This is a genomic window from Chryseobacterium sp. II3a, assembly GCF_057815135.1.
Genome location: NZ_JBYPZJ010000003.1, coordinates 519,043 through 576,713, shown reverse-complemented (window position 1 = coordinate 576,713; position 57,671 = coordinate 519,043). Strand labels below are relative to the sequence as shown.

Genomic DNA, 57,671 nt, shown 5'->3' with positions numbered 1-57,671 from the left:
GTTTCTAATTGATCAAGCTCAAACAGTTCACTACTTTCTTTCAGGAAATCTTTATAAAGGTTTCTGAACATGGCACCACCTGTTCCAGCTTTCTCCATCATCATCGCAGAAAGTCCAAATTCGCCTTCAATATCTTTACTGGTCTTAAACCATTTAACAATTTCATTGCTTGTTTTCAAAATACCTTTATATGAAATATTGGTGATAGGTGGATGCAGATATTCAGTAGCATTGTTTTTGATAGCTGTTAAAATTGCTTTTTTTAGATCAAATGGCTGATCCTTTTTCTTTAAAATATAATACATATTTTTAGAAGCCATAGGCCCTTTTTCAGCTCTTGCCAAAGACAAACTTTCCAGAGAGGTTTGTACTAGACTGCCTTGCTGCTGAGTATCTACAAGGAATGCATTTTGTGTATCATAACCATATATAGCAGCATAATGCCCTGCAAAATGAAAAGGATTAGAAAAATATTCGAGATGATAGCAATCCATTTTTAATCCAACGGCATGCCCATTGTCAATAAGTTCTTTTACAGAGGTCCATGCCTTTTGCGTGGAAGAAGTTTCCTTAGCCGTTAGCTCCAGATTAAGATTTCTGGCTATATTCTGGGTTAGTATATCCGGTTTTACTCTTCCACCCATGAATGGAAAGTCCATGGTCTTCATATTCCAATAGATAAAACCCAGTCCTTCACCCAATCCAAAAAGCATAGGTTCGGAAAGCTCAATTCCAAGCTGTAATAATAAAGTTCCTGTTGCAGTAGTTTCACAATGTTGTCCTTTGAATGGTTTTAAATTCTCTATTATCATTTCTATGTGGGGCAATAATTTATTTAGATCAAGAAAATTACATAAATAACCTGAAATACAGAAATTATGAGTTTGATATTCAGGGATATTTGATAAAGGATATTATTTTTAATCTATGTTAAATTTTTTTAAAAACCGATTTCAATTTGCATATATGTATTTAACTACGTAGTTTTATACTTTAAAAATCAACCACTATGAAATTGCAGATTCAACCCATAGGAAATGCTTACTCGGAACGACTTATTGATCTGATCCTGACTATTCAGCAAAAAGAGTTTAATATTCCCATTACAGTAGAAGATCAGCCAGATCTGAAGCAGATAGACAGTTTTTATCATGATGCAGGTGGAAACTTTTGGGGCGCTTTTATAGATGGCAAGCTGGTAGGTTCAATTGCTTTGGTAAAATTTGATGAAAGAGCGGGAGCAATAAGAAAGATGTTTGTAAAAAAAGATTTCAGAGGCAGAGAGTTGAATATTGCTCAGATCCTGCTCGAAATTTTAATTGCTTTCTGCCGTGAAAATAAAATTGATGACCTATATTTGGGAACAATAAAGGTATTAAAGGCAGCTCAACGTTTTTATGAAAGAAATGATTTTGAGAAGATAAAAAAGGAGACCCTTCCGGAACGTTTCCCATTAATGAGTGCTGACGATATTTTTTATCACTTACATATTAACTGAATATGAATGTTATCAACGAAGCAGGAATTCTTGCGATATCCACAAGACTCCATCGCCTCAGTGAACAGCTGAGAAAAGATGGAGCACTTATCTATAAAGCCTTTGGGATTGATTTTGAACTCAAATGGTTCCCTGTCATTTATACTATTTACCAAAAGGAATTGGCCAGTGTTGTAGAAATTGCCAATGAAATAGGATATACCCATCCATCCACCATTACACTTCTCAAAGAATTGGAAAAACAGGAGCTGATAGAATGGAAAAAAGACAACCAGGATGAACGTAAAAGACTATTTAATCTTACTTCCAAAGGAAAAGAGCTTATTGAAAAGATGAAACCGGTATGGGAACTGATGTCACAAATATTAGGAGAAATTTCTGATAATCAGAATAACTTGTTGGCAGCTATTGATGAAGCAGAAGAAAAAATTGCCAATCAGTCTTTTTATCAAAGAGCATTGCAACTTAAAAATTCAAAGTAAAGCGAAGGATATTTTCTGAACTTTTTATAGAGATTTTTAACTAAAATTTAACATCCATGTTACTGATAATCTGATGGTAACATGGGTATTTTTGTTTAGCAGTTATTGCAAAGCCCTGCTGAAAAGGCATTGCAAAATTCAATGTCGTAGTTCTACTACAATTTTTTAAATAAACGGTAATTCATTTTGATGTGAATATTTAAGGTTATATATTGCATTACCAAAATCACTAAAAAATCTTATGAAAAAATACCGAAATCAACCCATTTTTAAAGTATTCCTAACTTAAAGTGGAATTTATTTTCTGAAAAATTCCAACTGCACCCATCTCAGATCAATCATAAAAAAGCTTGTTCAAGAGGCCGTTGCAAGCAACAGATTGATTCTTTGAACTGAAGGGTCTCACCTGTAAAGGTTGAATATCCAATTAAGTCATACACCAAAAAAAATATGTCATGTTTCAGGAACAGAATGATCTTCCCAAGCAGGAAATAGATTCAGACAAGACAGGGTTTGTAAACAAAATCCAAGACAATAAAAAGATCAAAGAAGTAAAGAAAGCTGCTTCAAAAGTAAATAATGCAGCCAATGTGATGAATACAGGGAAACAATTCCTGAATCAGCCATTATTACCCAATGAACCTTCCATTATTAAAGAAAAGCTTTGGGCAAAACAGCCTACTTCCAAAATATTTAATGCAGACAGTATTCCGGAAAGTGCTATCGCAGGAATCAACCGAGTCGTAAAGCTTGATATCCATGTGGAAGGTAAACCTATTAAATATTTCAAACACTTTAAACTTACTCAAAGTGCTACTAAGCATCATGAGTTTGAGCTTATTCTTGCCCACGATACTTTAGGAAGTGCAGAAAATCATAACCTTGAAGAAGTGCAAAATTTTCTGGGAAAAAGAATTACTATTGTTTTCAAATATAAAGATGTTGAAGGGGGAGCTGAACGAAACTTTGTAGGAGTGATTACGGAAGTCGGATTTAGCCAGGAAAAAGGAAGTTTGGGCAATCTTATTTTATCAGGTTTCAGTCCAACGATTTTGTTAGATGCAGCTCCTCACATCCAAAGTTTTGGCGGGGGAAAACCTATCAGTTTAAATAGTATTGCCAATGAAGTCATTAAAGAAGGATTGGGGCAGGGAAAATTTGATTTCAGGGTAGATGCCCGCCACGGCAATGTATCTTACAGTTCTCAATATGGAGAAACACATTATAACTATTTGGCAAGAATGGCTGAAGCCTACGGGGAACAATTTTTCTATGATGGAGAAGTTTTACATTTCGGACAGCTGCCACCACAAGAAAAACCTGTCTTGCTGACCTATGGCAGTAATCTGACCGATGTTAAAATTAAAATGAAAGCTCAGCATGTGAATCCGTCATTCTATGGATATAACAGTAGTAAAAATGAAAAGTTTAAAGGCGGCAGTTCAAAAATAACCCATACTTCAGATATTGCTAAAAGAGCTTATGAAATTTCTGAAAAAACTTTTCAAACCCCATCTTTAAGAGTAGCTCCCATCAAAGCTTCATCTTTTATGGATATTGACGCTTCTCAGAAAGGGACAGCAGGAAGCAATGCTTCACAAGTTTTCATTACTTCCGGAAATACGACAGTTCCATTTCTTTATCCGGGATGTATTGCGGACATTCAAATGCGTAAAACAGATACCAACGATACTTCTTATTTTACAAAATTAATGCTCATAGAGGTAACCCATCAAGTAGATGCCCGCGGGTATTATGACGGATCTTTCCAGGCGATAGCTTCTGATACCGGATATATTCCAAGACCGGAATTTATTGTTCCTGTGGCAGAACCTCAGTTTGGAAAAGTAATTTCCAATACCGATCCTGATAATCAAGGCCGTGTACAGGTTCAGCTTGACTGGCAGAATGGACAGGACACTACCGAGTTTATCCGTGTCATGTCTCCGGATGCCGGAAGCAGTGATAAAGTAGGTAAAAATCGTGGTTTTATGTCTATTCCTGAAGTAGGAGATCAGGTCATTGTCAATTTTGTTCACCTTCATCCGGATCGTCCTTTTGTGATGGGCGGAATGTATCATGGCGGGATAGGAGCCGGTGGTGGAGCTGGTAATAATGTCATGAGCTTTAGTGGGCGAAGTGGTGCAGAACTGAAATATGATAATGGGGCTGGATCTATGAATCTTAAAGATCAAGGGGGGGCCAATATGTTCTTTGATGGAGCAGGAAATGCAACTACAAATGCCAATAAGAATAAGGAAGTAAACGTAGGGAATGATAATACTGTAAGAGCAGGAAATACCAATATGATCAACGTAGCTGATGCTTCGGTTCTTCAGATGGATAAAACAGGAAAAGTATCTCTTACGGCCAATACAGAATTTAAAATTGTGGTGGGAGCCAGTACTGTTATTATTGATAAAGAGGGGAAAATCACCATCAACGGAAAAGAAATTAAAGTAGATGCCAAAGAAAGTCTGGATCTTTCAGGAAAAGACAGCACTAAAATAGGGGGTAAAAATGTAGTGATGACAGGAGGGGATGAAGTACAAGTTAACAGTAAAAAAGTAAATATTAATAAGTAGAAGAATGGAGATTGGAAAAGAATACCTCTACAATACTGCTATTACCGGAAAAACCAAAGTACACAGTCTGGACAGCAATTATAAGATCAATATCAAAACATCAGTAATTTATAAAGGAAAAGATCTGGATGAAGATTATCATATTTTTGAAATCACAGAGACAGATTATGCCTTAGAAATGTATGAAGATCCGTTAATTGTTCAGATTACTGAAATGACCAATAAAGTATGCAGCATCTACAATACACTGGAAGTCGGGATCAATAAAAAAGGAGAAATTGCTAAAATCTATAACGGTGACATGATCCGTGATAAGTGGAAAGAGGTAAAAGAATGGCTCACGAATGCTCATCCTATTGAAGCTTATGAAATTATCAGGGCTAAGGAATATGAATTAACTAATGAAGAAATGGAAATAAAAAGCATACGCTACATCCATTTTATCTATCAGTTCTTTTATATTTTTGGGAAAGAGCCCATGCAGGAAGGGTCTAAAAGTTATCTTAAAAGAGAAGATATGGACCGGTTTGGCGCTGGCATTGTAATCCCTATTAATCTTTCCGTATCGGAAAGACAGACGGAGCAAGGTTTCGATGAATGGAACGCAGAAGGAAAGATGATCCGTGACGAAAAAATGATCCGAAGGTTACGGGAATTTGCAAAAGACAATTTTATGCATCCCGAATATCAAGTAAAAGGAAAATACCTGTATGATAACCGGATATTGTTAAAATCTGATTTTACCATTACCGAAAAGTTGGGTGAATTTTTCTATTATCATTGTTATATGGATACTCATTTAGAATTGTAACATTATGGAAGATGAACAGTATCTTACCGAAAAACATTATCTGGTTTGCGATAAAGGAGTAGCCCCGAAGCAAATGAAAGTTACCAGTCAGGATTTTGTAACCTTCAGTGGAGACAAAGCCGCTACAGAGCTGGATACCCTGAAAGGCAATAACTTTGTCTGCCTTGGAAGTGTTGCTTTTATGGCAGGAGCCGTAGCTGGAATTGCTGTGGGGATTTGTGCCATGATTCCTGGACCCGGCTGGCTGGTTGCCGCCATTATTGCCGCTGCTATTTTGGCTGCAGTTGCTATCGGACTCATAAAATGTAAAGCTGCAGCTTCCCAAAGAGTCTGGACTAATACCTCTCAAAAATTTGCTATACAGGATCATAAAACACTTACCCTTTCATCCATTATGGTTTGTCCGGCAGAAGGTGGAACTATAACAGCCAAAGAAACCGTTTGGGAAGCGTGGGGGAGTGCTGCCCTTACCAACCTGGGACATGTTGCCAACTTTGCTTTTGGATTTCTTGCCGGGAGAGGAGCTACAGGAATGGTTACCGGAGCGGGTTCGGCGGCAGCTGGAGCTACCACTTTAAGGGAAGGAGCCTCCAGATTTGCGACAGCCTTTGGACAGCAGTTTATGAATACAGCACGAAAAGAATTAATAGAACAGTTTACTTTTAAAGGATTTAAAAATGCTTCACTATTTTGTAAAACCATGCGTGGACTGGGAATTGGCGGAGCTTATTACGACCAGTATAATATCTGGAGCAGTGATAAAGACGTCCTTGAAAAACTGAAAGACAGTGGTGTAAGCCTTGTATTGGGAATTTTTGCTGCCCATGGAGCTACCCTGGTGTGTTTTCCGGAAGGAACCAAAGTTCACACCCCAGATGGAACGCAGAATATCGAAGATCTTTATGAAGATGACCTCGTCTTAACGTATAACGAAATAACAAAACAACAAGAATATAAACCTATCCTTATAAAGCATGAAAGATTTACCCAGCAAATGCTTTCTTTGGAATTACCCACTGGAGAATTTGTACGGGTAACTCCTGAACATAGGTTTTTCTGTAATGATGAATGGATAGAAGCCGGAAGTCTGAAAGCAGGAGATTTATTACATTTAAAAGGTGGAGATTATACAACAGTTATCAGCGTGGAAGTCTTGCCACATTACGAAAAAGTTTATAATTTTGATATTGAAGATAATGAAAACTATTATGTAACTGAGGATGGAATTCTGGTGCATAATGGGTATAAACCAGAAGCAGGAAGTCCTGAGCATAGAGCTCAAGCGTGGGAGGATTACCAAGAACGAGGAGGAGAATGGAGTAAAGATAGATGGGACAAAACTTATGATGCCAATATGCAAAATGCAAACAAAGGGAATGCAGCAGCAGATAGTTATCATAATGAATTAGGTTGGGGAGCTCGAGAACAAACCGTTAAAGTGAAAATTGATGGAGAAGAAGTTAATAGAAGGTTAGATATTGCAGACGTAGACGCCAAAATGGGAGTTGAAGTAAAATCAGGAAACTATTTTTCCAGAACAGATGATATTAAATACGAAATATTAAGAGATAAACAGCTCGTTAAGGATGGCTGGGATATTGAATGGAGAATAGAAGGAGGAGCTAGCCAACCATTGATAGACGAATTAAAGGCTGCAGGAATCAAAGTTACACACATTAAATAATTATATAACTTATGTCATATACACAAGAAAACTTTCAGGAATGGATTTTTTTCATTGGTGAAAAAATGGATTCATTTACAGAAGGGTTTGCACAAGAAAATAATCTTAATCTGGATTACAGCATCAAATCATTAGATGAATTAGAGAAATGGATTATCAATAACTATCCATCGATTAATAATTTAAAAGAAGATACTAAAATGTTAGACCTTCTTACCATTTATATTGGAGAAACATTTCGAAAACATTTAGGAGGCAAATGGGTGATGGATACGGAGGATCAGGAAAATGCTTATTATATGATGCCGGTTCTTACAAGTCCTGATTATAAAGGTGAAGTATATAAAGCTCCAAGAACTTTCGCAACAGCTTCCATCCCAAGAAAAAAAGGAAATTATATCAGCACAATTTTAAAGAATAATATGGAAGATATGGCAATTCCTATTAATGAATAAAGGATGCTCTGAAATCTAAAACTAATAGTTAATTATAACAAAAAGGAAGTGTTTTAAACATTTCCTTTTTATATTCAATAGGGGTATAATTTTGATATTACAGCCTCAAAAGCCATAAATTATGCCTGGGAAATATAGATGATAGGACTAAGAGAGGATTTCTGTTTTAAATACAGTTTATCATCTTCCGTGAGTTCCTTGGTTTCAAGTCCAATCCCATTCCATGGTTTTCCGTTATTCTTTCTGTTAGCGAATTCCACTGATTCAATTTTAATTTTTTTATGAAGTCCGAATACCGTTAAATCCATCCATTGTCCTGGATGGATTTCCCCTTCTATGATTTCCCCAAGCAGATAAAAACCTCTTCCTGTAAGCTGAAACATATTGTCAACCTTAAACTTAGCAGTAATATGATGCCAGTTGTATCCACAATATCTGCATTGTTTTGCATAAGGAGTACGAGCCAGCTTATGACATTGAGGACAATTTTTTTCTGATGATTCGGTCATTATCCGTTGTGCTACATTGAGCTCAAATTCATCATAACCATTTTTGAGAAAAGCAGCAATTTCAGGATTAGAACTTATCCACCCTTTCTCTGTCAGTATTCTTCTCATTTCAGGATTATTGGATGTTTTATAGGTGTACATATGATAGTTCAATGCTAATTTTTCATCCTTAGTCATCAGGTTTCTGAAATAGGTGATGATATAATTTTTCGTCTCTTTGTCCATTACACTGTAGAAATGATTTTTAGTTTTGTCTAATTTATTATTTTTCCCAAGAAAATATCTGATAATAATGATAGTAATGATTTTTAATTCAGATGGAAAGCAATAAGATAAGATTAATTTTTCATAATAAATCTATAATAAGTGATTTTTATTATTAATTATTCTTATATTAGTGAAATATTATTTTTTGAATAATATTTAATTATTAATACCAAATTAACAAAATTATGAACACAAAAAAAACAATGCTAAAAAATGCAAAAAGACTAGGAAAAATTCAGTTAAAAACAATTAAAGGAGGGGCGGCTGACTGTGACAGATACCTATGCTTTGTTTTAGGTATAAAAGAGGATGGTACTATAGGACAAATTGTTACTGAAATATCAGCTGCGGAAATACCAGCTTGTCAAGCTAAAAAAGGATATAGAGGGCATGTATCTCTTTGCAATCCTGGAATATAATTTTAAAAGTATTGATAGTTTAGAGCTTAAATCAGAGCAGAAAACTAAAAACCCGCCAAAATCCGGCGGGTTTAAATCTATTTTTATCTGAGTCTATTGTATTAGAATCTGAAAGTAGCCGCCACGGACCAAGTTCTTCCGAACCCTAAGAAACCTGTATTGGCATCAGCAATACCTTGATACACTCTACCTGCTTGCTGATACGTTTTTCCAGCATCAGGACCAGTAGCAATTTTATCTGTAGCATGAATATTAGAACTTAGTTCAGAAATATAGTATTTGTTGAATAAGTTATAAACATTCGCTCTTAGTGTTAAAGATTTTTTCTGACCGATTTCGAATTTGTAACTAGCTCCTATATCAAATAGGTTATAGCTGGGTAATTTTACAATTCCTCTTTCTCTGTCAGCCTCTGTAAGGAAGTTGATAGGATTGAACTGGGCATATAATTTGTCATAATATTCCCAGTTAGCATCAATACTGAAAGCTTTGGTAATGTTATAATCAATACCTAAACTTGCTGTTGTTTGTGCAGCATCACCAACTTTCAGATCCTTGATGTTGATCATCCCTGTAGCTCCGGAAATTTCCTGGTTGCTTTGAACATCCAAAATGTTGAAATTTGCGTTTCCTTTGTACTTCCAATTACCCAATGAAACCATCCCTCTCACTCTAAGATTAGCAAAAGGTCTTGCTTTAGCTTCCAATTCTATCCCTTGGTGAATTTGTCCCACATTTAGAGCATTATAGAAGTAAGCATTTCCAAGTTTCAATTGAGAGAATTTCGCAACATCTGCAGCGCCTGCATTGAATGTTCTTGAAATGAATCTATCATCCCATTGCGTTCTGTAAGCATTGATGTTAACATCTATATAGCGTGACTTGAAACCATATCCTAATTCCAGAGAGAAAATTCTTTCATTTTTTGCATCATTGTAGATATTCTGATTTGAAGGGAATAATGCATTGAATAAAGGCTGTCTTGAAATTACTCCTGCATTGAAAAATACATTGTGATGCTCATCAATATTGTAATTAGCTCCACCTTTTACAATATAACCTGTTTTGTGATACCATTTGGTCTCTTGGTTTCCAGGGGTATACAGCATATAGTCTCTTCTCTTGTAATACTGTTCAGAAACTGATGCCTGAACTGATGCACTTAGTTTTTCAGAACTATATTCCACCATTCCATAAATACCAGCCCATTTTACAAGACCTTCATTGTGTATTGATATTTTTTGAGCATTTCCGGTCTTTGTCAGTGGTTCTGGTTTTACCGTACGATCGATATAGTACCCGTTTGGAGCGTTCACTGTACTTTTAACAAATAGAGCATCTGATCCTAATAGATCAGTAGTAATATCATAAAGAGCTCCTTTGTAAGTTTTAAGGTCAACCCCTCCGTTAAAAGTCCAGTTATTCTTTTTATAGTTAAGGTCTGCAATAACACCATACCAGTCATGAGCATTAATACTTTGCTTTCTTACAATACCACTAGTTCCGTTTAAAGTAGCTACATTTTGTCCATTATAATCAGTAGGGGAGCCTGCAGGAGCTGCAAAAGGAGATTTCTGGAAGGTATTTCCATTATAATCTGTTACAGCACTTCCTCTGTTATAACGATAGATCATATCCCAATTGATGGTACCATCACCACCATAATTCATGAAATTCATGGTTTGGTCTTTGGCATTTTTAATAGAACCGTTAAGTCCGGTTCCACCACCGCCACGTCCCCAAGAACCATAAACAACTGTAGATAATTTCAGGTTGTCATTAATATTCCAATCCCAGTTTAATGAAGCGATTGGCTTGTGGTAGAAGTTAGGTGCTAAGTTGAACTGAGAACCATTCAACATTCCTGTTTGTGGATTGTATCTTCTTCCATAAGTTTCAAACTGCTGCAAGGTGGCTACATTCGCTCCGGTTGCAGAAGATCTTCTGGTGTCGTGCACTTGTGGAGCACCCGTTGCAATTAAATTGAATGCATGTTTCTCATTCGGTTTAAATCCTGTAGAGAAAAACCAAGAATATCCTTCACCTTTAGTTCCATTGATATAACCATCACCTTGCCAACGGGAAAGCAATACTGTAGTTCCCCATTTGTTTTTCAAACCGGAAGAGTACATGGCTGAGAGTCTGGAGTAGTTGTCATTACCCGCTTCTGCTTTGATCATTGCTTTTTGCTCAGAGTCAGTAGCTTTTGTAACAATATTGATGGTCCCTCCTACAGAAGGAACTACAAATTTAGAAGCTCCCAAACCTCTCTGGATCTGAATAGAGCTGGCAATATCTGCCAATCCAGTCCAGTTAGACCAGTAAACAGTACCTCCCTGCATATCATTAACAGGCTGTCCGTTGATGATTACTGCAATATTGGCTCCATCAAAACCTCTCATGTTAATTCTACTGTCACCAAATCCACCACCTACTTTGGTAACGTATACTGATGGGGTAGACTTCATAATTTCAGGAAATTCTCTGTTTCCTAATTTCTCCTGGATTTCAGCTGCCTTAATGTTGGAAACTGCAACAGGTGTTTTTCTCTCTTTGGCGGTTTGGGAAAGGTTTCTTCCCACCAACATCACCTCATCAATAGATTTAGATTTTTCTAAAGAATCCTTCGTACTCTGCCCATAATACAAGGCGGCCGTTGGTAATACAAGCGCTATAAGTAAGCGCTTTTTCAAAATAATGCTCATGAAATAAACTAGCGTGTTTGATTTTAAGGCTGCAAAGATGAAAATTTATTTTTTAATTAAGTATTAAATGTTTTTTAAGCGATTTTGTAAATGTCGAAGAATGAGTATGATCACTGGTTGTTTTATGATATATTAACTTTATTTAACAGTTTAATTTGTAGATTGTTATATCAATAATTTTAACCAAAATGAGTTTGTTTTGATGTTAATATAAACATTTATTGGATAAAAAATATTGAGAAATATCATCATTTTTATACAAAAAATAAATTTTACTAATATTAAATCTAAATAAAGGGAATTATTGTATTTGATATTTTATAATGGATATGTAAAGAGTATATTATCAATGAGTTTTATAGGAGGTTATACTTAAATAATTGTGGAGCGAAAAAAGAGAAAAACTGATCGTTTTGGTTATGAATATAATTTCGTAACATAGATTTATCTTTGCTATATATTCATGAAAATAAATATTTTGATTATTAAATTCTATAAAAGTGTATGGAGGATTTTAAAATTGAACCTTTTTTGCATAGTGAGAATAGTTCTCATTTTATCACAACAAAAGAGATATCTGATCTTTTATTAACTAGACCCACCCAACTTTTTCAGCCCCATAAAATATTATTTAACTGTATTCATCTTTTTTGTGAAGATGAAGGAACTATTAATATTGATTTTAAAACAATACATATTAAGGAAAGGCACATTTTATTTGCTTCACCCAATCAAATCTGCCAGTTTAATAGGCCTGTTAATTATAAAAGCAGGATAATGATTTTTACCGAAGATTTTCTTTGCCAAAACAGTGCACAAACTCAATTTTATAGTGAAACCAGTTTGTTTAATGATCCTTTGAATATACGATATTTCAATTTAGAAGATAGGTTTGAAGAAGTATTAGCTTTATTCGATTATATAAAAAATGAATTGGCCAGGCCATACAGAGATGTACAGAGTACTATATTAAATAACTATTTGTTTAATATACTTCTGATTGCTGAGGAGGTATCCATACATTCTAAAATTAACCTGGATTTTTGTGGAGATAAGCTTTTAGTTGCTAGATTTAAATCTTTGGTAAACAAATATCTAAATCAACATTTAAGTCTTGACTACTATTGTGAAGAATTGAATATAACGCTTCGCGCACTACAGAAAACTTTTCTTAAAATAGAAAAGAAGACGCCCAAACAATGGCTAATTAATAGAATGATATTGGAGATTAAAAGAAATCTGATGTATAATACATTAAGTGTAAGTGAAATTGCCTACGATTTAGGGTTTAAGGAGGTAACCAATTTCACTAAATTTTTTAAGATAAAAACAGGGATGACTCCAACCCAATTTAGGAAATCTATACAAAGATAGTTTCTATTAAAATGAACTATCTGTTTAGCTGCATATTATTTTAACATCCGATCAATTGTGATTTCTTACTAAGTATAGAAATTGTTGTGTGCCATTTATTATCATTTTTTTACGCTTTTGTATCATAATGTGTATGATAATATGTATAGTTTTACAATTCGAAATAATTTTTTTTCATCATTTGTGTTTTTATCTCCGGTTCTGCCGGAGATTTTGTTTTTTTTAATAGCAAAAGAATGCAATATTTGGTGGAATTCTTTGCAGATTCCTTATCAATAAAATGATTAGTCTAATACTGCAAATTATAACTAATCGAAAAAGATCAAACTGGATAGAAGAGGTACAGGTTGAGTGAAGGAGAATAAGAACTCTTATCAATATTTCAAATACTATCTTGGATAGTCTGGAAAATTAGTTATAAAACGATTGTAAGTTCTTATTTACAAATAGAACCGATTTATCAAATCTCTTTATGATTTTTTTATTCAAAAAAAATCCTACAAAAATGAATTTTGTAGGATTAATAAACTTTTAGCATATTTTGAATTCTTTTTTCAAGTACACTCAGTGGAGAATACGGGATTCGAACCCGTGACCTTTTGACTGCCAGTCAAACGCGCTAGCCAACTGCGCCAATCCCCCATTTTGAAGCGGTACAAAAGTAAGTATTTAAATCATATTTACAAATATTTGTAAGAATATTTTTTAAATCTAATAACGTATCTCTACAAAAATTATATAATGAAATCATTTACCTATAAGGTCGAAATATGAAAAAGCACCTCAAAAACAGAGTATGGGAAAGAAATTTAATCAAATATAATAAGAGCATCATTAAGCATATTAGACAAAAAAATCCCTCAATTGAGGGAGTATTTCTAGAAATCAGGGCAATCTAAAATATCTTGATCCCAATAACATTGTGGATTTTCGGAGCCTGGACAATGCATTTCATGCATTCCTTTTGGACATGTTTTTTGCCCTCCATTAACACTCTTTAGTTTTTCTCTTGAAACTTTCTTTAAATTTTTCATAATTTTTATTTTAGTTTTATTGTATGACGAATATAATGAATATTCTCTAAATAGAGATTTAACATAAAAAAATTAGTAATTAAAAGTATAACTGCATTATGACCTTCATGAGTTGTTTATTTTACAGATAAGTTTGAAGTTGATAAAATAACAGCTATAATTTTTTGGAAGCATATATTATAAAATATAAATCAATAAGGAAAGAGTAAAATAAAATACTAAATTCTTTTTATAATTGTGATAGGCTTTGTTGAAGTCAATTTTTTACTTTATCCCTAGTTTAGAAGTTTTTTACTAGAATACTTCAGGAGTAACTTTATCCACTATTGCAATAAAGCTATTTTTCAAAAGGTCTGATGGATAGATAAACTGTTCTCCATTGTCATTTCGAACAACTATAGCGGCCTGTTCATTATTTAAACATCTGTCAATTTGTTCCTGCATCTCATTAAGCCTGCCTGGCAATATATTCAATGTATATTTTCCTGTAGAATGGGTAATCTGAACGACTTTTTCTTTCATGATTAAAAATTTAATTCTGTCAAAGATAATTTTTTTCCCTTAAGTGGGAAGATCTGTATTTAGAAAATCATATATACAGAAATTTGCAATGTCGACTAATAAACAATTTTCTTAATAGTAAAATAGATTAGCTCAATATGATTAATCATCTGTTTTTTCTAGTTTTGGTCCAAATAAAACCAAAATTTCCCATGACTAAACAAATCAAAGCGACAACCATCGGATTTTGTGCTATTTTATTATGGTCCACTATTGTTGGATTGATCAAAGAAGTAAGCCATTCTTTTGGAGCAACAGCGGGTGCAGCTTTAATATATACTGTAGCTTCTATATTCTTGCTTTTCACTATGAAATGGGTCCCTTTGTCAAAATTTCCAAGGAAATATTTGATATTTGGTGGGTTGCTTATGGTTACTTATGAGCTTTGTTTGGCACTTTCTATAGGATATTCTACCAACAGCCGCCAGGCGATTGAAGTAGGGATGGTTAATTATCTCTGGCCTACCTTTACAATGGTGGGCACCATTCTTTTTACCCATAAAAAAGCAAACTGGCTGATTGTTCCAGGAATCATTCTTTCCATGCTGGGGATTATTTGGGTATTGGGGGGAGAGCAGGGGCTTGATATTTCTCAGATGATTGCCAATATTAAAACTAACCCTTTAAGCTATGGATTGGCTTTTATTGGAGCACTATTGTGGGCTGCTTATTGCATAGTTACGGTTCGTATAGCTAATGGGGTGAACGGAATCACCTTATTTTTCATGATGGTAGCTGCTGCCTTATGGATACAATATCTAATGATTGGTGATACAGGCATTATGGTGATCAGCTTTTCTTCCATTGTCTATCTTTTGCTTGCAGCATCTGCCATGGGATTTGGATATGCGGCATGGAATATCGGAATTTTGGATGGAAATGTTACGATTTTAACAGGTGCATCTTATTTTATTCCTGTTTTGTCATCCGCATTGTCATCCGTTCTTTTATCTACAGCATTAGGATTGTCTTTCTGGCAGGGAGCTGTGATGGTTTGTGCAGGTTCAATACTCTGCTGGCTGGCGACCAGAGAACGAAAAATTAGGCAATAATATTAATCCTGAATAGCTGAGTAGTGATTAGTGTATTTATTAGTAAGAAAATAAAATAATTAACGTATTTTTATTTTCTTATTAATAAACTAATAAATATGATGAAGCATAAGCTAGCTCTACTCAGCACTGTTATTGTTTCCTGTCTGAGTGCGCAGCAAAAGAATACCCAATTACACCAGATCTTTGACCAATATTATAAAGAGTCAAACGTACTAAGTCCATTGAGCGCAACCTTTAACGGAATTGATGGTTATAACGATCAGCTTCCTGCTGATGATGAAAATCAACTTAAAAAAATCCATGATTTCTATGTAAAATATACCAATCTTCTGAAACCTTTTGGAAATCAGGATTTGAATAAAGAAGATCGTATCTCACTGGCAATTTTGGAGAATGATCTGCAAATTGCTCTGAAAACGGAAAAATACCATCAGGAATACATGCCTGTCAATCAGATGGGAAGTATTCCCACTTATATGGCATTGTTGGGTTCAGGGAGTTCAGCACAGCCTTTCAAAACGGCAAAAGATTATGAGAACTGGATGAAACGCTGCCAGGCTTTCTCAAGATGGACAGATGTCGCTATACAGAATATGCAGAAAGGCATCAAAACAGGAGTTGTTTTACCCAAAGCTTTAGTACTGAAAATCATTCCGCAATTACAGAAACTGGCACAGAACAATGATCAGTCTTCTTTTTATAACCCGATAAAGAATTTTCCCAAGGATATTTCAAAAAAAGAACAAGATCGTTTAACTAAAAATTTTAAGGAAGTTCTGTCGAAAAATATTTTTCCTTCCCTACAGAAACTTGCAGATTTTTTCCAGAATGAATATCTACCAAATGCCCGCTCTTCTTCAGGAATCAATGTTTTTCCTAATGGAAAAGAGATGTATAAAGACTATATTTTATCGATGGTAACCATTGATAAAGATCCGGAAGAAGTATATCAATTAGGCTTATCTGAAGTGGCAAGAATTACCATAGAGATGGAAAAAATTAAGAAATCTATTGGTTTTAAAGGTTCTCTTCCCGAATTATTTGAATTTATGAAAACAGATAAGCAGTTCATGCCTTTCAAAACAGATAAAGAAGTATTAGAAGCTTATCAGGATGTTTATGACAAAATAAAACCTAATTTATCAAAGTATTTCGGGATTACCCCTAAAACGCCTTTTGAAATCCGTAAGACAGAAGAGTTCAGAGCAGCTTCAGCATCACCACAGTATTTTCCGGGAAACCTTCCTACCAATCGTCCGGGTATTTTTTATGCTCCTATTTTAGATCCAACAAAAATCAATATTACCAATATGGATATGGAAAGTGTGTTTTTACATGAAGCCATTCCAGGCCATCATTACCAGATAAGCATTCAATATGAAAATACCTCTGTTCCGGAATTTCGACAGAAGTATATGAATGGGGCATTTGTAGAAGGTTGGGCATTATATACTGAATCCCTGGGAAAAGATCTTGGAGTGTATACTAATCCTTATCATCAGTTGGGAGCATTGGGTACAGAGATGCACCGTGCGATCCGCCTGGTGGTTGATTCAGGATTGCATACAGGAAAAATGACCCGTGAAGATGCTATACAATATATGCTGTATAACGAACCTGTTTCTGAGCAATTTGCCATTGCTGAAATAGAGCGGTATATGGCTAATCCTGCGCAGGCACTTTCCTATAAAATCGGAGAACTGAAAATAAGAGAACTGCGTGATAAATACAAAGCACAGTTAGGCTCCAAATTTAATATCAAGGATTTCCATGATACTATTCTGAAAGGAGGAGCAATGCCGCTCACTGTTTTTGAAAACTATATGGATGACTGGGCAAAAAGTATCAATTAAAAATATTGAGCTTTAATAGTTTGGATATTAATACAGTGGCTGCCTCAGGGGGCAGCCACTGTAATGTTGTTTACCAAATGTAATAAATATTCTCTCTTGGATTTAAAATAAAAAATAATTCAATAATCAATATTTATTCAGGTCTGGAAGTTGAATGTTTTCAAATTCCTCATTCATTGAGATAAGATTCAGGTGCTCATCGTAATCAGCATTAAAAGCAAAAGCTTTCTTTTCCAGAATATATTTATAAATGTACCAGTCTGTTTTTGGGGTAGGGACACTCAGCAGATCATCAAAAGAAATCCATTTTAAAGTTCCTTCATTGCATAGCGGTGGTTCTATATAATCTATCTCAGCCAGATAGACATAGCTAATCCAATTGTATTTTGTAGGAGATGTTTCTGTCAGCATTCCACAGAATTTCATCGATTCAACATGAATGCCGGTTTCTTCAAACGTTTCCCGGATAGCTGCTTGTAAAGGGTTTTCAAATGCATCAATTTTACCTCCAACTGGAGTGTACATATCCTTATTGGGTTCCTTTAACCTTTTCAATAATAAGAATTTGTTTTGATGACGTAAAATGCAAAGCGTTGCGACACGCTTTATCCCAATAGGTATTATATTCATGATCGGATTCAGTCTTTAATTTGTTTTAAAAGGGTTTGAATATTCGCAGCAGGATTAATGGCTAATAAAAATAATATTCCTTCATACTTGGCAATAATCTGCGTAGCTGTTTTTTTTGATTTTTCACCATTATCTTTTGCATGAGTCAGTAGAAATTCCAGGTTGCTGTAAAACTTTTTGATCTCTTCTTTAAAATGTGGAAGAATAGTAAATGCTTCAAAATACATAATATAATATGCAGACATTCCATTTTCTGTTATAGATAGGATCTGTGGAATAAAACCTAAATAAAAATCTTGAATTTTCTCCTCGATATCTTTTAGCGTCATTTCAGCCTTTGCGTAAATGCTCCAATCAACAGAATGATAAAATTGCAGGAAATAATGATTGATAACTTCCTTATAAAGATCATTTTTGTTTTTAAAATGATGATAAAATGCTCCTTTAGAAAAACCAGAAGCTTCAACAAGCTGCTGCATGGAGGTATTATGAAAACCTTTATTGATAAATTGCTGATAGGAGACTAATAATATTTTTTCTTTTGTATCCATTACTTTTCTGTCATTGCGGCATTGGTTGCAAAGATAATAATCCCTATTCCTATGACAATAGCAAATCCCATAAACCAATACAAAGATTTTGAATAATGAATAATATTTTCTTTGCTTTTAAATTCTTTAATTTTCTTTTGAGCATAAAGCATGAGCGGAATTGATACAATTGTTCCCAGTACTTCTAAAATCAAAAGTAAATTAGGCATTGGGGTAGGAGACTGCGGAAAAATCTCCAATAAATCAATGGTGTATACTATAAAATAACTGATTCCCGAGAAATAAGCTATTCTATAGGCCCAGCCATACTGCCTATTAATAAAATAAACCAGAAATAGACTTATAATCCCCAAGGTTGTCAAAAAAAAGTTAAACACTCCCAGAATAAGAGGTGAAATTTTCGAAAAATCTCTTGACTCAATAAACCCTCCGGGGATCATGAATGTTAGATTTACTGATGATAAAATAAGTAATGCATTAATCAATTTAGATGTTTTCATAATATATATAATTTTGTAAACCGACCGTTCGGTATGTGAAATTATGCAAATGATCTGAATAATCAAAATAGAGGTAAAATTTTTTAAACATTCAAGAAAAAGATATCTGCTTTTAAAATCAATAATTCTATTTGGGCAGTAATGAACTCTGTGATAAAAGAATAGTTTCCCAGTGCCTATTTTCGTCTTTACATTTTTTGCCACGAGCTAAAGAAGCGTTAAATGACCATTATAAATATAAAACGATCATTTTCTAACATAAGGAATGCTCTAATTTTGCTGGAAAGAGTAGGATAAGATAAATAAAGGCATTAAATGCAGAGCATTATTAAGAAAAATAGATAAAAATATCTTATCCATCTATTATCCGGATTGGTTCGCTCAGTATTACTAATGCTTCAAAATTGGAAAATAAAATAATAGTCACAATATTTAAATAATGAGTCATGATAAAAATTAACTTTTATCCCCAACAATTGGGGTTTTGTAGCTTACTCTTCCTTTTATGTTTTTATTTTAATACCAAAGCACAAAAGAATATAGAATATGTTCTTCCTACAGCTGCTTTTAATAAAGAAGAAGCTTATAAATTGCTTGATCCGGGGAACAGCAGCATTGAAGGTACTATTTCATTTAAAAAAAGAGGATATGTCAATTATCCGGACTACCTGTCCAAAGTTTTATTATATCCTGCAACCCCTCATCTTACTGAATATCTTGAGCTTAAAAAGAAATATGACAGTCGGAAAAAACAGGCTGCTATGATAAAGGAAGCTGCTATGGCCCGCATTGAAACAAAGACCAGAGACAATAAGGGCAATTTTGTTTTTACTAATATAAAACCGGGGAAGTATTATATTGTAAGTTTGGTAAAGTGGGAAAAAGTTAGAGGAAATAAAGTTCAGTCAGGGGAGGTTGTTGCCAATAAAAACCTGATTGGAATCCAGATGGGAGGTGGTTATTTTCCAACAGAGACGCAATATGAATCGAAGGCCTATGCAGAAGAAGTAGGAGAATATATTGAAGTATCGGGAAATAATAGAGTTACTACGATCAATATTGCTAAATAATCAGCCTTTTTTAAAGGTCATGGTTATTACATAAAAATGAATCATTAAAAATCAAACTTATGAAAGCTGTTACAATAATTCTCATATACTTATATTTAGGTATTTTCACCATAAAAGCCCAAATTATCAATTTTCCGGATGAAAATTTTAAAGAAGCCCTGATAGCCCAGGGCGTTGATACAAATAAAGATGGAAACATTCAGAAATCAGAAGTAGTAAATATTAAAAAGCTGCATGTAAATAACGCCAACATTTCTTCGGTTGTGGGGATTAAAAACTTTACCAGCCTTGAAGATTTTGCCTTTCTTGATAACAAGCTTACCATTGTTGATCTTGAAGGGATGCGAAATCTCAAATACCTTTATGGAATCAATAATAAAATTAAGCAGCTCAAATTAAAAGGCTGTACAAACCTTGAAGTGATTTTTATGGATCAAAATGAATTATCTGTTCTGGACCTTTCCAGGCTTACAAAGTTAAAAGATATAAGAATCAATGTAAACAATTTAGAATCAATAGATCTGAGCAGAAAGCCTAACTTGGAAAATGTGCAGCTTTTTAGAAATCAGATAAGAACATTTAAAGCAGAGGACTCTTTTGATATTAAAGGATTAGATCTTTCTAAGAATCTAATCACAGAAATAGACTTGAGACCTTTTTCTAAACTTGAAGAAGTGGATCTTAATGGCAATCCTTTAAGAAAAATCAATGTTGAAGGTCTTAGCAAACTGGTAAAACTTTATCTGGAACCCGCAGCTTTTACATCATCTTATATTAATCAATTGAATACCAGTGGACTTGTTAGTCTATAAGGAGTATAAATGGTAAATCTTAAGGTTTGTATCTAAAAAAAGACTGATCACCATCAGTCTTTTTTATTGAATCTGTTTTTCAAAGAATTCTTATTCTCACTTTGAGCTTTGCTACAAACTTCTGGAACGGGCTACCGAAAGAAGATACACTAGATGGGCAAACATATTTCTTTTTACAGATTCTATCTTTATATCTCCAGTGGTCTGGTTAATAGTCGTTACCAGATCCGTATTGCACTGCCCATTAAAATTTCCGCTTCCTAAATAATTTACAGAATTGGCAGCTGGATAAGAAATTCTGGGATAATCAGGAGCTGTTTGGTTGGCAGCAGGAGTAGCATTTGCAAACCCTTTATTATCAATATATCGGGCAGTCCATGAACCTAGGAATTGTCCGTTAGCTGTATTAATACTTTGTCCTACCACTACTTGTGTGTCTACAGGATTGCTAAACCCAGCACAGGAAGTATAATGATTTATAGAAACAGTACAGGAAGAAGCATTGTCTGCAGGTTGAAAGCATTTTCCCTCATATACCGTTAATCGTTGCTCAGTAGAAGACATTGAAGTATTTAATAGAGCTTTAGGAGCAAAAATCTCTTCAGGAGAGATGAGTGTCAGAACTCCCTGAGCATTAGCAGCAACAATTTTATTTTCCGGATTTGCAAGTCCTCTTACTCTTACCGATCCGTTAACATCCAATGTATTGGTAGGTGATGATGTATTAATTCCTACTTGTGCACTTGCAAAACTACACAAAGCAAATGCTGTTAAAAAAAAAGGCTTTGTTTTCATGGTATTTTTAGATACGTTTAAATTTTTTCACTAATGTAAGAAATATGTTTTAATAGATAATAAAAAACTAATTAAAAATATTAAATAACTAAATTTATATACAAAAATGTGTTTTTAATGAAAATTTTAAACATGGCTTTTGAAACATTAACTCAAAATTCATGGTTATCAAATTTGTTTGAAAAATATTTGTATTTTAGCCGAAATATATTGGTTTTTAACAAACATATTGTCTACTCATTAAAATTCAGATAATTTGAATGAAAAAATTAGTAGATTTGCACGGAATTAAAAAATAATAAATATTAAGCTCATTCTCTATGACAGGGTATTCCTAAATAGAATGGAATAGAGGATAACAGGATTTTAGGTTATAAAACTACTGAAACTATGAAGAAACTTTTTTTACTTTTACTAACAGCATTTTTATTTATCGGTTGCAGCTCGGATGATGATACAATCTATGATTATGTAGGAACATGGTCCGGAACTTATGAAGGAGGAGATAAAGGAGTGTGGAACTTTGTGGTTGATAAGACGGGTAAAGTATCAGGAACCATGCATTCCGACGTTAGCAGTGAGAACTATAATATTGCCGGTAAGTTAAGTACCACTGGAGATCTGGTAGGAACAGTAGGTCTTCCATCGAAGGGAGAATTTAAGGGAAAACTTAATCCGGATAAAAAAGGAAACGGAAGCTGGTCAAACACCCTTCCAACTCCGGCACAATACGGAACTTGGAACGGGGAAAAGAAATAAAACAAAAGCCTGCAAATTTGCAGGCTTTTGTTTTATATAAATCCCATATGGGAAATTTCATTTTTTTCATTCTTCAATACGACAAAATAAAGCACACAGTCGGCATCTGAAAAATATTCTTTAAAAGATGCATGATGATCATCAAAAGAGCACTCTTCTTCAGCCTTTTCAATAGTATAATTTTCTGAATCCAGTTTTAAAATAATGAGTATTGCTTTTTCAACTTGAGCTCCTTTTTTAATAAGGGTACAGTCTTGATGTTCAATTTCTGCCGATACATTTTTTGTTTCACCAAACTGAAAAGATTTCAATAGTTTTTTTCCTTCCTCAGTTTTTAAGCCGTTTTCGACTGTTCGTTTTCCTCTTCCGGAAATGGTGTCTAGATCTTTTATTTCAGTCATTAGCTTTGCAAAACTCTGGTAGAGTAGGGCATCTCCTGTTTCTTTAAGATAAAGATCCAGACTGTTTCTGATGATCTTTCCGGTTTTAGAACAATGTCCGAATTCAGAACTGTTTTGCCTTACTTTTTCATAAGACGGATTCTTTTTAAAAGCCGTTTTATTGAACCCGCTTTTCTTCCGAACCACATTTTTTCCATTCAGAGTATAAAAAACAAGGTCACCTACAGAACCTTTAATCTTAATGAGACTTTCATAAGTTGCCATATCGCAAATTTGAATTTCAAATATAGCAATAAATAACGGAAATCAAAATTTTAACATATATTTATCATATAGTTGTAGTATAGTTATACTATAATTAAAATATAAAATGTATATTTGTACATCAATCGTTAATCAAGTAAAAATCAGACGAGTATGGGACCAGGATTATTTGAAAAAAAATTGAGTATAAAGCAGCTTTCTCTTTGGCTGATTGCATCTGCTTTTGTAGTGTCTTGCGGCTCTTCAAAAAACGTTTCTTCCAGCAAGAAATCGGGCTCTAAAACCGTAGTGAAATCTGAAAATCTGAGAAAATTGGATTCTAAATTCGATGGGAATGTATCAAGATCCATCAATGATGTCTTAAAAGATGCTGAGAAATACCTCGGTACTCCCTATAAATTCGGAGGGAATACATCTTCAGGCTTTGATTGTTCCGGTTTTACCGTAAAAGTGTTTGAAGAAAATGACTTTAGCCTTCCAAGAAGATCAACCGATCAGGCCGGAACTGGGAAAAACATTGATATCAGGGATGTAAAGCCTGGTGATTTGCTATTTTTTGCTACTGCCGGAGGAAGCAGAGTTTCCCATGTAGGAATTGTTCATGACATTGGTCCGGACGGAGAAGTGAAATTCATTCATGCTTCCACTTCAAAAGGAGTTATTATTTCATCCCTGAACGAAAAATACTGGAATAAAGCCTATCTTCATGCTCAAAGAATTTTATAATAATTCCAATGGAAGGGCAGAGCGTTTGCTTTTTTAGAATAAAATTATAATGCCATTCAGTGCCTTAAGGTATTAGATTGTATCTATCCATTATCATTTTAGTATTAAAATTAATTCCATTGGCTTTAAACTAATAAAAAAGCAACCCCAAAAGAGTTGCTTTCAATATAGATGAATATATAAAATGAATTAAATTTGTTCACAAACCGGTGTTCCAAGTTCTTTTTCTTCACTGCTTTCGTCTGTCGTAATATTTTTAGGGAACGAAAAGAAACTCAGGAATAATGTTGCTGTAAGTAGTAAGATACTCACTGAAAGGACATACTGAACTCCATAATAAGCGCTTACAATCCCACCGAGAAATGCACCTAATGAAATCCCGATATTAAAAGATGACGTAAGCAAACTGTTGACAAATTCCAGCGCATGATGAGGAATGTTTTGTGTAGTTCTGATATTGGAGACTAAAAAGCCACCTGTGTGAATCATGCCCCAAAAAGATACAATAATAACCATAGGAACAAAAAGTCCGCCCAGGAAGTAAGCCAGAATTTGTACTGAAATGAGAAGCAGCAAAAACAATCTTGTTGTGAGCTTTACATTTCGGCTTAAAGCTATTCCCATAAGCCAGTTACCAAGGGTTCCCATGCCTCCGAAAAGAAGCAGCATAATGCTGATCTGGGCTCCATTCATTTTGGTAATTTCTTCAAGATAAGCCGTAAGGTAGGTATAGCTAGAGAACATGGCTGCTAATGTACCGATGGTGGAAATCAGATTGATCCACAAAAGAGGGTTTTTCAAAACAACGAACTGATTTTGCGCTGATTTTTCTTTTTCCGCAGGGAGAGAGGGAATAAAAAGCAATAACCCGATAAATGCAATAAAGCTGATGATACTGCTCAGGAAAAATGAAGCTTTCCAATCATGAAAAAGATCTGCGGCATAAGTAGTCATAGGAATACCGAGAACCGTGGCAAGGCTCAGTCCCAGCATAACTGTGGATACTCCTTTTGCCTCCTTTTCTTTGAAGGCAATGGCAATAGAGATATTCCAGAACAAAGGATGCAGTATGGCTGGTAAGATACGGGCAATCATAAGCATCGTAAAGTTGGTGGAAAAAGCAGAGATAAGATTGGAAAGAACAAATATGCTCATCACGAGACATAGAAGAAACTTACGGTTTATTTTGCTGGTAAAAGAAGTGATAAAAGGGGAAGAAACGGCAACTGTGATAGCAAAAGCACTCAGCAGCCATCCTGCCGTATCAATTGATACCCCAAATTGCCTGCTGATCGTAGGAAGAATACCCACCACCCCGAATTCGGTAGTAATAATGCCAAAAGCACCTAGTGCCAGGACATAGATTGATCTTTTCATTGATTTTAAATTTTAATGTAGCAAATTTGAACAGAAAAAATGTAAAAAATCAGTATATTTTTATGATAAATAAGTATTTTTGCCACATGAAATCGTCATAGTTTGCCAACACAACCACAAATGAGGATGGCGCGATTCCATATGACCATTAAAAAAACAGTTAAATATCTTCATATGAAAAGAGAGAATATAGATCAATTGGTAAAAGTTGAATATCATGAAACTGAAAATTGCCCTTTAACAGGCAATCGTTTCTCTTTTTTTCAGATTATCTATGTGATTTCCGGAAAAGGTTCCTTTACCATCAATAATAATATAGCCTCTTATAGCAAAGGCAGCCTGATATTACTAACCCCTGATGATGAACACCACTTGGAGATTGAGGAAAAAACTGAGCTTTTACTTGTAAAGTTTAGTGAACGTTATGTAAAGGATTACAAATGGAATAGTATTGATTCAATAGGGTGCTTATTGTATGGGGCCTCTTATCTTTCCGGGTGTATTTTACAGAATAAACCGGATGTTGTTTTGGTGGATTCTATTGTCACTTCACTGCTTCACGGTCTCAATTATCCGGATCTTTATCAGGAGGAGCTGACCCTGCATTATGTGAATGCATTAATTGTAATTGCTGCAAGAAATATATCAAAAATGCGGGTGGAGCATATAGCATCCAATACGGATAAAAGAATAGTGGAGATTATTGATTATATCCAGGGAAATATCCATGATCCGGCACTTTTAAAGGTGGCTGTCATTGCACAGAAATTTGGACTTTCCGAAACCTATCTTGGCAGCTATTTTAAAAATCATTGCGGAGAAACCATTACCCATTATATCTTGAATTATAAATTAAGATTGATCGAACATCGGCTTCTTTTTAGCGATATGAGGATTAATGAGATAGTCACCGAGTTTGGTTTTTCGGACGAAAGCCATCTCAATAAGTTCTTTAAAAAGCAGCATAACATGAGTCTTACAGAATTTAAAAAAAGCAAATCACTATCTAAAGCTGTAGATTAAGTAAAATCGCGTAATGTGTTATTATACAATTTTCTATATAGGTTTAAATATTGATTGTCTTTAATTTATTTCAATAAAAATTTAATAATCATTCCCAACAAATAAAAAAAGATTGCAATAGTATTGCATATCAAAAATTATTGAAATTTGCAGCAAACAAATAAGCCATGACAGATTTCATCCGATTTTTTATTCCGTGTTATTTTATATTTTTTTTTGTTGTTTCATTTCTTGGAATCAGTATAGCTGTTGCAAAGAAAATTGGCAAGAATCCTAATGTATTGCCAAAAGATGATTCTGCTTACGCATTAGTAGGTTGGTATTTCAAGTTGCTGTTAATTGTTTTATTCATTTATACTTTATTGCCTTTATTCTTTCCAAGAGTAGAAGACTTATTTAAAATAAATCTTTTGAGTTTTGTTCTATTTCAGAGCATTGGAGTCGGATTAATGATTTTAGCTTTTATCTGGGTGGTTATTGCCCAATTTCAAATGAAAAACTCCTGGCGTATAGGCATCGATGAGCACATGAAAACAGAACTTATTACAATCGGATTATTTCGGTTTTCACGAAATCCTATTTTTTTAGGGATGACACTAAGCCTTACCGGATTTTTCTTTGCTTATCCTACAGTAATTGCCTTCTTTTTGTGGATAATCGGCAGTATCTTAATGCAGATTCAGATTCGTCTTGAAGAAGAATACTTACAGAGACAGCACGGCTCTGTTTATCTGACTTATAAAAAGAGAGTTGGGCGCATGTTAAGCCTTTATTAAAAGCAAAAACTTAAAAATCGTTTTGCTGAACTTTTTTGTATCTTTGGCGGGTATAATTTTTCAAACTAATTTAAATAAGAAACATGTCGTTACAACAAACTATTGAAAACATTTGGGATAATAGAGAACTATTACAAAATGAAGACAGCCAAAAAGCGATCAGAGAGGTTATTTCTTTATTAGATTCCGGAGAACTTCGTGTAGCAGAGCCTACGGAAAACGGATGGCAGGTAAATGAGTGGGTGAAGAAAGCAGTAGTAATGTATTTCCCGATCCAAAAGATGGAAACTATTGAAGTAGGTCCATTTGAATTCCATGACAAGATTCCTTTAAAGAAAAATTATGCGGAAAAAGGAGTGAGAGTAGTTCCTCATGCAATTGCCAGAGAAGGGTCTTTCGTCGCTTCAGGCGTTATTATGATGCCATCTTACGTAAATATTGGTGCTTACGTAGATTCAGGAACAATGGTAGACACTTGGGCAACAGTAGGAAGCTGTGCACAGATCGGTAAAAATGTTCACTTGAGTGGTGGTGTTGGAATCGGTGGTGTATTAGAGCCATTACAGGCAGCTCCGGTAATTATTGAAGATGATTGTTTCATCGGTTCAAGATGTATCGTGGTAGAAGGAGTGCATGTAGAAAGAGAAGCGGTATTGGGAGCGAATGTTGTTTTAACAGCATCTACAAAAATCATTGATGTAACAGGAAGCGAACCTATCGAAATTAAAGGAAGAGTTCCTGCTCGTTCTGTAGTAATTCCGGGAAGCTATACAAAACAATATCCGGCTGGAGAATATCAGGTTCCTTGTGCATTGATCATTGGTCAAAGAAAAGAATCTACAGATAAAAAGACTTCTCTTAATGATGCATTGAGAGAGAACAATGTAGCTGTTTAAGATTAGGTTTTTAAACTAATACCACTTATTTTGAAAGAAAAATTTCTTAAAATACTATTAAACCCTAAATATATATTTGGGGTTTATATTATTGTAGCCATAGCTACTGCACTTTCTAAACTCTCCAGAGGACCTCAGGCGATTAATAATTACCTGATTTTCAAAGGAGTTTTCTTTAATACCATTGATGAGAAAAACTTGTATCTGGCATATCCTGAGCGTTATGGTGATACCAACCATTATGGTATCTTTTTCAGTTTGCTTATTGCTCCTTTTGCGGTAATGCCGGATTGGATGGGAATTGCTCTTTGGAACGTTGCCAATACAGCTGTTTTTCTATATGCTATTTATAAACTTCCATTTTCTGATCCTAAAAAAGCACTTTTTGCTTTATTATGTTTGCAGGAATTCATCACTGCGGCAGTGAGTTTACAGTTCAATGTGGCTTTAGCAGGGCTTTTAATGCTGTCAGCAACATTCATTTATGAAAGAAAAGAAGTACAGTCAGCAACTGCTATTGTTGTGGGAATTTTTGTGAAAATTTATGGAATTGTAGGCTTGTCACAGTTTTTCTTTATCAAAAATAAAGTAAAGTTTATTCTTTCAGGAATCGGTATTGCCGTCCTGTGTTTAGTGATCCCAATGATCTATTCAAGCCCGCAATTTGTTATTCAGAGCTATTCAGACTGGGTAACATCTCTGATTGCAAAAAATGGTGATAACCAGACACTAGGGAATATGCAGGATATATCGCTGATGGGGTTTGTAAGAAGAATTTTGGGGGATGCATCCATTTCCAATCTTACTTTTTTAGCTTTTGGTATTCCTTTATTTGCATTACCCTATATCAGAATCAAACAATATAAAAATTATGCCTTTCAATTGATGATCCTGGCTTCTACATTGCTGTTTTTGGTATTGTTTAGTTCAGGTTCAGAATCGCCAACGTATATCATTGCCGTAGCAGGAGTCATGATCTGGTTTACCCTTCAAAAGGAAAAAACACCTTTCATTATTGGATTATTGGTATTTGTTATCATTTTAACCTGTTTTTCACCATCGGATTTATTTCCGAAATTTATCAAACAAAATTATATTATTAAATATTCTTTGAAAGCCGTACCTTGTATCATTGTTTGGTTTAGAGTTATTTACGAACTGATGACCAAAGACTTTGAGAAGGATTACACTTTAAATTAATGTATGAAGAAAATTTCTATTGTCATTCCTGCCCATAACGAAGAAGGAAATGTGGCTTTAGTTCATGAAAAAATAAAAGAAGTTTTTTCAGGGCTGGAGAATTATGATTTTGAAATCATCTTTGTGAATGATGGGAGCAGGGATAGCACACAGCAGAAGTTGGAAGAACTATCCCAAAAGTATGAAGAAGTAAAATTTATTGAATTTTCCAGAAACTTTGGACACCAGCCGGCGGTAAAGGCCGGGATGGATTATGCACATGGAAATGCTGTGGTTTCAATGGATGGTGATCTTCAGCATCCCCCTGAATTAATCCCTGAAATGATTCAAAAATGGGAGGAAGGCTATGATATTGTGTATACGGTAAGAACCTATCCTAAACAGATTTCTTATTTTAAAAGAAAGACTTCAGATGTTTTCTATAAGCTTTTATCCAGCCTTTCAGATGTAAACCTTACCAAAGGAGGCGGATCTGATTTCAGATTAATGGATGCCAATGCTGTAGAAGCTATGAGAAGCTTTAAAGAAGATGATCTGTTCTTAAGAGGGTTAACAAGCTGGATGGGCTACAAACAAATCGGGATTGATTTTACTGCAGGAGAAAGAATGGCAGGAGAAAGTAGTTATAACCTCAAAAAAATGCTCAAATTTGCGTTTACGGGAATTACAGCTTTTAGTGTAAAACCACTTTATTTAGCAGCTTATCTGGGCTTTTTATTCTCTCTTTTTTCAGTAATTGGATATGTTGCCTATGTGATTCACTCATTTGTTGTTCATACTGAAATCTCAGGTTGGGCATCATTAATTATGACCATTGTATTCTTTGGAGGGATTCAACTCATCATCCTCGGAATCATTGGTATTTATTTAGGGAAAATCTTTAAACAGGTTAAAGAAAGGCCTAATTATATTATAAAAAACAAAAATTTTTAAATGGTTTTATTAAGTTTTGATATCGAGGAGTTTGACATGCCTTTAGAATATAAAGGCGAGATCTCTTTTGATAAACAAATCTCTATATCTCAGCACGGGCTTGAAAATATTTTAAATATTCTGAAAAAACATGGAGCAAAAGCTACTTTTTTTTCAACCGTAGTCTTTGCAGAAAATAGTAAACATCTTATTGAAAGGCTTCTTAATGAAGGTCATGAATTAGCTTCCCATACCTGGTTTCACTCAGAATTTGAAGATCAGCACCTGAAAGAGTCCAGAGAAAGACTGGAAGAATTATTTTCCACAAAAGTAACCGGATTAAGAATGCCAAGGATGATGCCGGTAGATAAAAAAGAAGTGGAAAAAGCAGGGTATTCATACAATTCATCCATCAATCCAACATTTTTACCAGGAAGATACAATAACCTTAAAGTATCAAGAACTTATTTTAATGAAGGAAATGTAATGCAGGTTCCCGCCTCGGTATCGCCTAATTTCAGAATACCTTTATTTTGGTTAAGCTTTCACAATTTCCCATTGGCAATCTATAAAAAACTGGCTGCTGATGTATTGAAAAAAGACAAGTATCTGAATATTTACTTCCATCCCTGGGAGTTTTCATCCATTAAAGATGAAGCATTCAAACTGCCTGGCTTCACGGTAAAAAACTCCGGAGTAGATATGGTAGAAAGATTTGATACCTTTGTAGGATGGCTTAAAGAAAAAGGCCATACTTTTGGTACATTCCAGGAATTTCAAAAACAGGTACACGCATGAAAATTGCTTTTGACGCAAAACGTTTTTTCCATAACACCTCCGGGCTGGGCAATTATTCAAGAGATCTGGTAAGAATTCTTTCTCAATATGAACCGGACAATGAATATCTGCTTCTCAATAAGAACAAATCTGAGCGTGGAAAGGATATTTTGGGCCGTTCCAATGTTAAGTTTATAGAAACCTCAAAAGGGAAGTTTTCACGCCAGCTGAAAATGGGAAAAGATGCCCAAAAGCTGGGTGCAGATATTTTCCATGGGTTATCCGGTGAGTTACCCTTGAAATGGGATCAGAAACCTATTAAAAAGATCGTAACCATCCATGATCTGATCTTTGTAAGATATCCGCAATATTACTCTTTTTTTGACCGTAAAATCCACTTGTGGAAGTTTAAAAAAGCGGCTGATATGGCAGATAAGATCATTGCTATTTCAGAACAGACTAAAAGAGACATTATGGAGTTCTTAAAAGTACCTGAAGGCAAAATTGAAGTCATTTATCAAGGTTGCCACCATGCATTTAAAGAGCAACAGCCTTTGGAACAAGTTCAGGCTGCTAAAGATAAATTCAAGCTCCCTGAAAGATTCATTCTGAATGTAGGGACCATTGAAGATCGTAAGAATCTTCTGAATGTGGTAAAAGCCATCAAAGATACCGGAATACCATTGGTGGTGGTAGGCAGAAAGACTAAATATTATCAGAAAATAGAAAACTTCCTGAAAAAAAACAAAATGGAAAAGCAAGTGCTGTTTCTGGAAGGAGTTTCTATGGATGAACTGGCTATACTGTATAAACTGGCTGATATTTTTGTGTATCCAAGTTTCTTTGAAGGCTTTGGAATCCCTGTGATAGAGGCTCTTTTCTCAAAAACAGTTGTTGTAACAAGCAATACAAGCTGTCTGCCGGAAGCAGGAGGAAAAGATTCTGTTTACATCAATCCGAATAATGATCTTGATATCAGGGCCAAAGTAAAATTTTTATGGGAAAATGAATCTGAACGAAAACGCCGTGAGGAAAAGGGATTCGAGTTTGTTCAGAAGTTTAATGATGAACCCATTGCCAAGGATCTGATGAATCTTTATCAAAAAATTATCTGAAAAAACTTTGCATTTTAAAAATAAATACTACATTTGCATCATAATTCAATACAATGAAACCAATTTTTTTAGCATTACATCATTATTATCATCATCTCTGTTAGGCGGAATTGATTGATATATGTTTGTGCTAAAATCAAAAATATTTAAAAACCGTCTGAGTAAGTAGACGGTTTTTTTGTTTCCTGAATTCTCCTCAGAAATTTCAACAGATCAGTTTTATTTACTCGGACTCAAAAAAGACGAAATGAGTAAATTAAAAATTGCGATTCAAAAAAGCGGCCGGCTTTACGAAGAGTCTCTACAGCTTCTTAAAGACTGTGGAATCTTTGTCAACAACGGAAAAGATCAGCTAAAAGTTTCCGTAGACAACTTTCCGATGGAAATCATGTATCTGCGAAATTCAGATATTCCCCAATACCTTGAAGATGGAGTGGTGGATGTAGCCATCGTAGGCGAAAATCTTTTAATTGAAAAACAGAAAAGAATTCAGATTGTTGAGAAACTAGGCTTTTCAAAATGCCGTGTATCTATCGCTGTTCCAAAAGATATAGAAACTGATGATCTAAGCTACTTCCAAGGCCGAAAAATTGCCACCTCTTATCCTAATACCCTTAAAAACTTTTTAGAAACAAAAGGAATCATTTCAGATATCCACGTGATTTCCGGTTCTGTAGAAATTGCACCCAACATTGGGCTTGCAGACGGGATTTGTGATATCGTAAGTTCAGGAAGTACCTTATTCAAAAACGGATTGAGAGAAACCGTAACACTTTTAAAATCAGAAGCCGTTTTGGCTCAAACCCCGCAATTATCCTCCGAAAAAACAGCTATTCTTGATAAATTTCTTTTCAGAATCAAAGCCGTTCTAAGAGCAAAAAATTCTAAATACATCCTGATGAACGTTCCAAATGAGAAGATTCAAAAAATTGCAGATGTACTTCCTGTCTTGAAAAGCCCCACAGTCATTCCATTGGCGGAAGAAGGCTGGAGCAGTATTCATTCTGTGATTGATGAAGAAAGGTTCTGGGAAGTTATTGATGAGCTGAAGGACAATGGAGCACAGGATATCCTCATTATTCCCATTGATAAAATGGTGATTTAACAGAAAATAATGAACTGTTAAGAAAAGAATAGTAAAGAAAAATTAAGATAAGTTAAGTCTAAAAAATAATTAAAAGCTTGTTACTTAAAACATTCAGAACTAAAAATCAATTTATACTAAGAAAAAAATATACAGATGAAAATATATCGATATCCAACAAAAGACATATGGACAGAGCTTGTACAGCGTCCTGTTTTTGAACGAGAGGAAATTTCCGGACTGATCACAAAGATATTTGCTGAAGTGGAAAACAACGGAGACCAAGCATTAATAGCATTCAATAAAAAATTTGATAAAGCAGAAACTAAAAGCATTGTTGTTACTGATGAAGAGATAAATAATGCTGAAAAACAGCTTAGTAACGATTTAAAATTAGCCATTCAGCAAGCGAAAGAAAACATTTTTACATTTCACGAATCCCAGAATCCGGAAATTCAGAAAATTGAAACAACAAAAGGAGTGGTTTGCTGGAGAGAAAACCGGGCGATTGAAAAAGTGGGAATTTATATCCCCGGAGGGACAGCACCTTTATTTTCAACAGTTTTGATGCTTGCAGTACCTGCCAATATTGCGGGATGTAGGGAAATTATTCTTTGTACTCCCCCCGATAAGAATGGAGATGTTAACCCTGCCATCTTATATACCGCAAAGCTTTGTGGGATTTCAAAAATCTTTAAAACTGGAGGTGCTCAGGCTGTTGCTGCCATGACTTTAGGAACAGAAAGTATTCCACAGGTGTACAAAATTTTTGGTCCGGGAAATCAGTTTGTGGTGGCTGCAAAAGAATATGCTCAGCGTTTTGGGGTAGCCATTGATATGCCTGCAGGGCCAAGTGAAGTTCTCGTAATTGCTGATAAGAAAGCGGTTCCGGAATTCTGTGCTGCAGACTTACTTTCTCAGGCAGAACATGGAAGTGATAGCCAGGTGATTTTTCTTACGACTGATCTTAAAGTTTTTAATGAGACGATTAGTGCGGTTGAACAGCAAGTCAAAGACTTACCAAGAAATGAAATGGCCGGGAAAGCTTTGGAGAACAGTTATTTTATTTTGTTGAGCAGCCTTGAGGAAGCCATTGAGTTCAGCAATCTATATGCTCCGGAACACCTTATTCTTGCAATGGATGAATTTGAAAAATATATTCCGATGATTCAGAATGCAGGTTCAGTATTTCTTGGAAATTATTCTTGCGAAAGTGCCGGAGATTATGCCAGCGGAACCAATCACACGCTTCCCACGAATGCGTACGCAAAAAATTATAGCGGAGTATCTCTGGACAGTTTTGTAAAGAAAATTACCTTTCAGCATTTATCAAAAAAAGGGCTTCAGAATTTAGGAAAAACAATAAAAATAATGGCCGAGGCCGAGGGGCTTATTGCCCACAAAAATGCAGTATCAATAAGATTAAAACGATAATATGAGTACAATAAGTATCAATACACTGGTAAGAGAAAATATTTTAAAATTAAAACCTTATATAAGTTTCAGGGACCATAACGAATTTAATGATCCTACACTTCTAGATGCTAACGAAAGCCCTTTTGGAGAATGGAACCGTTACCCGGATTCTACCCAAAGAAAGCTTAAAAGCAGTTTAGCTACGCTTAGGAATCTTTTTCCTGAACAAATCGCTTTAGGAAATGGAAGTGATGAGTTGATTGATTTAGTCATTAAAATCTTCTGTGAACCTAAAAAAGATGCTGTTCTGATGATGAACCCCTCTTTTGCGATGTATGGTTTTTATGCCACCATCAATGAAAACAAGGTTTTACAACTGGATCTGGATGAAAATTTTGAGATGGTAAAAGATGACTTTTTAAAAATAGTGCAAGACAAATCTCTAAAAGTTTTCTTTCTGTGTTCTCCAAATAATCCAACGGGAAACAGTACCGAGGACATTGAGTTTTATCTTCAGAATTTCAACGGAATTGTTGTTGTAGATGAAGCTTATATTGAATTTTCAGGAAAAAAATCAAGCTTGGAGCTATTGGCTAAGTATCCTAATCTGATTGTTCTTCAGACTTTTTCAAAAGCCTGGGGGATTGCTGGGGCAAGAGTAGGTGTTGCCTATGCTTCTGAAGAGATTATTCAATTGATTAATACAGTGAAAGCACCTTACAATGTCAACGCATTGAGTCAGGAGCTGATTTTGAAAGCCCTTGAAAATGAAAATCAATTAAAAGAAAATGTCCGCGATATTATGATAGAACGCGAATGGCTTCAGAATCAGTTTAATAAAATTGAATGTATTGTCAAAGTATTTCCAACAGATGCTAATTTCTTTTTAATCAAAATGAAAGACATAGAAAAGGTGTATACGCAAATGTTAGAACAAGAAATATTGACAAGCAGAAGAGATCCGGCAATCTCAGGATGTATCAGGATTAATGTAGGAAACCGAAAGGAGAATGAAAAACTGATCAATCTTTTAAAAAATATATAGAGATGAAAAAAGTATTATTTATCGATCGGGATGGCACATTGATTATTGAACCGCCTGTTGATTTTCAAGTAGATTCGTTGGAGAAACTTGAATTCTATCCCGGAGTATTCCAAAACCTTTCAAAAATTGCTAATGAACTGGATTATGAATTGGTGATGGTAACTAATCAAGATGGTTTAGGGACAGATAGTTTTCCCTTTGAAGATTTTATTAAACCTCATGAAAAGATGCTTAAAGCTTTCAAAAATGAAGGTATTATTTTTAGTGATATTTTAATTGATAAAAGCTTTGAGTACGAAAATCTACCTACCCGAAAACCTGGGACAGGAATGTTGATGAAATACATTTATGGTGAATATGATCTTGAAAATTCCTATGTAATTGGTGATCGAATTACAGATATTCAACTCGCTAAAAATATAGGATCTAAATCTATTTTTCTAAATGAAAACTTTAATACTGAAGCAGATCTTTGCACAAAGGAATGGAGTAAGATTTACCAGTTCTTAAAGACAGGAATGAGGAGAGCAAAAGTCTACAGAAAGACCAATGAAACGGAAATTGAAATTGAGGTCAATATTGATGGAAAAGGGAAGTCTGAAATCTCTACCGGACTCCACTTTTTTGATCACATGCTGGAACAGATCGCCAGACACGGAAATATGGATCTTAAGATCAAAGTAAACGGAGATCTTCAGGTAGATGAGCATCACACCATAGAAGATACAGGAATTGTGCTTGGGGAAGCTATTTTAAAAGCACTGGGAAAGAAAAAAGGAATTGAAAGGTATGGTTTCTTGCTTCCGATGGATGACTGCCTATCCCAGGTTGCTATTGATTTTGGCGGCAGATCATGGCTGGTTTGGGATGCTGAATTTAAAAGAGAAAAAATAGGAGATGTGCCAACAGAAATGTTTTTTCACTTTTTTAAATCCTTTACAGACTCTTCGAGAACCAATTTAAATATTAAGGCAGAAGGAGAAAATGAGCATCACAAGATAGAATCAATTTTCAAAGCTTTTGCTAAAGCAGTGAAAATGGCTGTCAATCAATCTGACAGCAACTATAATTTACCTTCAACAAAAGGAAGATTATAATTAAATAGATTGAATTGAATTTCAATCCAACTGTCTAGTTATTAAATGGATGGAAGGTTTTAAGATAAGTTAAGCTTCATCTAATGTAGTTTAAAAATAAATCAATGGATTTATTTACAATTAAAATAAGATTTATGATTGCAATAATAAAATATAACGGAGGGAATGTAAGTTCCGTACAGAACGCTTTAAACAGGCTAAATATCGACTCAGTCATTACAGATGACCCTGAACAGATCCTGAAAGCTGATAAGGTTATTTTCCCTGGTGTAGGCGAAGCTTCGTCTACGATGAAGCTGTTGAAAGCAAAAGGGCTTGATACGCTTATTCCAACATTAAAACAACCTGTTTTAGGGATATGCCTGGGTATGCAGCTAATGTGTAAAGGAAATGAGGAAGGAAATACGGAAGGTTTGGGGATTTTTGATATCAATGTCAAAAGATTTCCTCCTTTGGAGCTCGTTCCTCATATGGGCTGGAATACGCTTTCAGGACATAATTCTTTGGTGTTCTCTGGAGTTGAACCCGAAAATGATGTGTATTTTGTGCATAGTTATTACTGTGAACTGTCAGAATTTACTACTTCGGTTTGTGATTATATTCTTCCGTTCAGTGCCTCTCTACAGAAAGAGAACTTTTATGCGGTTCAGTTTCACCCGGAGAAATCGGGAAATGTGGGCAGCCGAATATTAAACAATTTTATAAACTTATCATGATGAAGATTATTCCTGCTATTGATATTATTGAGGGAAAATGTGTGCGTTTATCCAAAGGAGATTATAACACCAAGAAAATATACAATGAAGATCCTCTAGAAGTGGCCAGAGAGTTTGAAGACTTTGGAATTCAGTTTCTTCACCTTGTGGATCTTGACGGGGCAAAATCTAAGCATATTGTTAATCAGAAAGTGCTTGAAAATATTGCGAAATCAACTTCGTTACAGATTGATTTTGGGGGAGGTTTAAAAACTTCGCAGGATATTGAAACGGCTTTCAACTCTGGTGCAAAGCAGGTTACATTGGGAAGTATTGCGGTACAGGATCCTGAGTTTTGTCTTGCCATTATTGAAAAATATGGTCCCGAAAAAATTATTTTGGGAGCAGATTGTGACAACAGAAAGATTAAAACCTCTGGCTGGCTGGAAGAAACCAACCTGGATATTATTGATTTTATTCTTGGATATCAGAAAAAAGGAATCAACACGGTGATATGCACTGATATTTCTAAGGATGGGATGCTGGAAGGCCCTTCAACAGAGCTTTATATCGAAACTTTATCTACGACATCAGTACAGTTGGTAGCCAGTGGTGGTATTTCCGGTATTAATGATGTCTATAAAATGAAAGAGATCGGCTGCGCAGGAACAATCATCGGGAAAGCGATTTACGAAGGTAGAATAAGCCTTCAACAACTTCAAAATTTTATTGAAAATGCTTAAAAAAAGAATTATTCCATGCCTGGATATTAAGGATGGAAGCACAGTAAAAGGAATCAAGTTTGAGGATCTGAAAAATGCAGGAGATCCTGTAGAACTGGCTAAAAAATATGAAGCACAAGGTGCTGATGAGCTTGTCTTTCTTGATATTACAGCTACACTGGAAAACAGGAAAACATTTGTAGAATTAGTAAAAAAAATAGCTCAGGAACTAAGCATACCATTTACTGTTGGCGGCGGAATAGCCTCTGTTGAAGATGTCAGAAAGCTTTTAGAGGCAGGAGCAGATAAAATCAGTATCAATTCTGCTGCTGTTAAAGAACCTAAACTGATTGCTGAACTGGCTAATGAATTCGGAAGTCAGTGTGTAGTGGTTGCCATTGATACTAAAAGAATTGACCAAGCCGATCTCGTCCATATTAAAGGCGGAAGTGAAGCTACAGAACTGAACACGGTAGAATGGGCAAAAAGGGCAGAAGCCTTGGGAGCAGGTGAAATTCTTTTAACTTCAATGGATGGTGACGGAACCAAAAATGGGTTTGACCTTCACATTACCCAAAAGGTTTCAGAAAAGATCTCAATTCCTGTGATCGCTTCCGGGGGCGCCGGAACTGTAAATGACTTTGTTAAAGTTTTTAATGAAACGAAAGCTACAGGAGCTTTGGCAGCCAGTATATTCCATTTTAATGAAATAGGAATTAAAGATTTAAAACAACAATTAAAAACTCAGAAAATAGACATACGATGAAGATTAATTTTAATAAAGATAACGGACTTGTTCCTGTTGTGATTCAGGATAACCGAACACTGCAGGTTTTGATGCTGGGTTATATGAATGCAGAAGCTTTTGAGAAAACACAAAAAGAAAAAGTAGTGACCTTTTTCAGCCGTTCCAAAAACAGACTCTGGACAAAAGGGGAAGAATCAGGTAATTTTTTAACTGTAAAAAGTATCGATATCGATTGTGACCAGGATACCTTACTGATTAAGGTTGTTCCCACTCATATCGTATGTCATACCGGGAGTTTCAGCTGTTTTGGAGAAAAGGATTCAAAAGGTTTTATATATGAATTAGAAGAGACCATATCACAAAGAATTGACAGTAAGGCCAGCGAGTCCTATACTTATTCACTGTATGAAAGAGGAATCAATAAGGTGGCTCAGAAAGTAGGAGAGGAAGCGGTGGAATTAGTTATTGAAGCTAAAGATAACAATGACAAGCTTTTTAAAAATGAAGCGGCTGACCTTTTATACCATTTACTGATTTTATTAAAAGCAAAAGGCTTTTCGCTTGAGGAAATTGAAGAAGTTCTTCAAAGCCGAAATCAATGAAACCTTTGAATTTTTTCAAAGGTTTTTTTTATGAAAAAATATAACACGACATATTCTGTCGTTGTGCTGTAGTAGATTTGTATAATCAATGAAGGATGATATAAATACAATGAAGGATCTTGATTTTTATAAATATTTCATATTAAATCACATAAAAATGATTTGTGATATGTAAAAAAAGTTAAATTTGTAAAAATCTGAAAAGACTAATACTCAACTCAAAACAACACGGGAATGAAAAAACTTTATTTTAGTGCATGTACGCTATGCACCATTCTGGGACTGTCTGCCCAGGAAGTTCTCTGGCAAAAAGATATCCAATCCTCTACCCAGGATTTTCTAAGCCAGGTGACGACAACAATCGATCAGCAATATCTTATTACAGGAAGCACTATACAGTCAGGAAGCGGGAAGCTGGAGGCTGGAAGTAAGCAGAACAACGGCTATGATTTCCATTTGGTAAAACTGAACCAACAGGGAGAACAAGCCTGGGAAAAGTATTTCTCAGGAAATAACCATGATTATCTTTCTGCCACGGTATCTACCCAGGATGGCGGGTTTCTTGTAGCCGGAACTTCATATTCTGGGAAAGGTCTGGATAAAAAAGATGACTCCAAAGGTGGATCTGATATGTGGCTGATCCGAATCAATGAATTCGGGGATGAATTATGGCAGAAAACCTTGGGAGCGTCCTCTGATGAAGATGCCAGAGCTGTTATTCAAACTACAGATCTAGGATTCTTTATTGCCGGAAATGTACAAAACTCCTCCAAAGGCTATGGTTCCAAAGATGTCTGGATCACAAGACTCGACAAAGACGCAAAAGAACTCTCTCAATTAATTTTAGGCGGAAAAGGTCTGGATGAAGTAGAAAAAATGATTCCAACAAGAGATGGGGGAGCCTTATTGGGAATCTATTCAAGGAGCTCCGAAGTTAAGGATTCTGGGGTTAGAAATCCTGAAAGTAAATCTTCGACTGGAAATACTACTAACTATAACCTGATATCTGCTGCCTCAAAACAAAGCAGCAACTTCGGTGAAGGCGACTACTGGATCGTTAAACTGGATAAAAACGGAAAAGTAGAATGGGAGAAGAACTTTGGCGGGAAAGGAGATGATCATATCAGAACCCTGGCTCTAACTTCAAACGGTTATATCATCGGCGGTGAATCCCGATCCGAAAGATCCGGAAACAAAACCGTCGGCATTGAAGAAGGCACAGACCTTTGGCTGATTGCATTGAACGAAAGAGGTGATGAGCAGTGGCAGAAATCCTACAACTTCAAAAACCGCGATATCCTGATGGGAATGAGTGTGATCCAGAGTCAGGAGCCGAGAGCCAAGAATCAAGACATCACCAAAGGAATTTTATTAGGGGGCTACACCCAAGCTGAAGGAAGACTAGAAAAAGATGATGAGACCTTCTGGATGTTATATCTAGATGCAAATGGCAATGAGCAGTGGAGAAAACATGTAACAGGAGAATCCAGGCAAAAAGAAGAACGCCTTTCAGATTTAAAATTAAACAGGGATGGTTCTATTGTGTTAGCTGGAACCAGCGCCAAAGAACTGGGCAAAGAAAACTGGAAGATTGTAAAGCTGGGCGACAAGCAGGTGACTGATCTGATTGCCAAATATGACATCAAGATCTATCCAAACCCAGTATCAGATTATGCCTATGTAGAAATCGGTTTTGATTTTAAGGAAGCAGATATTATGCTGTATGATATGAGCGGAAGGCAGCTCCAGAGCTTAAAAACCAAAAACAGAGTGACTAAGATTGATACGCAGGCTTTGGTACAAGGTGCTTACTTAGTAACTATAAAAACAGATAATAATAAAACAGCGAATGCAAAGCTGATTAAGAAATAAAAAACATTAATCATGAAAAAAATAATATTTCTGGCATCTGCATTGTCAGCCATAATGGGTTGGGGTCAAACTTCTATAGGAGGACAGACTAATCTTCAAAAGATTACTCCTACTACTCCTGAGACCTATAGTATGTTCAAAGCGGGAGATTTTCCGGTAGATTACAGAACAGGAAAACTAAATGTTTCTGTCCCACTACACACTATCTCAACAAAATATGGAATTTCAATTCCTATCAGCCTTACTTATAATACAGGAGGAATAAAAGTAGATGAAGCATCAAGTACCGTAGGTTTGGGATGGAGTCTTTCAGTTCCTAACAATATTGCTGTAGAAGTACATGGAAAAGAAGATCTAAACAATACATTAGCATCCTGGTATCCAGAAAATGCTTTTGATTATCAGTTTAATGAAGTAATGATAGAAACATTTCCTTCTGATATCCGCCTTAAACTCTATGGTTTAAGAGACAATACCTTGAATACTGAACCGGATATATATCATTACAGCCTGCCAACAATATCCGGGTCTTTTGTAAGGGATTCAAATGGAAATTTTCATACAATGCCTTATGAAAATATCAGGATTACTTATTCTGATGCTGAGAGAGTATTTACAATCACTGATGATAAAGGGATCATTTATACATTCGGAATAGGAAGTACTCTTATTACTGATTCTCAATTGGGATCGCCATCATCGACTTCATCCTTATTGTTGAGCAAAATAAAATTTCCAAATAATGAGGAAATTAATTTTAAGTATGAGAAAACGATGTCTTATAAGAATATAAGTTATTCCTTCACAGATTATTATTATCCGGTTCCTTCAGGAGCAGGCGATCCGTGTATTACAGGTCAACAGGATGTTGATGGAGTAACGGTAAATCGGTATTTTGATTCACTCCTTACTGAAATAACTTATAATAATGAGACGGTTAAATTAAATTATAAAAATATTATAAATGGGACGTCAGGAAGGAAGGATCTTTCATCTGATACCCCTTCCTCAACCTATGCCCTTGATAATATCCAAGTTATAAACAATAAGAATAATACGGTTACTAAATACTTGGAGCTGACTCATGATTATTTTATATCAAATCAGCCATCATCTAACTCTGATTATAAAAATTACAGGTTAAAACTGTTAGGGCTAGAAGATAAACTCCAAAAGAATACATATTCATTTCAATATAATGAGACTGTAAGACCTAATTTGGGCAGTTTTGCACAGGATATATGGGGATATTTTAATGGAAAAATCTATGGAAATATCGGTCTGATTCCTAACATGCGCTATTTTAATAAAAATCATACCCAGGGAGCAGACAGAAGCGTGGATGAAAATTATAGCCAGGCTTATATTTTAAAGAAAATCGTTTATCCCACAGGAGGATCTTCCTCATTTACATTTGAAAATAATACAATCTGGGATCAATTACTTATCCCACAGAAAGAAGAAAGTAACTATAGTTTTATCAACAATGCCTACAACAATACTCAATCTGAATACGAGACGATAACAATTACCACTCCTGTAAATGAATATTTTTATATAGATATTGACGTATTAAAAGGTGAAGAGATCGGAATGGAATTTTTCAATAGCTGTTCCAATCAGACTCCAAATCAGTTTCCCGATAACGAAAGTAGTATGGGAACAGCATATTTGGAGGAGTTCATCAATAACCACTGGGAGATATTAACTGTATTTAACGGAGGCAGCACAGCAGGAACATCAACTGATGGAAAATTTTTCATGAATCCTGGAGCTAAAAAAAGAATAAGAACAGAAAGAAAAGGAAACTGCTTTGTTTCATTGAAAGTCTATAAAATAAAATACAATAAACAGAACAATCAAAATAATATTGTTGGAGGGTTAAGGATAAAAAACATTGAAGATTTTGATGGTGTCCATAATTATACCAAAAAATATTTTCAATACCATAATCCGGAGATTGCAGGCGAGAGATCATCAGGATATTTTGCCTCTCCATTGAGCTTTTTAGAGATAACACCTAAACCGGTGCAAAGCTCAAGTTCAGTTCCTGTTTTATGCAGTATGTACACATTAAGTGCAGATCAGGCAATCAATTCAAGTTTATTAGGCAAGGATGTAGTTAATTATGAATATGTAACGGAATATATCCCGGGCAAAGGACGAAAAGTTTATCAGTTTGAAAAGGAAGATAATGCCATGGATATCTCTATGGTATTAGGAAATGGATTCAATCCTTATCGTTTCAGAAATAAAAATTTAATTGCTGAAAAATCATACGCGGATAACAGTAATACTGTGCTCAAGGAAACAATATATAAATATAATCTTAGTCTTTTAAAAAATGCTTTGTCTTCAAATACCTATAATAATCCGGGCATGGTAGTTCCTTCTGCCAAAATTGGAATATATGAACAAGCTGGAACTCAATCTATTTTTTATTCAACAAGAGTATTAGGTTCATATCCTGTACAATCCGGAAAGTTCTTATTGAATGAAGTCATTACAAAGGATTATATTACTGGAAATACAATGATTACCCATGTAAATAATGAATATTCACTTAGCGATGTTCAGAAACCTATTAATCTTACTTTAGAAAAGACTACGTTTCCTGACCAAGTGATTCAGACAGTGGCTAACCAATATGCTCATGAAAAAGGAAATCAAAAACTGATTAATGCCAATATGATAGGTATCCCTTTAGAAACAACCGTCATCAAAAAACTGAATAATAATGATGTTGGAACAACTATTGCAAAAACAGGAATCAAATACGATGATCCTACACATTTGCTTCCAACCTCAGTTTTATCCTACGATCTTCAGAATCCTTCATCAGTAGCTAATGAAGTAAAATATGACAAATATGATTCTAAGGGAAATGTCCAGCAGTATACTACTAAAGGTGGTGCTTCAACGGTTATTATCTGGGGATACAATCAAACCCAGCCTATTGCCAAGATTGAAAATGCAAAACTGGAAAACATTTCACAATCATTCATAGACAGCATAGTGAATGCCTCTAATACAGATGCTGCAGCTGAGAGAAACAATGATGAAGCAGCTTTATTTACTGCATTTAACGTATTTAGAGAAAGTTTGCCTAACTATCAGATTACCACTTACACCTACGACCCTTTAATTGGCGTAAGAAGCATCACTCCACCATCCGGCATCAGAGAAAGTTATCTCTATGATACAGCTAATAGACTTGAAAAAATAGTGGATGCTAACGGAAAGATATTAAAGGAAATTAAATACAACTATAAAAACTAACACCGATGAAAAAAATACTCATTCCCATAGGCATGCTGCTGATAAGCCATTCAGCATATGCCCAGCTTACCCAGGAAGAAAACTATATCCAATCCAAGACCTATTTGGATTACAATGGGACTTCTACCACAAAAACCTCAGAAACCGTTCAGTATTTTGACGGACTGGGAAGACCCAAGCAGGTGGTCAATGTAAAAGCATCTCCTCTGGGAAAAGATGTAGCAGTTCATATTGAATATGACCAATTTGGAAGACAGGTTAAAGATTATCTTCCCGTGCCTCAATCAGGAACTCTGAATGGCGGTATTATTCCCAATCCGTTATCCAATGCTGCCAATACGCCTTATGGTTCAGAAAAAATCTATTCAGAGAAAGTATTGGAGAATTCTCCATTAGACAGAATCCAGCAGCAGATTCAGGTGGGTAATGACTGGAATGCTAAGCCTGTGAAATTTAGTTATGAAGCTAATATAGCTGATGAAGTGTATCAGTTTATTACGACCACCACTTGGGAAAAAGGAGCCACAAAAAGTACTGTAAGGTTATCTCCAGGTGTAGTATATGCTCCGGCAACATTGTATAAAAATACGGTTACTGACGAAGATGGCAACCAAACTATAGAATTTAAAAATGGCAAAGGACAGGTTGTACTGGTAAGAAAAACGACAAGCCCTGCATATTGGGATACGTATTATGTGTATAATGAATACGACCAGTTGGCTTTTGTACTTCCTCCCAATGCTATTCATAAGCCTGTTAATGATATTCTTCTTGATGATCTTTGCTACCAGTATCGTTATGACGGAAGAAACAGGCTTGTAGAAAAGAAGCTTCCCGGCAAAGGCTGGGAGTATATGGTATATGATAAATCAGACAGGTTGATCTTGACCCAGGATGCCAACCTTAGGGATGCTAATAAATGGCTTATTACCAAATACGACCAATTGGGGAGAGTGGTTTATACAGGATTTTTAACAGGTGGTGATAGAGCTGGCAGGCAGAATCAGATCAAGGATCTGGTGATTACAGAAGATAGAAATACAACAGGATTTACCCGAAGTGGGATCACTGTGTATTATACCGATAGTGCCTTTGTAGGTGAAATTCCCACTATTTTAAGTGTCAGTTATTACGATACTTATCCTGGGTATAGCTTTAATCCACCATTTCCTTCAACCATTCAGGATGCAGAAATTTTAAAAGAAACCGTCTCTTCCGAAGGAAAAAGTACCAAAGGACTTACCGTAATGAGCCTGGTAAAAAATATTGAAGATGACAACTGGACCAAAAACTACAGCTATTATGATACCAAAGGAAGAGTGATTGGCACTCATTCTATCAATCACTTGGGCGGGTATACCAAAACAGAATCCAGACTGGATTTTGCAGGAGTAGCTCAAACCGTTGTCACCAGGCATAAAAGGCTGGCAACAGACACAGAAAAAGTCATTACAGAAAACTTTGAATATGACCACCAGAACAGGCTGCTGGTGCACAAACACCAGGTAGATTCTAATCCTGTGGAAATCCTTACCCAGAATAAGTATAATGAACTGTCACAGCTTGAATCTAAAAAGGTAGGTGGAGTTGCTTTAGGATCTCCGCTTCAGCAGATAGATTATAAATATAATATCCGTGGCTGGCTGACTCAGATCAATGATCCTGCCGCGCTGAATGGGAAATTATTTGGGTACGGAATAAAGTACAATAATCCATTAAACTATGCAAAATCACCGGGCAGGTTTAATGGAAATATAGCAGAGATAGACTGGAAAAATTCATCAGAAGACGTTCTGAAAAGATACAATTATGAGTATGATCCCCTGAATCGCTTAAAAAACGGTTTTTACTCAGAACCCAATGCCACCAATCCTGATAATGGTAATTTTGATGAATATCTTACCTATGACCAAAATGGAAATATCACGACCCTTAAACGAAAAGCAATTCCTGTATCAGGAGGAACTTCTACTTTGGTAGATGATCTTGAATATAAATACACAGGAAACCGTTTAAACCAGGTCATAGAATCTGCTATGAATGATACAGGGTATGAGGGTGGAAATAATCTGATTGATTATGATGGGAATGGGAATATGACGAGTATGAAGGATAAAAATATCAATTCTATATATTATAATTATCTTAATTTATCTAATCAGTTCTTCATCACTCAGAAGCTTTTGGGATGGAATTATAATACTAATATAAGTTATTTATATCGTGCAGACGGAACAAAACTCAGAACAACGAAGTACAGTGCAAGAGATGGAGATATAGGAAAAACAACCATGATAGATTATCTTGATGGCTTTCAATACAGCTACTATGATAATGGATTAATAGGACCTGTGTTATTGGATAAAACAAGCTTTGCTTATGAAGAACAGGCTTATCAGAAAACAGAAAATACATTGATATCAGGATCAGGATCCTGGAAGTTAGATTTTGTACCTACCTCAGAAGGTTTTTATAGTTTCACAGAAAATCATTATATTTATCAGTATAAAGATCATTTAGGAAATACAAGAGTGAGTTTTGCTAAAGATAGTGCGGGTGTTCTTGAAGTAACAGATACAAACAACTATTATCCTTTTGGTTTGAATCATATCGGAGGAAAGAAGGCTCTTTTAAATGGATATTTAAATTATAAGTACAATGGTAAGGAACTTCAAGAGACGGGTATGTATGATTACGGAGCGAGGTTTTATATGCCGGATTTGGGAAGATGGGGAGTTGTGGATCCGTTAGCGGAGAAGATGAGAAGATGGTCTCCATACAACTATGCATTTAATAATCCTTTGAGGTATATTGACCCGGATGGAAGACAAGGTACGGATATTTATGAATTGAATAAAAAAGGAGAATTGACTTGGAAAGCACCATCAAATACAGATGTAGTATACACTTCTAAAAATTTTGATAATAAAGGAAATTTAAAAGCTGATAATGATGGTGGCTATACAATTGGTGAAAAGGGCTTTGTTGAAAAACATACTCAAACTGATGGAACAAGAAAATTTCTAGACTTTGGATCTGATCAGGATGCAGGATTAAATTATTTCAATCAGGCTACTGATTGGATTGCTTCAGGAGATATAGACGCTGAAATGGGTATTCAAACGGCAAACTTATCAGGAGGAGATCATACCGTTGTATATTCAGGTGCTGAGGATGGCAGTACAATATCACCAGTTTATGATAACCAATCAATTAAGGTAAGTTTACAAGGGCATACCCATAATGATAAATTAGAAACAACTACATTGAGACCAGGTGTTTTAAGTACAGGGCCATTAAATCCAAGTGGAGTTTATCTAAGCAAAATTCCAACAAAAGAAAATAGTTATTCTTTTGAGGTTGGGAAAACGGTGAAAGCATTGGATATTAAAGCTGCAACACCTAACGGAACAACATTTATCAGTGTTCCTAAGCATAATACAACAATTATTTATGATAACACAACAATGTTAAAAGCTTATGAAGGAAAATATAAAAAAAATTAGTCTTTTCTTTTTTTTACTTTCTATTTTTAGTTGTAATTCTGCACAATTAAATAAAAAAGTAGATATAAAATTTTATAATATCTTAGATAGAACTATCAATGATGGAAAAAAGATAAAATATATAGGAATCACTTTTATTAGAAAATGTGATGAAGAGGTAATTTTTTCTGTAGATAGGATGCTATATAATAATGAATTACCTGTTTATAAGTCTTATCAATATAAAGGTTTCCCTGTTTTTTATTTTACAGATGCAACTAATGAAACAAGTGATTACGGGAAAAAAATTTTAGATAATTTATTAAAGACATCAGATTATCGTATAGACAGTTTTGAAATAAAGAATCAATCAGTCGTATATGGTGAATATGCATATTTTAAAAATGGTAAATTTGTTGAGAATAAAGAACAAATAAGTGAATTTTTTGAAAAATGTAAGAGTTCAGAACCTTAATAATAGCTAGAAAAGCTGCCATTGGCAGCTTTTCTTTGTTTGATTAGATAGTTTAATTACAAGTACAATGGGAAGGAGTTGCAAGAGACGGGTATGTATGACTATGGTGCGAGAATGTATATGCCGGATCTGGGAAGATGGGGAGTAATTGATAATAAAGCTGAAAAATATTTTCCTTTCTCTGGTTATAATTATGCGGTCAATAATCCCATTAAATATTTAGACCCAGATGGAAATGATGTTATAATTTGGTATCTGGCTTCAGATGGAAAAATGCATACATATGATTATAAATATGGTGCAGGTTACACTGGAAAAAATAAGTACTTGGTTGCCTTTCATAGAGCAGCAAAGGCATTAATTGAATCTGGGGCAGGAGGTAACCTTAAGGCTTTAGATTCAAGAGAGGAGAAAGTATATGTAACAGATAATGGTTATAATGACAAGGATGGACCTAATTTCGACAATAAAGATAAAATTAGATGGAAACCTACTAAAGGTTTAAGAACTACAAATGGCAAAGAACTAACAGCAACAGCTATTTTAGACCACGAATTTGATCATGCAAATAATTACTTTAGGGATCCGGAAAAACATATAATGAATGTCTTAAAACCTACAGGAGATAATTATGATAATGCCGAAGAAATGAGAGTTATACAAGGAAGTGAACAAGCCACGGCTAAAAAACTAGGGCTAATAAAAGGAAAAGAAGTCACTAGGAAAGATCATAGAGGAGAGTTATATGATACAGCAGGGGTAAATACAACAAAACCAAAACCAACTGAAATCCAAGAGGTGATAATAACCGTTAAAAAGAAAAAATAGTAATGAAAGTTATATTTAAATTATTTCTCACAATTTTTTTGTTTTTAGTTCTTAGCTGTCAAAAGCAAGAGGGACAAATGTATTATATTGATATGAGACTTAGTCCGGTAAGGTCAATAAATTGTGATAGTTTAAGATTACATCCCAATAAAAAACAACTTACTTTGTCTAACGATGAAAATAATAAATTAATAAATATTTTTTCTAAGCTAGAACCAGTAAAAAATAATCTAGATGTAGATGCAAGATTATATGGATTTGTTTATGACGGCTCTAAAAAGTTAGATTTTTGTTCCGGTATTGGAGTTATAGAATTAAATGGGAAAAAATATCTTGTAAATGATAGTTTGAGAGAATACATGATAAAACTAACATTGGGGAAAAAATAAACTCTATAATCATAAAATAATATAGCCGCCAAATTGGTGGCTATTTATCAATACAAGTACAATGGAAAGGAGCTTCAGGAAACAGGAATGTATGATTATGGAGCCAGATTTTACATGCCTGACTTAGGACGTTGGGGCGTTGTGGATCCGCTGGCGGAGAAATATAGAAGGTGGTCACCTTATAACTATGCTATGGATAACCCTATACTATTTATTGATCCGGATGGGAGAGATATAATTATACATTATAAAAATAGTAAAGGAAAACTTATGACGTATGATTATAAGACAGGTAGTACATATAAGGGGAATAATACTTTTATAAAAAATTTTATAAATCAGTTGCTACACTTAAAAAAATAATGCAGATGGAATTATAAATAGTTTAGAGAGTCATAAGGAGAAAATAATAATATCCCAAACATCAGGGTCAAGTTCTGCTTCATACACTGAAAAAGAAATACAATGGAATGATAAACAGGGAATTGAAACTAACAAAAGTGTTTCACTAACTCCAACACTTATACTAAATCATGAGGGAGACCATATGTTGGACGCCTTAAATAATCCCAAACAACATACGGAAAATTCGCAAGCTGATAAGGACAATCCTTATTCTAATAAGGAAGAAGAGAGAGTAATTAAAGGATCTGAACAAGAAACAGCAAAAAAACTAGGTTTAATTGAAGAAGGAGAAATGACAAGAGATGACCACGGAGGACACCCGTATAAAGCATCTGATGTAAATGAAAAGGTATCTCCAAGTACAAGTACATTTCCAAAAATTGAAGAAGTTATTATCACTGTACCTAAAAAAAATAAAAATGGTAATTAAGAAAGTTAATGTTTTATTAATATTATTTATTTTAATGTTTTCATTTGGGAAAGGACAAAAAAGTAATATTTACATTGCGCCAATTGATGCAACAACTCCATATTCAATAAGTTGTAGTAATTTACTTGATGCTTTTCAAGATAAATTAAAGAAGATTGAATTAAATAATAAGCAGAATCGAGATTTTTATTTATTCACTAGATGTTTAAAAAGCATTAGTGACGAGCCTCATGTAAATATTAGATTTAAGGGCGAAATTTATTTTAAGAAACAAAGGTTTAATTTTTGTGGAGATCAAGCTACAATTAATATTAATGGTCAATATTACGAAATGACAAAAGAATTATTTGATTATATAAAAAAACTTAGAAGAAAATAATCATTATCCTTGCTATAATTCATTATAATACTACCAATATAAGTACAATGGAAAAGAACTACAAGAGACTGGGATGTATGATTATGGTGCAAGAATGTATATGCCAGATTTGGGAAGATGGGGAGTATTAGATAATTATAGTGAGAATTATTTTCCTATTTCGCCTTACAGCTATGTAGCAAATAACCCTGTTAAATTTATTGATATAAATGGAGAATGGATATATATAAATGATCAAAATGGGACTCAATACAGATATCATAATGGAGCTACACAGCATCAAGTAGATGGAAAATGGACAAATGTAGATTCAAATACTAACTTATCAGACTATGTTGTTCAGACTATAGCAGGATTGAACCATTTAGACAAAAATACTTCTATAGGAAATACTATGATTGGTTACTTTGATCAAGCTCAAGGTAATGATGGAAAAGTGAGAGATGTTTATTTTAATCAAGGTAATAAATCCCAAGTGAAATATGGAATAAGTAATATAATTGAGTTAGATTTCTCATCAAGTAAAGGGGTTGAGACTATGCTCGGAAATGATGCAAAATATTCGCCTTTATACACAACTATTGCACATGAAATGGGGCATGTTTATGGATATTTTGCATTGGGACAAGTCGCACAACCAGATACTAGATTTGGAGATAATTCTACAACAGCAGAAATTTATGGTACTCATGTAGAAAATATTGTAAGATCTGAATCAGGTTTACCACTTAGAACAAATTATGGTAATGTTTGTATTGGTTCGCATTGTACTTCTAATAATGAAGGTAGGTTAATAGATAATATTGGTAGCAGTATTTATTTTAATTCAGCAGGAAATCAAATTTCTCCTATGCCAAGTGTTCAAAGTGTACTTAAAATAAATAATACCATATTACAGAATCGGTATAATTACCTTCGCTCCCGCACGATTGCATCGTGTGGTGGATGTTAACTCTCCAGAAGTCTACCTTCCGACAAGAACATCTTGCTCATGTCTAGATTAATATAAACAGGTTGCTTTTCATAGCAATCTGTTCTTATAAAGAACTTATATTTCAGAATAAATATGGCTATCTAAAGAGACGATACCAGAGCAAACAGATAATAATTCAAAATATTCCGGATGAAAAAATTAAAGATTAATTTCTTACTCATACTTATTTTATTGTTACATGTAAGTTGTACATCTAATCAAATAAGATATACCTATATCCCTGAAAATAAAATGTCCTCTACATTTTCAGGAAAAGAAATATTATTATATCTATATAATGAAAAAGGACTAAGAAAAGATATTACCTTAGTTACAGATAATGGAGATTTAATTTATTCTAACAATGGGGAATTGAAAAAGAAATCTCAATATATAAAATTAAATTACCCTCAAAAAGCTAAAGAAATTATTATTAGATATAATGGCAAAAGAAATCGTATAAAACTTAATACTAGTTATAAATATTTATATTTTGAGTTTAAAGGAGAAGATTTTATAGAGATTGTTTATTCAGACGAAAAACCAGCTTTCACTTAAAATAAAACCATCCTCTCATTGGTATTAGTTTCCGGTTTCTTCTCCATAAATAGATAGATAGTTGCAGAACAATAGTAAAAACAAAAAAACAGAGCATTTTGCTCTGTTTTTTGTTAAATAAAATATCTAATTATCTCTCAATCATAATGTTCTTCACAACCGTCTGATCTCCAATTTTTAAAATTCCTACATAAACCCCTCTATCCAATGTAGAAACATTTATTTTAGTTTCATTGTTCACCTTCAATAAGGTTCTTCCTGTCACATTGGTGATTTCAAAGCTGAAGCTGGCTGTTTTATCCGGTAATTCAATATTAAGGATATTATGGGCCGGGTTAGGGTAGAATTTCACATTTTCTAATGTGTTTTGTGATGCTGACTTGTTCACTGTTAAAGTGGTAGAGGCTGCTGCAAAATGCTGTAAAGCTCCTACGGTGGCCTTTCCGATATTGTAAACATATACAGGGTCTACATTCGCAAAAGTATCTTTGGAACTATGGGGAAATGTGCTTCTTATTCTTTCAAAAAAGCCGGTAATAACTTCTCCTTTCTGCTCAAAAGGGATATAGTCAGTATCTGCAGCAGGATCTACAGCAGTCTGAAGTGGAGAATAGAGCGCTGTACAGTTTCTGAGCTGTTGTGTTACGGCAGCTGATGCAGCATTATTGCTGGAAAGACCTCCCTGATCTTCGTCGCAGTATACCGTATTATTGTTATTTCCTTTTACGCCTCCTACCTGATCTAGGTTAAAGACCAATTTTATATCCAATTTGCGAACTCCGTTTTGATAAACCACATTATTCACGTAATGAGAACTTCCAATCAATCCTTGTTCCTCACCGGAAAAATGAATAAACTTAATGGAATACTCTGTAGGTACATTTTGTAATATTCTGGCTGCTTCAAGAATAATAGAAGTACCACTTCCATTATCATTTACCCCGGGTCCGTTAATGGTATCAAAATGTCCACAAATAATTACATACTTATTAGGATAAAGAGTCCCGGTTTTAGTAATGATTAAGTTCTTTGAAGTTGCTGATCCGTAAGTAAAAGGGCTTTCAGTAATTTGGCTGGCAGTATAACCATACGAAAGATACTTGTTTTTGATCCAGTTTAAGGCATTAGTATTGGCTTGAGAACCGGTCTTTTTAATCCCAAAGTTACCGAAATCCTGAAGGTTTGTAGTGATATTAGTCTGGGTGACCATATCGGCTCTGTCTTTATAAGCCTGAATAAAAGTTTGAGCAGCAATGCTCTGCACAATCAATGAAGTGCATAAAAGAGTGGTAATTCTTTTCATATAATTAATTTTTAAATGGTTGTACGAATGTAGTAAATAAATCACAATAAAGTGTTTAAAATTTTATGGATGCCATAATTTTTATGCAAGAAAAAGTGAAAAAGTAGTAGGATAGTGGTATGTACTTTGTCTGGTACTAATATATCGAGCAATAAAAACCCTCTGAATTATTTCAAAGGGTTAATTATTTAAAAAAAGATTTTTTATTATTTAGCTACAATAACTTTCCTGACTACAGTTTGGTCTCCGGCTTTTATTACCCCAACATACGCACCATTTCCAAGTTTTGAAATATTAACTTTAGCTTCATTATTTGTCTTAAACAAAGAGTGTCCCTCAAAATCAGTAATTTCAAAACTAAAATTCTTTATCTTGGAATCCGGAAATTCAATGTTGATGAAATCTTTTGCCGGATTAGGATAGACTTTTATAGATTCTAAATTATTTTTTGCCGGAAGCTCATGGGTTCCCAAAGTTTGGGTAGTGGCAACCGCAAAATGCTGCAAAGCTCCTAAAGCAGCCTTTCCAATATTATAAATATACACCGGATCAGTATTGGCAAAAGTATCATTAACCGTATGGGGAAATGAGCTTCTGATTCTTTCAAAAAAACCTGTGATGATTTCACCTCTTTCCTCAAATGGGATATAGTCTGTATCTTCAGCAGGATCCACAGCAGTCTGAAGTGTTGAATACAAGGCCGTACAATTCCTTAATTCCTGAGTAATTGCTGCGGACGCTGCATTATTACCTGGAAGCCCGTCTTGATCTTCATCACAATATACCGTATTATTGGTATTTCCCATCACGCCACCTACCTGATCCAGGTTGAAAACCAGTTTAATATCCAGAACACGATTGTTTCCTTGATAAACAACATTATCTACATAATGATAGCTTCCTAAAAGACCTTGCTCTTCACCAGAGAAGTGAATAAATTTAATGGAATATTCGGTGGGAACGTTTTTTAAAATTTTAGCAGCTTCTAACATGATAGAAGTACCGCTTCCGTTATCATTCACTCCCGGACCAGTAATTGTATCAAAATGCCCGCAGATAATCACATATTTATTAGGATATACTGTTCCTGTCTTTGTAATAATTAAGTTTTTTGAAGTTGTATTTCCAAAGGAGAAAGTATCTTCCTCCATCTGGCTGGCGGTATATCCATAAGAAAGATATTTATTTTTGAGCCAGTTCAGGGCATTGGTATTGGCTTGAGTCCCTGTTTTTTTGACTCCCCAACTGGCAAACTCCTGCAGATTGGTGATAATATCCGTCTGAGATACAGCTTCAGCTCTGTTTTTATAGGCTTGGATAAAACTTTGGGCACTAATAGTATGTGAGGCTATAGCAACCAGTAAAAAGGAGGTTATTTTTTTCATCGTATAATTTATAAGACTTAATATATATTACCAAAACCGAGAAACACCTATGAGTTATTTTTGAATGATCAGCTTTTTAGTAAGATGGTTTTTATTTGTTTTTACTGAAATCATATACATCCCATTATTCAATGGAGTAGTATCTATTTTATTCTGATTCTCAGCACGAAGTATGATATTGCCTGTCATATCAGAAATTTCAATAGTAAACTGTTGTGTCTTTTTTGGAAGCTCCAGAGTTAATAGGTTCTTTGCCGGATTAGGATAAATGGTAAAATCTTCTGATAATTTTTGACCTGTAGTTTCCTGGGTTCCCAGAATATTATTGGTAGTTGTAGCAACCGCAAAATGTTGTAATGCCCCTACAGCGGCTTTACCTACATTGAAGACATAAACGGGATCTATATTGGCAAAAGTATCGTCTGTTGTGTGTTCGTTTTCACTTCTGATATATTCATAAAAGCCGGTAATAATTTCTCCTTTCTGTTCGAAAGGGATATAATCTGAACTGTAGGCATTAGAAATAGAAGTCAGAAGTGGAGAATAAAGTCCGGTACAAGCAGCCAGTTCCTGGGTAATAGTAGCTGATGCTGCATTATTCCCAGACATTCCGCTGATGTCTTTTTCACATATTATCGTATTGTTGTTATTACCTAGCTGACCGCCTACCTGATCAATATTAAATACTAATTTGATATCCAGCTTACGGGTACTTCCCTGGTAGGCAATATTGTCTGCATAATGGTAGCTGCCTTTCAATCCTTGTTCTTCTCCGGAAAAATGAATAAACTTAATGGAATATTCAGTAGGAACATTTTGCAATATTCTTGCTGCCTCTAAAAGAATAGAAGTGCCGCTGCCGTTATCACTCACTCCAGGCCCGATAATGGTGTCAAAATGCCCACAGATAATTACATATTTATCAGGATAAACAGTTCCTGTTTTCGTAATGACCAAATTTTTAGAACTAATAGAAGTTCCATTAAAAGCCTGGTAAGTAAAAGGATCTTCCTCAATCTGGCTTGCAGTATACCCATAAGAAAGATATTTATTTTTCAACCAATTCAGAGCATTGGTATTTGCCGTTGATCCGGTTGTTTTTACGCCCAGACTTTCAAAATAAGTAAGATTGTTTGTAATATTGGTTTGAGAAACCATATCCGCTCTGTTTTTATAAGCTTGTATAAAATTTTGAGCTCCTATATTTTGCAATGCTAGCGAGGTAAATAAAAAAACAGCGATCTTTTTCATTTATTCAATTGAATTATTTTTCGATTGCTAATATAAGGATTAATCAGGATTTTATTTCACAAATAAGTGTTGTTTATTTCTATTTAATTGATTTTTTGATAATGATATGATCTGTAGTATTATTTGACCTTAAAACTAATTTTATTTTCATCTCAATATCATTTCAGGCTTATTTTTTACATTCTGTATCAAAGTATTGAACCTCAGGCAACGTCTTTAAATATAAACAAAAAATCCCGGGAAAACCCGGGACTATATTGATAACAAAAATAGTATTCTACATTATTTTACTTGATCTACAACAGCTTTGAAAGCTTCAGGGTGATTCATTGCTAAATCTGCTAAAACTTTTCTGTTAAGCTCAATGTTGTTCTTTTTAAGAGCTCCCATAAATTGAGAGTAAGACATTCCGTGCTCTCTAGTTCCCGCGTTGATACGAGTGATCCAAAGTGCTCTGAAGTTTCTTTTCTTCTCTTTTCTACCACGGTAAGCATATTGCATTGCTTTTTCTACCGCGTTTTTAGCTACTGTCCAAACATTCTTTCTTCTACCGAAAAAACCTTTAGCTTGCTTAAAAATTTTCTTTCTGCGAGCTCTTGAAGCTACCGCATTTACTGATCTTGGCATAATTTAAATTGTTTTTTTGAAAAGGGCGGTAACTGATGTTACTCTTTATTTGCACCGTTTCAGGGTTAAATTGTTGAATTTGTTTTGAATTCTTATAAACCGAATATAGATTTATAAAAACTACTTAATTGCTAATTGACGTTGAACGCTTTTCTCATCCACTTTAGCTACGTAAGAAGTAGTAGTAAGATTTCTCTTCTGCTTAGTTTCTTTCTTAGTTAAGATGTGGCTTTTGTAAGCGTTTTTTCTTTTGATCTTACCAGATCCGGTAAGAGCAAAACGTTTCTTAGCACCTGATTTCGTTTTTAATTTTGGCATTGTTTTGCTTTTTTATTGTTTTTGTTATCAATATCTGTTTATGGTTTCCTAAAGACATTAGGAATAATAGTTTGCAAAAGTACGAAAAAAATATCAATATACCCTTTCCAGGACAATACTTTCTAAAAACATATTGCTTTGCGGGATAATTTCAAGGGTTAACTGCCCATCTTTCATATGAATATCAGTATTTAATTCTGCATTTCTCTTTTCTGAATCTACAATTTTCCAATTTCCCGATGGAAGATTGTCAATAGACAGAATATAAGATTTCCCCTTATCCATTGTTTTTACCAGTTTATTTTCAGAAAATACACTTAGGTTATCTGATGAAGCCTGGAACAGATATCCGGGAATAATTAATTGATTTCCCTTGTTCTTAATCCCCGTATTTTTCCCGTATTTGTTAAAAAATAATTGATATTCCTG

At 34.7% G+C, this 57,671-nt stretch carries 54 protein-coding genes, 1 tRNA gene and 3 pseudogenes (2 of these 58 only partly in view); 40 read left to right on the top strand and 18 right to left on the bottom strand.

The genetic code is table 11. The annotated features are described in order from the left end of the window. Positions 1 to 812: the 5' portion of a BtrH N-terminal domain-containing protein gene (locus tag AC3HD6_RS11165; protein WP_488896407.1), read on the bottom strand. Its footprint begins 172 nt before the window's first position; only the first 812 of its 984 coding nucleotides appear in the window; it begins with the start codon at positions 810 to 812; its stop codon lies off the left edge, out of view. A gap of 197 nt (positions 813 to 1,009) precedes the next feature. On the opposite strand from AC3HD6_RS11165, the gene AC3HD6_RS11160 reads away from it, so the two are divergent. The 6 genes from AC3HD6_RS11160 (at position 1,010) to AC3HD6_RS11135 (ending at position 7,515) form a co-directional block, all read left to right on the top strand. Continuing rightward, the gene (locus AC3HD6_RS11160; protein ID WP_488896406.1) at positions 1,010 to 1,498 is read left to right on the top strand and encodes a GNAT family N-acetyltransferase; all 489 of its coding nucleotides are present in this window, start codon (positions 1,010 to 1,012) and stop codon (positions 1,496 to 1,498) included. A 2-nt stretch (positions 1,499 to 1,500) separates the two neighbouring features. Next, positions 1,501 to 1,980, top strand: a complete 480-nt coding sequence (locus tag AC3HD6_RS11155; protein ID WP_488896405.1) for a MarR family winged helix-turn-helix transcriptional regulator — start codon at positions 1,501 to 1,503, stop codon at positions 1,978 to 1,980. A gap of 455 nt (positions 1,981 to 2,435) precedes the next feature. Continuing rightward, complete coding sequence (locus tag AC3HD6_RS11150) at positions 2,436 to 4,565, top strand: type VI secretion system Vgr family protein (protein ID WP_488896404.1); 2,130 nt, start codon at positions 2,436 to 2,438, stop codon at positions 4,563 to 4,565. Between the two features lie 4 nt (positions 4,566 to 4,569). Beyond that, positions 4,570 to 5,376, top strand: coding sequence for a hypothetical protein (locus tag AC3HD6_RS11145; protein WP_488896403.1), 807 nt, complete (start codon positions 4,570 to 4,572; stop codon positions 5,374 to 5,376). 4 nt (positions 5,377 to 5,380) lie between these two features. Next, positions 5,381 to 7,060: a Hint domain-containing protein gene (locus AC3HD6_RS11140; RefSeq protein ID WP_488896402.1), complete on the top strand. Its 1,680-nt coding sequence runs from the start codon at positions 5,381 to 5,383 to the stop codon at positions 7,058 to 7,060. 11 nt (positions 7,061 to 7,071) lie between these two features. Continuing rightward, the gene (locus tag AC3HD6_RS11135) at positions 7,072 to 7,515 is read left to right on the top strand and encodes a hypothetical protein (protein ID WP_488896401.1); all 444 of its coding nucleotides are present in this window, start codon (positions 7,072 to 7,074) and stop codon (positions 7,513 to 7,515) included. Positions 7,516 to 7,634: 119 nt separating this feature from the next. Here AC3HD6_RS11135 and AC3HD6_RS11130 read toward each other — a convergent pair whose 3' ends face one another. After that, positions 7,635 to 8,249 (bottom strand): hypothetical protein, encoded by a 615-nt coding sequence (locus tag AC3HD6_RS11130; RefSeq protein ID WP_488896400.1) that lies wholly within the window; start codon positions 8,247 to 8,249, stop codon positions 7,635 to 7,637. A gap of 227 nt (positions 8,250 to 8,476) precedes the next feature. Here AC3HD6_RS11130 and AC3HD6_RS11125 point away from each other — a divergent pair, with 227 nt between their 5' ends. Continuing rightward, positions 8,477 to 8,710: a hypothetical protein gene (locus tag AC3HD6_RS11125; protein WP_488896399.1), complete on the top strand. Its 234-nt coding sequence runs from the start codon at positions 8,477 to 8,479 to the stop codon at positions 8,708 to 8,710. A gap of 101 nt (positions 8,711 to 8,811) precedes the next feature. Here AC3HD6_RS11125 and AC3HD6_RS11120 read toward each other — a convergent pair whose 3' ends face one another. Continuing rightward, entirely contained in the window at positions 8,812 to 11,415 is a 2,604-nt protein-coding gene (locus tag AC3HD6_RS11120; protein ID WP_488896398.1) for a TonB-dependent receptor, read from the bottom strand. Between the two features lie 504 nt (positions 11,416 to 11,919). On the opposite strand from AC3HD6_RS11120, the gene AC3HD6_RS11115 reads away from it, so the two are divergent. Next, positions 11,920 to 12,789, top strand: a complete 870-nt coding sequence (locus AC3HD6_RS11115; RefSeq protein ID WP_488896397.1) for a helix-turn-helix domain-containing protein — start codon at positions 11,920 to 11,922, stop codon at positions 12,787 to 12,789. Positions 12,790 to 13,357: 568 nt separating this feature from the next. Here the strand turns inward: AC3HD6_RS11115 and AC3HD6_RS11110 are convergent. From AC3HD6_RS11110 to AC3HD6_RS11100, 3 genes are all read right to left on the bottom strand, one after another. Then, a tRNA-Ala gene (locus tag AC3HD6_RS11110) sits at positions 13,358 to 13,431 on the bottom strand. Between the two features lie 236 nt (positions 13,432 to 13,667). After that, positions 13,668 to 13,823 carry a bacteriocin-like protein gene (locus AC3HD6_RS11105; protein WP_488896396.1) on the bottom strand — a complete coding sequence of 52 codons (156 nt, stop codon included), beginning with the start codon at positions 13,821 to 13,823 and terminating at the stop codon, positions 13,668 to 13,670. 294 nt (positions 13,824 to 14,117) lie between these two features. Continuing rightward, positions 14,118 to 14,345 (bottom strand): glyceraldehyde-3-phosphate dehydrogenase, encoded by a 228-nt coding sequence (locus AC3HD6_RS11100; RefSeq protein ID WP_488896395.1) that lies wholly within the window; start codon positions 14,343 to 14,345, stop codon positions 14,118 to 14,120. 191 nt (positions 14,346 to 14,536) lie between these two features. Here AC3HD6_RS11100 and yddG point away from each other — a divergent pair, with 191 nt between their 5' ends. Then, on the top strand, positions 14,537 to 15,436 hold the full coding sequence (gene yddG, locus AC3HD6_RS11095) for an aromatic amino acid DMT transporter YddG (protein WP_488896394.1): 900 nt from the start codon (positions 14,537 to 14,539) through the stop codon (positions 15,434 to 15,436). Between the two features lie 98 nt (positions 15,437 to 15,534). After that, positions 15,535 to 17,292 carry a DUF885 domain-containing protein gene (locus AC3HD6_RS11090; protein ID WP_488896393.1) on the top strand — a complete coding sequence of 586 codons (1,758 nt, stop codon included), beginning with the start codon at positions 15,535 to 15,537 and terminating at the stop codon, positions 17,290 to 17,292. Between the two features lie 126 nt (positions 17,293 to 17,418). Here the strand turns inward: AC3HD6_RS11090 and AC3HD6_RS11085 are convergent, their stop codons facing one another. From AC3HD6_RS11085 to AC3HD6_RS11075, 3 genes are read right to left on the bottom strand one after another with little or no spacing between them, the layout of a single operon-like run. Continuing rightward, positions 17,419 to 17,922 (bottom strand): NUDIX hydrolase, encoded by a 504-nt coding sequence (locus AC3HD6_RS11085; protein ID WP_488896392.1) that lies wholly within the window; start codon positions 17,920 to 17,922, stop codon positions 17,419 to 17,421. An 8-nt stretch (positions 17,923 to 17,930) separates the two neighbouring features. After that, positions 17,931 to 18,473, bottom strand: coding sequence for a TetR/AcrR family transcriptional regulator (locus tag AC3HD6_RS11080; protein ID WP_488896391.1), 543 nt, complete (start codon positions 18,471 to 18,473; stop codon positions 17,931 to 17,933). Then, positions 18,473 to 18,973, bottom strand: a complete 501-nt coding sequence (locus AC3HD6_RS11075) for a DUF8051 family protein (protein ID WP_488896390.1) — start codon at positions 18,971 to 18,973, stop codon at positions 18,473 to 18,475. Before AC3HD6_RS11075 ends, AC3HD6_RS11080 begins: the two co-directional genes overlap by 1 nt. 446 nt (positions 18,974 to 19,419) lie before the next feature. Here AC3HD6_RS11075 and AC3HD6_RS11070 point away from each other — a divergent pair, with 446 nt between their 5' ends. Beyond that, positions 19,420 to 20,043, top strand: a complete 624-nt coding sequence (locus tag AC3HD6_RS11070) for a hypothetical protein (protein ID WP_488896389.1) — start codon at positions 19,420 to 19,422, stop codon at positions 20,041 to 20,043. 59 nt (positions 20,044 to 20,102) lie between these two features. After that, on the top strand, positions 20,103 to 20,855 hold the full coding sequence (locus AC3HD6_RS11065) for a leucine-rich repeat domain-containing protein (RefSeq protein WP_488896388.1): 753 nt from the start codon (positions 20,103 to 20,105) through the stop codon (positions 20,853 to 20,855). A 111-nt stretch (positions 20,856 to 20,966) separates the two neighbouring features. Here the strand turns inward: AC3HD6_RS11065 and AC3HD6_RS11060 are convergent, their stop codons facing one another. Beyond that, on the bottom strand, positions 20,967 to 21,650 hold the full coding sequence (locus AC3HD6_RS11060; protein WP_488896387.1) for a hypothetical protein: 684 nt from the start codon (positions 21,648 to 21,650) through the stop codon (positions 20,967 to 20,969). 390 nt (positions 21,651 to 22,040) lie between these two features. Here AC3HD6_RS11060 and AC3HD6_RS11055 point away from each other — a divergent pair, with 390 nt between their 5' ends. Next, positions 22,041 to 22,409 (top strand): hypothetical protein, encoded by a 369-nt coding sequence (locus tag AC3HD6_RS11055; RefSeq protein ID WP_068943192.1) that lies wholly within the window; start codon positions 22,041 to 22,043, stop codon positions 22,407 to 22,409. A 32-nt stretch (positions 22,410 to 22,441) separates the two neighbouring features. Here AC3HD6_RS11055 and AC3HD6_RS11050 read toward each other — a convergent pair whose 3' ends face one another. Next, entirely contained in the window at positions 22,442 to 23,074 is a 633-nt protein-coding gene (locus AC3HD6_RS11050) for a hypothetical protein (RefSeq protein WP_488896386.1), read from the bottom strand. Positions 23,075 to 23,227: 153 nt separating this feature from the next. Here AC3HD6_RS11050 and AC3HD6_RS11045 point away from each other — a divergent pair, with 153 nt between their 5' ends. Further along, entirely contained in the window at positions 23,228 to 23,800 is a 573-nt protein-coding gene (locus tag AC3HD6_RS11045; protein WP_488896385.1) for a C40 family peptidase, read from the top strand. Positions 23,801 to 23,989: 189 nt separating this feature from the next. On the opposite strand, the gene AC3HD6_RS11040 is transcribed toward AC3HD6_RS11045, so the two are convergent. After that, positions 23,990 to 25,177 carry an MFS transporter gene (locus tag AC3HD6_RS11040; RefSeq protein ID WP_488896384.1) on the bottom strand — a complete coding sequence of 396 codons (1,188 nt, stop codon included), beginning with the start codon at positions 25,175 to 25,177 and terminating at the stop codon, positions 23,990 to 23,992. A 174-nt stretch (positions 25,178 to 25,351) separates the two neighbouring features. Between AC3HD6_RS11040 and AC3HD6_RS11035 the strand changes: the two genes are divergently transcribed. The 26 genes and pseudogenes from AC3HD6_RS11035 (at position 25,352) to AC3HD6_RS10910 (ending at position 52,358) form a co-directional block, all read left to right on the top strand. Beyond that, entirely contained in the window at positions 25,352 to 26,200 is an 849-nt protein-coding gene (locus AC3HD6_RS11035) for an AraC family transcriptional regulator (RefSeq protein WP_488896383.1), read from the top strand. Between the two features lie 167 nt (positions 26,201 to 26,367). Further along, a complete protein-coding gene (locus tag AC3HD6_RS11030; protein WP_488896382.1) occupies positions 26,368 to 26,976 on the top strand; it encodes a methyltransferase family protein in 609 nt (202 codons plus the stop codon). 83 nt (positions 26,977 to 27,059) lie between these two features. Next, on the top strand, positions 27,060 to 27,872 hold the full coding sequence (locus AC3HD6_RS11025; RefSeq protein WP_068943197.1) for a 2,3,4,5-tetrahydropyridine-2,6-dicarboxylate N-succinyltransferase: 813 nt from the start codon (positions 27,060 to 27,062) through the stop codon (positions 27,870 to 27,872). A 30-nt stretch (positions 27,873 to 27,902) separates the two neighbouring features. Further along, positions 27,903 to 29,072, top strand: coding sequence for a glycosyltransferase family 87 protein (locus tag AC3HD6_RS11020; RefSeq protein ID WP_488896381.1), 1,170 nt, complete (start codon positions 27,903 to 27,905; stop codon positions 29,070 to 29,072). Between the two features lie 3 nt (positions 29,073 to 29,075). Continuing rightward, complete coding sequence (locus AC3HD6_RS11015; protein WP_068943199.1) at positions 29,076 to 30,005, top strand: glycosyltransferase family 2 protein; 930 nt, start codon at positions 29,076 to 29,078, stop codon at positions 30,003 to 30,005. Further along, the gene (locus AC3HD6_RS11010) at positions 30,006 to 30,782 is read left to right on the top strand and encodes a polysaccharide deacetylase family protein (protein ID WP_488896380.1); all 777 of its coding nucleotides are present in this window, start codon (positions 30,006 to 30,008) and stop codon (positions 30,780 to 30,782) included. Further along, positions 30,779 to 31,876, top strand: coding sequence for a glycosyltransferase family 4 protein (locus AC3HD6_RS11005; protein WP_488896379.1), 1,098 nt, complete (start codon positions 30,779 to 30,781; stop codon positions 31,874 to 31,876). The genes AC3HD6_RS11010 and AC3HD6_RS11005 overlap by 4 nt, the downstream gene beginning before the upstream one ends. 247 nt (positions 31,877 to 32,123) lie before the next feature. Beyond that, positions 32,124 to 32,981, top strand: a complete 858-nt coding sequence (gene hisG / locus AC3HD6_RS11000; RefSeq protein ID WP_488896378.1) for an ATP phosphoribosyltransferase — start codon at positions 32,124 to 32,126, stop codon at positions 32,979 to 32,981. Between the two features lie 135 nt (positions 32,982 to 33,116). After that, a complete protein-coding gene (gene hisD / locus AC3HD6_RS10995; RefSeq protein WP_488896377.1) occupies positions 33,117 to 34,394 on the top strand; it encodes a histidinol dehydrogenase in 1,278 nt (425 codons plus the stop codon). Position 34,395: 1 nt separating this feature from the next. Beyond that, positions 34,396 to 35,421, top strand: coding sequence for a histidinol-phosphate transaminase (hisC, locus tag AC3HD6_RS10990; RefSeq protein ID WP_488896376.1), 1,026 nt, complete (start codon positions 34,396 to 34,398; stop codon positions 35,419 to 35,421). Positions 35,422 to 35,423: 2 nt separating this feature from the next. After that, entirely contained in the window at positions 35,424 to 36,518 is a 1,095-nt protein-coding gene (gene hisB / locus AC3HD6_RS10985) for a bifunctional histidinol-phosphatase/imidazoleglycerol-phosphate dehydratase HisB (protein WP_488896375.1), read from the top strand. A 134-nt stretch (positions 36,519 to 36,652) separates the two neighbouring features. Then, the gene (gene hisH, locus AC3HD6_RS10980; protein ID WP_488896374.1) at positions 36,653 to 37,234 is read left to right on the top strand and encodes an imidazole glycerol phosphate synthase subunit HisH; all 582 of its coding nucleotides are present in this window, start codon (positions 36,653 to 36,655) and stop codon (positions 37,232 to 37,234) included. Next, complete coding sequence (gene hisA / locus AC3HD6_RS10975) at positions 37,234 to 37,956, top strand: 1-(5-phosphoribosyl)-5-[(5-phosphoribosylamino)methylideneamino]imidazole-4-carboxamide isomerase (protein ID WP_488896443.1); 723 nt, start codon at positions 37,234 to 37,236, stop codon at positions 37,954 to 37,956. Before hisH ends, hisA begins: the two co-directional genes overlap by 1 nt. Next, positions 37,949 to 38,701 carry an imidazole glycerol phosphate synthase subunit HisF gene (gene hisF / locus AC3HD6_RS10970; protein ID WP_488896373.1) on the top strand — a complete coding sequence of 251 codons (753 nt, stop codon included), beginning with the start codon at positions 37,949 to 37,951 and terminating at the stop codon, positions 38,699 to 38,701. Before hisA ends, hisF begins: the two co-directional genes overlap by 8 nt. Next, positions 38,698 to 39,285, top strand: coding sequence for a bifunctional phosphoribosyl-AMP cyclohydrolase/phosphoribosyl-ATP diphosphatase HisIE (hisIE, locus tag AC3HD6_RS10965; RefSeq protein WP_488896372.1), 588 nt, complete (start codon positions 38,698 to 38,700; stop codon positions 39,283 to 39,285). Before hisF ends, hisIE begins: the two co-directional genes overlap by 4 nt. 234 nt (positions 39,286 to 39,519) lie before the next feature. Then, on the top strand, positions 39,520 to 41,157 hold the full coding sequence (locus AC3HD6_RS10960) for a T9SS type A sorting domain-containing protein (RefSeq protein WP_488896371.1): 1,638 nt from the start codon (positions 39,520 to 39,522) through the stop codon (positions 41,155 to 41,157). Between the two features lie 12 nt (positions 41,158 to 41,169). Beyond that, the gene (locus AC3HD6_RS10955) at positions 41,170 to 44,436 is read left to right on the top strand and encodes a hypothetical protein (protein ID WP_488896370.1); all 3,267 of its coding nucleotides are present in this window, start codon (positions 41,170 to 41,172) and stop codon (positions 44,434 to 44,436) included. 5 nt (positions 44,437 to 44,441) lie between these two features. After that, positions 44,442 to 47,942 carry a DUF6443 domain-containing protein gene (locus tag AC3HD6_RS10950; RefSeq protein ID WP_488896369.1) on the top strand — a complete coding sequence of 1,167 codons (3,501 nt, stop codon included), beginning with the start codon at positions 44,442 to 44,444 and terminating at the stop codon, positions 47,940 to 47,942. Beyond that, positions 47,917 to 48,396: a hypothetical protein gene (locus AC3HD6_RS10945; RefSeq protein WP_488896368.1), complete on the top strand. Its 480-nt coding sequence runs from the start codon at positions 47,917 to 47,919 to the stop codon at positions 48,394 to 48,396. The genes AC3HD6_RS10950 and AC3HD6_RS10945 overlap by 26 nt, the downstream gene beginning before the upstream one ends. A gap of 66 nt (positions 48,397 to 48,462) precedes the next feature. Further along, positions 48,463 to 49,224, top strand: a pseudogene (locus tag AC3HD6_RS10940) (RHS repeat-associated core domain-containing protein); the annotation flags it as partial. Positions 49,225 to 49,226: 2 nt separating this feature from the next. After that, on the top strand, positions 49,227 to 49,613 hold the full coding sequence (locus tag AC3HD6_RS10935; RefSeq protein WP_068943214.1) for a hypothetical protein: 387 nt from the start codon (positions 49,227 to 49,229) through the stop codon (positions 49,611 to 49,613). Positions 49,614 to 49,655: 42 nt separating this feature from the next. Next, positions 49,656 to 49,841, top strand: a pseudogene (locus AC3HD6_RS10930) (RHS repeat-associated core domain-containing protein); the annotation flags it as partial. Between the two features lie 319 nt (positions 49,842 to 50,160). Next, a complete protein-coding gene (locus tag AC3HD6_RS10925; protein WP_488896367.1) occupies positions 50,161 to 50,448 on the top strand; it encodes a hypothetical protein in 288 nt (95 codons plus the stop codon). Then, positions 50,438 to 50,827, top strand: coding sequence for a hypothetical protein (locus AC3HD6_RS10920; protein WP_488896366.1), 390 nt, complete (start codon positions 50,438 to 50,440; stop codon positions 50,825 to 50,827). Before AC3HD6_RS10925 ends, AC3HD6_RS10920 begins: the two co-directional genes overlap by 11 nt. A 31-nt stretch (positions 50,828 to 50,858) precedes the next feature. Then, a pseudogene (locus AC3HD6_RS10915) lies at positions 50,859 to 51,041 on the top strand (RHS repeat-associated core domain-containing protein); the annotation flags it as partial. A gap of 909 nt (positions 51,042 to 51,950) precedes the next feature. Next, on the top strand, positions 51,951 to 52,358 hold the full coding sequence (locus AC3HD6_RS10910) for a hypothetical protein (RefSeq protein ID WP_488896365.1): 408 nt from the start codon (positions 51,951 to 51,953) through the stop codon (positions 52,356 to 52,358). A gap of 130 nt (positions 52,359 to 52,488) precedes the next feature. On the opposite strand, the gene AC3HD6_RS10905 is transcribed toward AC3HD6_RS10910, so the two are convergent. From AC3HD6_RS10905 to AC3HD6_RS10880, 6 genes are all read right to left on the bottom strand, one after another. Then, a complete protein-coding gene (locus AC3HD6_RS10905) occupies positions 52,489 to 53,661 on the bottom strand; it encodes a M28 family peptidase (protein ID WP_488896364.1) in 1,173 nt (390 codons plus the stop codon). Positions 53,662 to 53,867: 206 nt separating this feature from the next. Further along, complete coding sequence (locus AC3HD6_RS10900) at positions 53,868 to 55,046, bottom strand: M28 family peptidase (RefSeq protein ID WP_488896363.1); 1,179 nt, start codon at positions 55,044 to 55,046, stop codon at positions 53,868 to 53,870. A 54-nt stretch (positions 55,047 to 55,100) separates the two neighbouring features. After that, entirely contained in the window at positions 55,101 to 56,297 is a 1,197-nt protein-coding gene (locus AC3HD6_RS10895; protein ID WP_488896362.1) for a M28 family peptidase, read from the bottom strand. 282 nt (positions 56,298 to 56,579) lie between these two features. After that, positions 56,580 to 56,924: a 50S ribosomal protein L20 gene (gene rplT / locus AC3HD6_RS10890; RefSeq protein ID WP_034694451.1), complete on the bottom strand. Its 345-nt coding sequence runs from the start codon at positions 56,922 to 56,924 to the stop codon at positions 56,580 to 56,582. A gap of 120 nt (positions 56,925 to 57,044) precedes the next feature. Further along, on the bottom strand, positions 57,045 to 57,242 hold the full coding sequence (gene rpmI / locus AC3HD6_RS10885; protein ID WP_002979658.1) for a 50S ribosomal protein L35: 198 nt from the start codon (positions 57,240 to 57,242) through the stop codon (positions 57,045 to 57,047). 93 nt (positions 57,243 to 57,335) lie between these two features. Continuing rightward, on the bottom strand, positions 57,336 to 57,671 hold the 3' portion of the coding sequence (locus AC3HD6_RS10880; RefSeq protein WP_488896361.1) for a DUF8728 domain-containing protein. Its footprint extends 1,434 nt past the window's final position; only the last 336 of its 1,770 coding nucleotides appear in the window; the start codon falls outside the window, past its right edge; its stop codon occupies positions 57,336 to 57,338.

What these genes read in the sequence shown, in the direction of transcription:
- AC3HD6_RS11160 (WP_488896406.1), top strand. Translation starts at nt 1,010, where the DNA reads ATGAAATTGCAGATTCAACCCATAGGAAATGCTTACTCGGAACGACTT.
- AC3HD6_RS11155 (WP_488896405.1), top strand. Translation starts at nt 1,501, where the DNA reads ATGAATGTTATCAACGAAGCAGGAATTCTTGCGATATCCACAAGACTC.
- AC3HD6_RS11150 (WP_488896404.1), top strand. Translation starts at nt 2,436, where the DNA reads ATGTTTCAGGAACAGAATGATCTTCCCAAGCAGGAAATAGATTCAGAC.
- AC3HD6_RS11145 (WP_488896403.1), top strand. Translation starts at nt 4,570, where the DNA reads ATGGAGATTGGAAAAGAATACCTCTACAATACTGCTATTACCGGAAAA.
- AC3HD6_RS11140 (WP_488896402.1), top strand. Translation starts at nt 5,381, where the DNA reads ATGGAAGATGAACAGTATCTTACCGAAAAACATTATCTGGTTTGCGAT.
- AC3HD6_RS11135 (WP_488896401.1), top strand. Translation starts at nt 7,072, where the DNA reads ATGTCATATACACAAGAAAACTTTCAGGAATGGATTTTTTTCATTGGT.
- AC3HD6_RS11130 (WP_488896400.1), bottom strand. Translation starts at nt 8,249, where the DNA reads ATGGACAAAGAGACGAAAAATTATATCATCACCTATTTCAGAAACCTG.
- AC3HD6_RS11125 (WP_488896399.1), top strand. Translation starts at nt 8,477, where the DNA reads ATGAACACAAAAAAAACAATGCTAAAAAATGCAAAAAGACTAGGAAAA.
- AC3HD6_RS11120 (WP_488896398.1), bottom strand. Translation starts at nt 11,415, where the DNA reads ATGAGCATTATTTTGAAAAAGCGCTTACTTATAGCGCTTGTATTACCA.
- AC3HD6_RS11115 (WP_488896397.1), top strand. Translation starts at nt 11,920, where the DNA reads ATGGAGGATTTTAAAATTGAACCTTTTTTGCATAGTGAGAATAGTTCT.
- AC3HD6_RS11105 (WP_488896396.1), bottom strand. Translation starts at nt 13,823, where the DNA reads ATGAAAAATTTAAAGAAAGTTTCAAGAGAAAAACTAAAGAGTGTTAAT.
- AC3HD6_RS11100 (WP_488896395.1), bottom strand. Translation starts at nt 14,345, where the DNA reads ATGAAAGAAAAAGTCGTTCAGATTACCCATTCTACAGGAAAATATACA.
- yddG (WP_488896394.1), top strand. Translation starts at nt 14,537, where the DNA reads ATGACTAAACAAATCAAAGCGACAACCATCGGATTTTGTGCTATTTTA.
- AC3HD6_RS11090 (WP_488896393.1), top strand. Translation starts at nt 15,535, where the DNA reads ATGATGAAGCATAAGCTAGCTCTACTCAGCACTGTTATTGTTTCCTGT.
- AC3HD6_RS11085 (WP_488896392.1), bottom strand. Translation starts at nt 17,922, where the DNA reads ATGAATATAATACCTATTGGGATAAAGCGTGTCGCAACGCTTTGCATT.
- AC3HD6_RS11080 (WP_488896391.1), bottom strand. Translation starts at nt 18,473, where the DNA reads ATGGATACAAAAGAAAAAATATTATTAGTCTCCTATCAGCAATTTATC.
- AC3HD6_RS11075 (WP_488896390.1), bottom strand. Translation starts at nt 18,973, where the DNA reads ATGAAAACATCTAAATTGATTAATGCATTACTTATTTTATCATCAGTA.
- AC3HD6_RS11070 (WP_488896389.1), top strand. Translation starts at nt 19,420, where the DNA reads ATGATAAAAATTAACTTTTATCCCCAACAATTGGGGTTTTGTAGCTTA.
- AC3HD6_RS11065 (WP_488896388.1), top strand. Translation starts at nt 20,103, where the DNA reads ATGAAAGCTGTTACAATAATTCTCATATACTTATATTTAGGTATTTTC.
- AC3HD6_RS11060 (WP_488896387.1), bottom strand. Translation starts at nt 21,650, where the DNA reads ATGAAAACAAAGCCTTTTTTTTTAACAGCATTTGCTTTGTGTAGTTTT.
- AC3HD6_RS11055 (WP_068943192.1), top strand. Translation starts at nt 22,041, where the DNA reads ATGAAGAAACTTTTTTTACTTTTACTAACAGCATTTTTATTTATCGGT.
- AC3HD6_RS11050 (WP_488896386.1), bottom strand. Translation starts at nt 23,074, where the DNA reads ATGGCAACTTATGAAAGTCTCATTAAGATTAAAGGTTCTGTAGGTGAC.
- AC3HD6_RS11045 (WP_488896385.1), top strand. Translation starts at nt 23,228, where the DNA reads ATGGGACCAGGATTATTTGAAAAAAAATTGAGTATAAAGCAGCTTTCT.
- AC3HD6_RS11040 (WP_488896384.1), bottom strand. Translation starts at nt 25,177, where the DNA reads ATGAAAAGATCAATCTATGTCCTGGCACTAGGTGCTTTTGGCATTATT.
- AC3HD6_RS11035 (WP_488896383.1), top strand. Translation starts at nt 25,352, where the DNA reads ATGAAAAGAGAGAATATAGATCAATTGGTAAAAGTTGAATATCATGAA.
- AC3HD6_RS11030 (WP_488896382.1), top strand. Translation starts at nt 26,368, where the DNA reads ATGACAGATTTCATCCGATTTTTTATTCCGTGTTATTTTATATTTTTT.
- AC3HD6_RS11025 (WP_068943197.1), top strand. Translation starts at nt 27,060, where the DNA reads ATGTCGTTACAACAAACTATTGAAAACATTTGGGATAATAGAGAACTA.
- AC3HD6_RS11015 (WP_068943199.1), top strand. Translation starts at nt 29,076, where the DNA reads ATGAAGAAAATTTCTATTGTCATTCCTGCCCATAACGAAGAAGGAAAT.
- AC3HD6_RS11010 (WP_488896380.1), top strand. Translation starts at nt 30,006, where the DNA reads ATGGTTTTATTAAGTTTTGATATCGAGGAGTTTGACATGCCTTTAGAA.
- AC3HD6_RS11005 (WP_488896379.1), top strand. Translation starts at nt 30,779, where the DNA reads ATGAAAATTGCTTTTGACGCAAAACGTTTTTTCCATAACACCTCCGGG.
- hisG (WP_488896378.1), top strand. Translation starts at nt 32,124, where the DNA reads ATGAGTAAATTAAAAATTGCGATTCAAAAAAGCGGCCGGCTTTACGAA.
- hisD (WP_488896377.1), top strand. Translation starts at nt 33,117, where the DNA reads ATGAAAATATATCGATATCCAACAAAAGACATATGGACAGAGCTTGTA.
- hisC (WP_488896376.1), top strand. Translation starts at nt 34,396, where the DNA reads ATGAGTACAATAAGTATCAATACACTGGTAAGAGAAAATATTTTAAAA.
- hisB (WP_488896375.1), top strand. Translation starts at nt 35,424, where the DNA reads ATGAAAAAAGTATTATTTATCGATCGGGATGGCACATTGATTATTGAA.
- hisH (WP_488896374.1), top strand. Translation starts at nt 36,653, where the DNA reads ATGATTGCAATAATAAAATATAACGGAGGGAATGTAAGTTCCGTACAG.
- hisA (WP_488896443.1), top strand. Translation starts at nt 37,234, where the DNA reads ATGAAGATTATTCCTGCTATTGATATTATTGAGGGAAAATGTGTGCGT.
- hisF (WP_488896373.1), top strand. Translation starts at nt 37,949, where the DNA reads ATGCTTAAAAAAAGAATTATTCCATGCCTGGATATTAAGGATGGAAGC.
- hisIE (WP_488896372.1), top strand. Translation starts at nt 38,698, where the DNA reads ATGAAGATTAATTTTAATAAAGATAACGGACTTGTTCCTGTTGTGATT.
- AC3HD6_RS10960 (WP_488896371.1), top strand. Translation starts at nt 39,520, where the DNA reads ATGAAAAAACTTTATTTTAGTGCATGTACGCTATGCACCATTCTGGGA.
- AC3HD6_RS10955 (WP_488896370.1), top strand. Translation starts at nt 41,170, where the DNA reads ATGAAAAAAATAATATTTCTGGCATCTGCATTGTCAGCCATAATGGGT.
- AC3HD6_RS10950 (WP_488896369.1), top strand. Translation starts at nt 44,442, where the DNA reads ATGAAAAAAATACTCATTCCCATAGGCATGCTGCTGATAAGCCATTCA.
- AC3HD6_RS10945 (WP_488896368.1), top strand. Translation starts at nt 47,917, where the DNA reads ATGAAGGAAAATATAAAAAAAATTAGTCTTTTCTTTTTTTTACTTTCT.
- AC3HD6_RS10935 (WP_068943214.1), top strand. Translation starts at nt 49,227, where the DNA reads ATGAAAGTTATATTTAAATTATTTCTCACAATTTTTTTGTTTTTAGTT.
- AC3HD6_RS10925 (WP_488896367.1), top strand. Translation starts at nt 50,161, where the DNA reads ATGTTGGACGCCTTAAATAATCCCAAACAACATACGGAAAATTCGCAA.
- AC3HD6_RS10920 (WP_488896366.1), top strand. Translation starts at nt 50,438, where the DNA reads ATGGTAATTAAGAAAGTTAATGTTTTATTAATATTATTTATTTTAATG.
- AC3HD6_RS10910 (WP_488896365.1), top strand. Translation starts at nt 51,951, where the DNA reads ATGAAAAAATTAAAGATTAATTTCTTACTCATACTTATTTTATTGTTA.
- AC3HD6_RS10905 (WP_488896364.1), bottom strand. Translation starts at nt 53,661, where the DNA reads ATGAAAAGAATTACCACTCTTTTATGCACTTCATTGATTGTGCAGAGC.
- AC3HD6_RS10900 (WP_488896363.1), bottom strand. Translation starts at nt 55,046, where the DNA reads ATGAAAAAAATAACCTCCTTTTTACTGGTTGCTATAGCCTCACATACT.
- AC3HD6_RS10895 (WP_488896362.1), bottom strand. Translation starts at nt 56,297, where the DNA reads ATGAAAAAGATCGCTGTTTTTTTATTTACCTCGCTAGCATTGCAAAAT.
- rplT (WP_034694451.1), bottom strand. Translation starts at nt 56,924, where the DNA reads ATGCCAAGATCAGTAAATGCGGTAGCTTCAAGAGCTCGCAGAAAGAAA.
- rpmI (WP_002979658.1), bottom strand. Translation starts at nt 57,242, where the DNA reads ATGCCAAAATTAAAAACGAAATCAGGTGCTAAGAAACGTTTTGCTCTT.